Consider the following 55397-nt stretch of genomic DNA (forward strand, 5'->3'; position numbering starts at 1 on the left):
TTCATGAGCGTCTCGTGGGCTCGGAGATGTGTATAAGAGCCAGCTCCTCGGGCGGGCTCGTGCTCGACGAGACGACCCTGGTCGTGCCGCTGCGGGCCGGGAACAGCACGCTGGGACTCGTCACGTTCCTGCGCGGCGGCGGCTCGGCCACCTTCGACAGCGGCGAAGTGGCACTGGCCGACGAGTTGGTCGCCCGTACGGCCGTGTCCATCGACAACGCCCGCCGCTTCACCCGTGAGCGCACCGCATCCCTGGCCCTCCAGCGCCAGTTGCTGCCGCAGCACGTGCCGGAGCAGTCGGCGGTCGACCTGGCCTACCGCTATCTGCCCACGGACGACGTGACAGGGGTCGGCGGCGACTGGTTCGACGTCATCCCGCTGTCCGGCACCCGGGTCGGACTCGTCGTCGGAGACGTGGTCGGCCACGGTCTGCAGGCCGCCGCCACCATGGGACGGCTGCGTACGACCGTACGCGCGTTCGCCCAGATGGACTTGGATCCCGTCGAGCTGCTTTCACGGCTCGACGATCTGGTGGCGCAGTCGGCGGAGGAGCAGCGGGCCGAGCTGGGGACACCCGACGGTACGTACGCCGATGTGACCACCGGGGCGACCTGCCTCTACGCGGTCTACGACCCGGTGTCGCGGCGCTGTGTCATGGCCAGGGCCGGGCATCTGCCGCCGGCGGTCGTCGACCCGGACGGCCGGGTGTCCTTCCCGGAACTGCCGGCAGGACCGCCGCTGGGCCTCGGCGGCCTGCCGTTCGAGTCGATGGAGATCGAGCTGCCGGTGGGCAGCCTGCTCGCACTCTTCACCGACGGCCTGGTCGAGGCCCGCGACCGCGACATCGATCACGGACTCGACACCCTGGGCCTGGTACTCAGCGACCGGCACGCGTCACTCGAGGAACTGTGCGACCGGGCCGTGGCGGAACTCCTGCCGGACGGCTCGACGGCCGACGACACCGCCCTGCTGCTCGTCCGCACCCGCGAACTCGACACGTCGCAGGTCATCGAATGGGAGCTGTCCGCGGAACCGGTCGCCGCGGGCCGCGCCCGGGACCTGGCCACCCAGCAGCTGCACGACTGGGGCCTCGAGGAGCTGTCGTTCGCGACCGAGCTCGTCGTCAGCGAGCTGGTGACGAACGCGGTCAGGTACGCCGAGGGACCGATCCAAGTACGCCTCATCCGTGACCGCACCCTCCTGTGCGAGGTCGCGGACAGGGGCCACACCTCACCGCACCTGCGCCACAGCGGCGATGAGGACGAGGGCGGGCGCGGCCTGTTCATCGTCGCGCAGCTCGTCCAGAGGTGGGGAACGCGCTACACCCCCTCCGGCAAGACCATCTGGACCGAACAGGCCTTCCCTACTCGCTGATCCTCACTCGCTCGTCCTCCGCTCGCAGTGCGGCGATCAGCCATTCGAACGCCGGTATGTGCGAGAGGACCGGCGGACGCCCATTGAGCACGGCGAGCAGCTGCCAGTACCGCTCCACCCAGGCGTCGACCTGCTCGGCGGTCGGGTCGGTGGGCAGGTGTTTCGGTACGGTGCGCATCGCTTGGGCGATGTGGGCGCCGGGCGCGTCGGGTTCGACACCGTGGAAGGTCTCGCTGACAAAGTCGTCGATGATCCGCTGCCGCTCGTCGGCGGACATCCGGGCCAGCTCGTGCATGAGTCTCATCTCCTTCGTCGTACTGCCATGCCGAGCGACCCGATCCAGCACCGCGCGCCGTACCTGCAGGGTGCGGATCTCCGCACCGGATGGTGCGCACGGAAAGCCCGGTGCGCCGGGCCAGTTCGCCGATGGTCAGCATCTGGGTGTCGTCGCTCACGAGGTCAACTCTCATCCCTCCAGCGGATGGAGAGTCAAGCGCCCGCTCCAGGTGGTTCATCCGAGCCACCCATCGGCACCCTGGTGCTCGCGGGGCGCGTGATGACCCGGCGTACCACCTTGGCGAGCATGGCCGGACGGAACAGGAGCGAGGGTGGGGCCGTCATGTTCAGCACGCGTACGAACCGTGCCCACACGCCCGGGTCGTGCACGGCGAGCGCGAAGACATGCCGGTTGTACCAGTGCGCGAAGCGTGCGGCCGGCGGTTGTCCGGCGGGTGCCCACATGAGGTCCGAGCTGGTGGCCATGGTCCAGGGGACCTGGATGACACGGGCCGCGGCGCGCTGGTAGGCGCGGCTGAGGCCGTCGAGTCCGGACGCCTCGGCCCGGCGGCGGCGCAGCAGGCGGCCGAGCAGCTCCGCTTCGAGCGCGGCGACCGTGAGGCCTTGTCCGTACACCGGGTTGAAGACGCAGAGCGCGTCGCCGACCGCGATCAGACGCTCGGGCCAGCGGGTGTTCTTGTGGTGCAGGCGCCACTCGTTGCCGGGGTTGGTGTAGCGGTGGATCTCTCCTTGCCGGGTGCCGCGCTTGATCTGTTCGGCGAGGCGGGGGTTGCCGAGGCTGTGGGCAAAGTCGAGGTAGCCCTCGTCGTCGGTGGGCGGCACGTGCTGGTCGACGCCGAGCAGGGAGCACATCCAGCGATGGTGCTCCACGGCCAGGACCACTCCGCCGCGCGGAACGCCGGGTGCGAAGGCCATCTGGTACGCGATGTCGAAGTCCTGCGGGTCGTGCGCGGGGCGTTCGTAGAGCGCGGAGGTGTAGGTGAACTTCGCTTTGATGACGGTCTTGGCGGACACCGGGAGCCGCGCGTCGGTGAGCCACCGGTCGAGGGACGTGGAGCGGCCCGAGGCGTCAACGACGAGGTCCGCGGTGACTTCCGTGGACTCGTCGGCGCCGTCGGTGCGGTATCGGACCCGGTCCAGGCGGCCGGGGGCGACGCCCGTCACCGTCTCGCAGCGGGTCGCCGGGAGCAGTCGCACCGACGGGAGGGCCAACACCCTTTGCCGTAGGCGCCGTTCGAGCTCGTCGCGGGTAAAGCTCTGGATGGGTACGCCGACCGGGTCGGTGGGCGCATAGCCGGTCGGCAGCAGGAAGCTGATCCGCTCGCCGTAGTCGAGGACGGGCGCGCCCAGTTCCGCGAGCTCGGCCCGCAGCCCCGGGAAGAGGTCCTCCAGTACGTCGCCGCCCCGGGCGAGCAGTGCGTGCGCGTGGAAGCCCTGCGGGACATGGGGGTGCACGCCCGTGTCCGGCCGCACCGGGTCGCGCTCCAGGACGAGCACCTCGGTGAAGTGATCGGCCAGGACCCGCGCGGTCACGAGCCCGGCGTACCCGCCACCGACGACGACGGCCCGCCCCCAACGAGTGCCGGGGGACGAGCTGTTCTGGTTGTTGGCCATGGCTGGTCCTGTCCTTAGGGAGCCGCAGCAGTGCCTACCGCAGTTTGGTCCCGGTCGTGGTCCTGTCCAGAGGGGGTCTGTCGCGTTTCCGACGCCTTGACGCCTTATCGGCCGCGGCGCACGGGGGACGGTGGCGGCGGCGTGCGGGCGCCCCAATCGCCCCGATCGCCCACGACGGCCTGGATGTACGGCACTTCAGCGGCTCGCCACTCGTCGGTCGCGCATCGCGCAAGCAACCGGCGGTTCGTCAAAACCCGCCGCCGATCGGGGCTGAAACCCGCCGGTACCTGCGCAAACATCGCGCGGGCTCGATCATCGTATCGAGTTAATATCGGCGACTTTCCATGGCCCGAGCGGCCGGGCGGCCGTTAGTGTTCCCCTGGATCTGGCCGGATTCCCGTTCGTATACCCCCTTTTCGCTCCTATCGCCCGATGACGTCCGCATACGTACGCCACCGCCCTGACCAAGGAGAGCTAGCCCGATGACTGTTGACTCGAGCCCGGAAGCGCAAGTGGAGCTGCCGCGGCAATCCAGCCTCGGCACGGCTGCTGCCCGCAACCTCGCCACCACCACCAAGTCCGCCCCGCAGATGCAGGAGATCACCTCCCGCTGGCTGCTGCGGATGCTCCCCTGGGTGGAGACCAAGGGCGGGGCCTACCGGGTCAACCGTCGCCTGACCTACACCGTCGGCGACGGCAGCGTGGAGTTCGTCCAGGACGGCTCCGACGTGCGGGTGATCCCCCGCGAACTCGGTGAACTGGCCCTGCTGCGCGGCTTCGACGACGTGGAGGTGCTCACCGCCATCGCCGACCGGTGCGTCCAGCGCGACTTCCGGATCGGCGAGACGCTGGTCGAGCGCGGGACTCCCGCGGATCAGCTGCATCTGATCGCCCACGGCCGCGTCAGCCAGACCACCGTCGGCAGGTACGGCGACGAGGTCGCCCTGGACGTACTCGCCGATGGCGACCGGTTCGGCGAGAACGCCCTGCTTGACGAGGACGCCCTGTGGGACCAGACGGCAACGGCCGAGACCTCGGGCACCCTGCTCACCCTGTCTCGCGCCGACTTCGCGGCCGTCCTGGCCACGGCGCCGGGACTCCGGGACCACCTCGAAGAGTTCACAGCGCTTTCCCGACGTCGGCAGAACCATCGCGGCGAGGCGGAGATCGCGATGTCGGCCGGCCACACCGGCGAGCATGAACTGCCCGGCGCGTTCGCCGACTACGAACTGAAACCGCGCGAGTACGAACTCTCGGTCGCCCAGACCATTCTGCGGATCCACACGAGGGTCGCCGACCTCTACAACGGCCCGATGAACCAGACCGAGGAGCAACTCAGGCTCACGGTCGAGGCGTTGCGCGAGCGCCAGGAGCACGAGCTCATCAACAACCGGGAGTTCGGGCTCCTCCACAACGCCGCCTTCAAGCAGCGCATCCAGACGCACTCCGGACCGCCGACGCCGGACGACCTGGACGAGCTGCTCTGCCGCCGTCGCGGGTCGAAGTTCTTCCTCGCGCACCCCAAGACGATCGCGGCGATCGGGCGTGAGTTCAACGCGCGCGGGCTCTATCCGGACCATGTCGACCTCGGCGGCCAGCAGGTACCGGCCTGGCGCGGGGTCCCGATCCTGCCCTGCAACAAGATCCCCATCACCGACGAGAAGACCAGCTCGATCCTCTGCATGCGTACCGGCGAGGAGAACCAGGGCGTCATCGGGCTGCATCAGACCGGTCTGCCGGACGAGTACGAACCGGGCCTGTCGGTCCGCTTCATGGGCGTCGACGAGAAGGCCATCACGTCCTACCTCGTCAGCACCTACTACTCCGCCGCCATCCTGGTGCCGGACGCGGTCGGTGTGCTCGAGAACGTGCAGATCGCCCACTGGCCCAGGTAGTGGACCCGCTCGCCCACCCCACCGAGGAGCCATGGATGCCCGCGCCTGAGCCGACACCTCCGCGGTCGAGCCTGCCGGAGGCCGCTTCCCACTTCGGGGCGCACGTACTCGCCGACGCCGCGGCCCGCGCCCACGACATCACGGCCGCCACCGGAGGCCCGCCCTCCGTATCGTCCTTGCCCACCCCGGCAGCTGCGGCTCCCGCACCGAACCCCGACCTGTCACGGATCCTGCGTGGCCCCAGCGGCCTGGGCACGGCGGGCCTGCGGCTGATCCTGCGGGAGGAGCCGCCGCTGCCTTCGGAGCCGCCGACGGCGCTGGCCGCTCCGGCGGAAGGCACGCCGATCCCGGGGCTCTACTTCCACCCGGTGCCCGAGCCCGACCCGGTGCGGGTCGAGGAGGTCAGCCGCAGGATCAAGTCCTGGGCGCTGGACGAGGTTTCGCTGTATCCCGATGACTGGGAGGACCAGTTCGACGGCTTCTCCGTGGGCCGCTACATGGTCGCCTGTCATCCGGACGCGCCCACCGTCGACCACCTGATGATCGCCACACGCCTGATGGTGGCCGAGAACGCGGTGGACGACTGCTACTGCGAGGACCACGGGGGCTCGCCCGTCGGCCTCGGCGAACGTCTGCTCCTTGCGCACACCGCCCTGGATCCCGTGTACACGACGCGGGAGTACCAGCCGCAATGGGCGAAGTCGCTCCACGCGGACGCGCCTCGGCGCGCCTACAGCTCCGCCATGGAGTACTTCGTCCAGACGGGCAGCCCCGCGCAGGCCGACCGGTTCCGGCACGACATGGCACGGCTGCACCTGGGCTACCTCGCCGAAGCCGCCTGGGCCCAGCTGGAACACGTACCCGAGGTGTGGGAGTACCTGGCGATGCGCCAGTTCAACAACTTCCGCCCCTGCCCGACCATCACCGACACCGTCGGCGGCTACGAACTGCCGGCGGACCTGCACGCCCAGCCGGCCATGCAGAAGGTCATCGCCCTCGCGGGGAACGCGACGACCATCGTGAACGACCTGTACTCGTACACCAAGGAACTCGACGCTCCGGGCGTGCACTTGAACCTGCCGGTCGTGATCGCCGAACGCGAGGGACTCTCCGAGCGGGACGCCTATCTGAAGTCGGTCGAGGTCCACAACGACCTCATGCACGACTTCGAGACCGAAGCCGCGGCCCTGGCCGCCGCCTGCCCCGTCCCCACCGTGCAGCGCTTCCTGCGGGGCGTCGCCTCCTGGGTCGACGGCAACCACTACTGGCACCAGACCAACACGTACCGCTACAGCCTGCCCGACTTCTGGTAAGAGAAGTTCCGGTAAGAGAATGGATTCATCTGTGACCAGCACCGAACTCACCGCGCCCGCCCCCACCACCGGCACCTCCCTGCGCATTCCCGGCCCCACGACGCCCTACCAGGGGGACATCGCCCGCTACTGGGACGGGGAGGCCAGGCCCGTGAACCTGCGTCTCGGCGATGTCGACGGTCTGTACCACCACCACTACGGCATCGGTGACGTCGACCATGCCGCGCTCGGCGACGCCGAGGACAGCGAGAGCGAGAAGAAGCTGATCGCCGAGCTCCACCGACTGGAGTCGGCGCAGGCCGAGTTCCTCCTGGGGCACCTCGGTGACATCGGGCCCGGCGACACCCTGATGGACGCCGGCTGCGGCCGCGGCGGCTCGATGGTGATGGCGCACCAGCGCTTCGGCTGCAAGGTCGAAGGGGTCACGCTGTCGGCCAAGCAGGCCGACTTCGCCAACAAGCGTGCGCGTGAGCTCCGCCTCCAGGACCATGTCCGCGCCCGCGTGTGCAACATGCTCGCCACACCCTTCGAGACCGGGCAGGCCGCGGCCTCGTGGAACAACGAGTCGAGCATGTACGTCGACCTGCACGACCTCTTCGCCGAACACTCCCGCGTCCTCCAGGTCGGCGGTCGCTATGTGACCATCACCGGCTGCTGGAACCCGCGGTACGGCCAGCCGTCGAAGTGGGTCTCGCAGATCAACGCGCACTTCGAGTGCAACATCCACTCGCGCCGCGAGTACCTGCGCGCCATGGCCGACAACCGTCTCGTCCCGCAGGCCGTCGTCGACCTCACCCCCGACACCCTGCCGTACTGGGAACTGCGGGCAACGTCCTCGCTGGTCACGGGAATTGAGGACGCCTTCATCAACTCCTACAGGGACGGGTCCTTCCAGTACCTGCTCATCGCGGCCGACCGTGTCTGACCTCGTCTTCTGACCTCGCCTGAGGGGCAGGGCCCGTTCCCGACGGAACGGGCCCTGTTCGCCGCCGCCGCAGGGATGGTGGAAGGCGGTGAGGGATCCGGTCCAATTGCCTTCGGGGTGGTCCATCTCGCAGCCGCAGCCGTAGTGCAGCCAGGCTGCGCATACGGCCGTCGCCGTTCTCCGCAGGGCCCACGCTCACGGTGTCCTCCGGGTGGTAGACACCGACGACGTCACGGTCGCGGTCGTGCGCCGTGTCACGCCAACCGGTCGGGTACGCCCACCAGTTGTCGCGGTACGAACCCTCGAGGCCATCGCAGTACGCGGCCGAGGTGTCGGCGTGGTGGTCGCAGTCGCGGAACGCGCCCAGCGGCACCCGGTCGCCGTTGAAGTCCTCGGCGAGGACCTGCCAGAACGGCCCGCAGTCACCTCGGGGAAGGCCGGTGCCGGAGGTGGCGGCGCAGGCGTCGGCCGACGTGGTGCTCCCCCGGCACTCGGGATGGACAACAGGGCGGCGAGAAGAACGGTGCCGATCGCCGCGAGGACGACCGGCCTTCCTCGTCTCGCCGCCGCGTGTGATCCCATCGCGATGCCCTTCCTGGGAAGGGGTCATCCTCGCCGAGCGCGCGACGCCCCGCCATACCCGTGCGTCGCCGTGGAAGAACTCCTCACTGGCCGGCCCAGCGCCGCAGTGTGGCCTTGGCGGCGGCGGAGTCCTTCGTCGGAAGCGACTCGATGCGGGCCCGGTGGTTGGTGTCCGGGGCTACGTAGAGGTGTGCGTCGCGGCTGCCCCGCCCGAGCCGGAAGCGCTCTGCGGTCGCCACGTCGTTCTCGCCGTAGACGAAGAGGAGTTGGCTCCCGTCGTGCCGTACCCATCGGTCGATGTCGGCCATCGTGTGCGGCTGGAAGCGCAGCGGGATGTCGCGGGGCACATAGGTCCGTACGTCCTGCACGCCGGGGTGGCGGAGCAGATCGGTCAAGTGGGGGGTGCTGTACTGCGGATAGCCGAGCTGGGTGCCCAGTTGGTAGAAGTACGCGTCAGGGGCTTGAGCGTGGCGTCCGTGAAGTTCGCGAGGCCGGATGTCCAGCTTCGACCAGTCGACGGGGTTCGGCCCGGACTCGTCGAAGTACCGCTGCTCGGTGACGATTTCGTTGCCGTCGACGAGTTGGGTGGGCTCGGAGCGGAAGTCGGGGTTCGAGACGAGGCCGTAGCCGGAGGTGTACAGGACCGTGGGCCGGTGGGTCGACTTGTGCAGCAGCCTCAGCCGCTGCTCGAACGTGCCGCGCTCGGGGTGCCGGTGGTCCACGGGCTGCCGGTAGGCCGGCTCGAAGTCGCGCCGACCGGGCGCCGCGGGCTTCTCGGCGGTGACCCGCATGCCGGGTAGGGACTCGATGCGGGCGCGGATGTCCCGCTCCGGCGCCTGCTCCACGCCGGCTGCCGCTGCCGGGGTCACGGCTCCCGGTAACGGCCCGGCGGCCAGCGGGACGGTCAGCAGGCCGAGGACGGGGAGTGCCATGCGCAGGCGGGTGCGGTGAACGTCTCTCATACGGCAAGTCAAGCCGTCGGGGTGGGCCCGCGGGCCCCCTGGCCGGGTGAGCGGCCTCCCCCGTGCGGGGGGGACTACGAGCGGCGCGGCCCGGGGATGAGAAAGGGCCGACCCGGCGCCGGGTCGGCCCTTCTGGTGGTTCCTCTCGGCGGGGCCGGTCAGTCCGTGCCGGACTCCATCGCGGCGCGGTCCAGCATCGCGTCGTCCTCGGAGACCTCGCCGCGCGATGCGATGGCCTCGGCGCCGCCCTCCGGCATGCTGCCGATCAGGCCGGTCGCGGCCGCCTGCGCGGCGCCGATGGCGGGGCTGCCGGTGCCGATCAGGCCGAGGCCCGCGTACTGCTCCAGCTTGGCGCGCGAGTCGGCGATATCGAGGTTGCGCATGGTGAGCTGGCCGATCCGGTCCACCGGGCCGAACGCGGAGTCCTCGGTGCGCTCCATGGACAGCTTGTCCGGGTGGTAGCTGAACGCCGGGCCCGTGGTGTCGAGGATCGAGTAGTCCTCGCCGCGCCGCAGCCGCAGCGTCACCTCGCCGGTGACGGCCGTGCCGACCCAGCGCTGGATCGACTCGCGCACCATCAGCGCCTGCGGGTCCAGCCAGCGACCCTCGTACATGAGACGGCCGAGGCGGCGGCCCTCGTTGTGGTACTGGGCGAGGGTGTCCTCGTTGTGGATCGCGTTGACCAGGCGCTCGTACGCGGCGTGCAGCAGGGCCATGCCGGGCGCCTCGTAGATGCCCCGGCTCTTGGCCTCGATGATCCGGTTCTCGATCTGGTCGGACATGCCCATGCCGTGGCGGCCGCCGATGGCGTTGGCCTCCATCACCAGGTCGACGGCGGAGGCGAACTCCTTGCCGTTGATCGACACCGGGCGGCCCTGGTCGAAGCCGATCGTCACGTCCTCGGTGGCGATCTCGACCGACGGGTCCCAGAACCGCACGCCCATGATCGGCTCGACGGTCTCGACACCGGTGTTGAGGTGCTCCAGGATCTTCGCCTCGTGGGTGGCGCCCCAGATGTTGGCGTCGGTGGAGTACGCCTTCTCCGTGCTGTCGCGGTAGGGCAGGTCGTGCGCGACGAGCCACTCCGACATTTCCTTGCGGCCGCCGAGCTCGGTCACGAAGTCCGCGTCCAGCCAGGGCTTGTAGATCCGCAGGTGCGGGTTGGCGAGCAGGCCGTAGCGGTAGAACCGCTCGATGTCGTTGCCCTTGAAGGTGGAGCCGTCGCCCCAGATCTGGACGTTGTCCTCGAGCATCGCCCGGACCAGGAGGGTGCCGGTGACGGCGCGGCCCAGCGGCGTGGTGTTGAAGTAGGCACGCCCGCCCGAGCGGATGTGGAACGCCCCGCAGGTGAGCGCGGCAAGGCCCTCCTCGACCAGCGCGGCACGGCAGTCGACCAGGCGCGCGATCTCGGCACCGTAGCTCTTCGCGCGGCCGGGCACCGAGGCGATGTCGGGCTCGTCGTACTGGCCGATGTCGGCGGTGTAGGTGCACGGGACGGCGCCCTTGTCGCGCATCCACGCGACCGCGACGGAGGTGTCGAGGCCGCCCGAGAAGGCGATGCCGACGCGCTCGCCGGCGGGAAGGGAGGTGAGGACCTTAGACATAGGAAGAGTATGCATCATCGCGCATGGTCATGCAAAGCCGGATGGCCGCCCGGCGGGAATCGCCGGGCGGCCGGCACACCCCGGTTCCGCTGAAGCCCTCCGCTCAGGATCCCGCACGCACCGCGCCCGCGCTCGCCGCGACCACCATCGCGATCGCGACGCACTGCGGCAGCGAAAGACCCTGACCGAGGACCAGATAGCCCGCCAGCGCCGCGACCGCAGGCGCCAGGCTCGTCAGGACCGCGAACGTCGCCGCGGGCAGCCGGCGCAGGGCGAGCAGCTCCAGGGTGTAGGGCACCCCCGAGCTCATCACGGCGATCGCAAGGCCCAGTGCGAGCACCCCCGGTTCGAGGAGCGCCCCGCCCGAGGACCCGATGCCCAGCGGCAGGCTGACCAGCGCGGCGACGGCCATCGCGATCGCCAGACCGTCGAGCCGCGGGAAGCGGGCCCCCGCGCGGGCGTTGAGCAGGATGTACGCCGCCCACATCGCCCCGGCGGCCAGCGCGAAGGCCACACCCGCGGCATTGAGCTCGCCGAAGCCGCCGCGGCCGAGGAGGTAGACCCCGGCGAGCGCGAGCCCGGCCCACAGCAGGCTGGCGGCGCGGCGCGTGGCGACGACCGAGAGGAGCAGTGGGCCCAGCACTTCGAGGGTGACCGCCGCCCCCAGCGGGATGCGGTCGATGGCCTGGTAGAAGAGGAGGTTCATGCCGCCGAGCGCCAGGCCGAAGCCGCTCACCACCGCCCAGTCGGCGCGCGAGTGGCCGCGCAGCCGGGGCCGGGTGATGACCAGGAGCAGCAACGCGGCGAACGTCACCCGCAGCGCGACCGTGCCAAGCGCACCGGCCCGAGGGAAGAGGAGAGCGGCGAAAGCCGACCCGAACTGGACGGACAGCGTCCCGGCGAGGACGAGGCCGACGCCGGTGACCGAGCCGCGCCCCGCGGCGCGACGCGGGGGGCCGGATGCCCGGATGGCGCTCCGCGCCGAGGAGGACCGAACCGAGGACCGAACCGAGGACCGAACCGAGGACCGCACCGAGGAGGACCGCACCGTAGATGTCATGCCCTTGACGCTAGGCAGCCGCCGCGCCCGCGTGAAATGCCGATGCGACCACGGTTATGCTCCCGAGGCATGACCATCGAGCTGCGGCATCTGCGCGCCTTCATCGCCATCGCCGATGAAGGCAACGTCACCCGCGCCGCCGCCCGTCTCTACGTGGGCCAGCCGGCACTCTCCCGCACCCTGCGCCAGCTCGAGGAGCACCTGGGCGCCCGCCTCGTCGACCGCTCCACCCACCACCTCGAACTGACCCCCGAGGGCCGTACGTTCCGCGACAAGGCGCTCGCCGCACTCGCCGCCGTGGAGACCGCCATCGATCCCACGGGACTGAAGAGCAGGCCGCTGCGCCTGGGGCACACCTGGGCGGCGCTCGGCGACCACACCGTTCCGCTGCTGCGCCGCTGGGACGAGACCCGCCCGGGCACTCCGCTCGAGCTGCTCCGCATCGACGACCGCACGGCGGGCCTCACGCAGGGCAAGGTCGACGCGGCGCTGCTGCGCGGCTCGGTCACCGCGGCCGGGATCCGTACGGAACTCCTTCTGTCGGAGGAGCGGGTGGTGGTCATGGCTGCGGACAGCCCCCTTGCCGCGCTCCCCCGGGTCACCCTGGCGGACCTCACGGCCCTTCCGATCGCCCTCAACACCGTGTCCGGCACCACGACACCGGACCTCTGGCCGCCGGACGCCGGCCCCGCCGCGACCATCGAGGTGACCAACACCGACGAGTGGATCATCGCCATCGCGGCGGGCCGCGCCGTAGGCATCTCCACCTCGGCCACGCCGAGCAACCACGCGCACCCTTCGCTGGTCTACCGCCCGCTCGCGGACGCGCCGGCCGTTCCCGTCCTCCTCGCCTGGCGCGAGGGTCCGGGACACCCGGCCGTCCCGGACCTCCTGGCACTGACACACGAGGTCATCGCGGCGGGAAACGTCTGAGCCCGGGGACTGAGGGCGCCATGTGCGGGCACCGCACCCCGCTGGGCGGGAAGGCGGTATCCAACTCGTCCTCTATGGCGGCGAAGAAGCGCCGCCCTTCGGACGACTGCCGTGACGTGGACCAGGAGTAGTCCGCGCAGCCGGCCAGGGCCGTGTGCAGGGCGTGGCGGCCGAGGCCCTGGCCCTGCCAGTGGGTGGCGACGGCGATGTTGCCGATGTAGCCGAGCCGGCACGGATGACAGACCTGGTAGTCGAGGCGGCCCACCGACCGGTCATCGAGATCCACCATCGTGACGGCCCGGCAGCCCGCGGGCAGTGCCTCCACGACGCGCTCGAAGCGGGCGGCGGACGCCCTGGCCGGGCGGCTCACACGGTCCTCGCCGCTCTCTCGGTTCTCGCCGCTCTCGCGGTCCTCGCCGCTCTCTCAGTTCTCGCCGCTCTCTCAGTTCTCGCGGCTCTCTCGGTTCTCACGTGACGTCTCGTCGGCCGCAGCCTGTCACTCAAGATGCCTCCCGCGCACAACCCGGGCCCGCGAATCCGCGTCTCACCCCGAATGCGGGTACTGCGCCGTCGCAGAACATTGCCCGCACCCTAGCGACACTTCTACAGCCGCGTAAAACCTGCTGGCTGTCGCCCCGCGCGTGCCGGGCCGCCCTGTGCCGACGGGGGAAGCACCGGGCGGCCCGGCGGTCAGGCAGCGTAACCCTTCGGCGGGATCAGGCTGGCGAGCTGATCGAAGGAGAGCCAGTAGATCTGGTTGCCGCCGAAGGAGGCGGGGTCGGCGATGAGGACGGTGCGGTTCGCGTCGTCGTAGCCGATGACCGTGAAGTAGTGGTAGATCGTCTGGTCCGACGGGTAGCCGGGCGGCTGGTTGCCGGGCGGGGCGACGATGTTGGCCACCAGGGGGTAGTTGTTGTCGATGTCCAGGACGATGTCGTTCCACAGCAGGTCCTTCTGGGCCTGCGTGGGCGGGTCGTTCGGCATCTCCTTGGTCTCGTACCAGCCGGTGCCGAGGTTGGCGTTGAGTACACCCGTCACCTGGCTGATGTGGTCGGTGCCGGCCTCGGTGGTGCCGAGCTGGGCGGCCAGTTCGCCCTGGCTCGGCGGGGCGACGCGCGCGGAGAGCGCTATGCGGGTGGCGGCGGGGCCGCACCAGTAGCCGGTCTCCTGGACCTGGTAGTCGACCGGCAGGGTGTGGGCGCTCGCGGTGTCGACGCCGCCGACACTCATGCGGGTCCCCGGCTCGTTGTGACCGCTGAGGACCGCTGTCCCGGCCCCGGAGCCGTGCTCGAGGACCGACACGGCGTGCGGATGTGCGGGTTCCGCCTGCGCCGCGGCGGGGCTGACGAGGGCTCCGACCGCGGCCACGGCTATCGCTGAGGCGACAAGTCTCTTGCGCATACGGGCTCCTGGGGTGAGGGGTGGAGGGGCGGACGCCCACGGATCACGGGGTCGCTCACGGATCACGGGATCGCTCACGGATCACGGGATCGCTCACGGATCACGGGGTCGCCCACGGATCACGGGATCGGCGGGACCGAGGGGCCTTCCTGGGCGAGCAGGTCTCGGGCGAACTGCTCCCACTGCGCGTACCGGTCGGGGAAGGCCGAGACCTGTACGGCCTGGCAGACGTCTCCGGGAGGCATCGTCTGCCAGCCGTCGATCTGGATCAGTCCCGGATTGCTGCCGAAAGGCGCCACTCCGTAGAAGGACTTGGACGAGGTGGGGACGTCGGTGATCTGCTCGGGAGTGCCCCAGCCGGTGCTGGGGCGCTGTTGGAAGATCCCCAGGGAGTCGTGGTCGACCGGCGTGATGTAGTTGACGAACTTCGACTCCTGCATGGCCGTCATCAACGCGATGACCTGGCCCTGTTCGGGAATCCCCGCCCCCTTCCCGACACCGATGACGGTGCGCGCGTTGGCGAGTTCCTCCGGGCCGAGGTCGGCCGCGGTCCGGAAGGTCCGCAGCAGTTCGGCATCGGATGCGCGGTGCAGGGCTCTGGCGGTCGCGCCGTCGACCACACCGGTGCGGGGCAGCCCGTGCCGCTCCTGGAACGACTTCAGGCCGTGGCCGGAGGAATCCGCCGCGGCGGCGCGCGGCACGGAGGCCTGGGCCGAGCCGGGCAGGGCGAACAGGGTGCCTACGAGGGCGAGTTGGGCGGCCGCGGCCGCGGTTCGGGTGAGGGTGCGGGGAGTACGCAACGCCACTCCTTCATCGGATCGTCGATGCGTCCCCCCGCCCGTGCGCGGGCACCCTCGCGGCCCGCGCCGCCTCGGCGGCACTTCAACACCCCGCGCGGGGCGCGCTGTTGGGACACCACGCGGTGGGGGACGCGTGTTCAACAACCCGGCAAGAGTCCTGGCATGCCCACGCCATCCGCAAGGAATGAAAGCTCAGGCTTACGCCCCGCCGCGCTCGCAACTGCGCACCAGCGCACGCCCTTCCGCGGTCGCCACATGGAACGACCGCCCGGCGCTGCGCACCGTGGTCACCAGACCCGCCCCGCGCAGCACCTTCATGTGCTGGCTTATGGCGGGGTGGGTGACCGACAGGAGACGGGCGAGCTCGACCGTGGACGATCCGGTGCGGACCGCCTTGAGGACGGCGGCGCGTGTGTGCCCGATGAGCGACCCGAGCGCGTCGTCGCCCCCACGGCCGGGCGGCGCGGGGCGGGTCCAGTCCATCGCGTGGTCGATGGGGTACACGAGGACGGGCGGCAGTTCGTCGTCGGCGAGCGTGACGGGCGTGGGCCAGCAGAAGAACGAGGGCTGGAGGGTGAGGCCACGGCCGTCCAGGCGCAGCTGATGGTCCACGGGGTAGTCGGCCTCCAACACCGGTGGGTTCCAGCGCAGTTGGGGCCCGAGACCGGCCAGCAGTCCGTCGGTGCCGCCGTCGAGGAGACTGTGCAGACGCATGATGCGGTCGGCGTCGATATGGGCGTGGATGCGCGGCCAGAAGGGCGCGAGCGCCTCCAGATGGTACGTGTGGAGGGCCTCCCCCAGTCTCCGCAGGGCCTCCCTGTCGCCGCCCGCCAACGACTCCGTCCAGCCCGGAAGCCGACGCGACGCGGCCACCCGCGTCAGATCGGTGCGCAGCCGCGGCCGGGGTGTGCGCACCAAGGTGTCCACCGCGGCCTGGAGGGTGTCGCGGGCGCCGTGGGTGGGGGTGAGGAAGTCCGGCGAGTCGCCGTACGGCGGCAGCAGGGGCGGCAGCAGCCGACAGCTCTCCGAGAGACGTGGTCCCGCCCACCGCCGCCACGCGCCGAACACCCTTGAGCCGTCGCGTCGTTGGAGGGTTTGTACGCTGTTGCTGATCTCCCACAGGTAGTCGGGACCCGAGGCGACCCGCACCCGCGCCAGGTCCTCGGACGTGAAGTACACCCGCAGCATGGCCCGCTACTTCGGCGCGTCGAAATTCCACACGGCGCCGAGCCCCGGTCCGACGACCAGGGTCGACCGGCCGATCCGCTCCTTGTGCCGGTTCCCCGCGGGCTCGTTGAGCGCGAACGTGACCTGCTTCAGCCCCGCCCGATCGCGCGGCGCCGCGTCGAGGCGGATCGTGACGCCGCCCCGCGTCGCGACGGCGCCGTCGCCCGCATCGCGGACGGCGAACCCGCCCGCCCGCAGCATCGGCACCGTGTTGGCCACGTCGCGTGCGGAGGCGGCGAGGCGGACCGAGGTCACGTCACGCATCTCATGGTCGCGGTAGTCGTCGGGCAGATAGCGCTCGCGGCCCACGTCACCGGGGTAGTCGGGCGGTTCGGTCTTGCTGCGCGGGTCGGCGAAGTACTCCGGCCGGTACTCCATCCCCCAGGCCCCGAAGGAGTCGTACTGATCTGTGGTGAACACGGCGTCGAACCACGGCACCGGGACGCCGTCGCCGAAGTCACGCGTCTGCCGGTATTCGATGGGCTCGGTCACCCCCAGCGCCCGCAGCCGTTCCATGACCGTCGCCCGGTCGCCCGCCCGCTCGGTCGAAACGCCCATCCCCGCGGAGCCGAAGGTGCCGTCCTGGCCGGGCAGATCGCCGACGCCGAACAGTTCGAGGTAGGTCTCGCGGCCCATCAGATAGCGCCCGGTCCAGGTCTGCCCGCCGGAGCCGGTGGTGGTGCGGACCTGGAAGTTGGCGAACTCCCGCAAGTAGGCGGAGTGTTCGATGGCGTCCGCGGTCTCCCGGTCGAGCACTCCGTAGGCGTGGTTGTAGAAGAGCAACTGCCGCCCCTGGGACGGCTTTCCCTCCTCGGCCCGCGCCGTGCTCGTGCCGCCTCCGACCGTCCCGACGAGGCCGGCGGCGAGGGCCACGGCGACGACCATGACGGTCCGCAACATCCGGTGTAGGAGCATGCGGGCGATCGTAGGGCGGACGCGGTCGTGGGCGCCGTCGATTCGAAAGAGGCGTCGCAAAAAAGCCGCAAGCCGCTAAGGGCGCACGAGGGCCGAGGACAGCGCGTCCAGGTGCCGCGATACCGGGCCGCAGCTGATCAATCCGCTTCCTGCGCCCGCCAGTTCGGCGGACGCCGGCTCCAGCTGCGTGTGGGCGCGACGCATCAGCGCACGGTCGTCGACGAGCACGGCGGCCCGTGCCAGAAGGCACCACAGCTCCTCGAACAGCAGGTCGCGCGGCGGTGGGGCGATGTCCCGGAGTGCGGCACGGGCGCCCGCCCCATCGCCGCGGGACGCGAGCAGCAGGGGGCGCACCCAGGGTTCGTAGGGCCCCCAGTCGAGCTCCGGGTCCATCGCGCCGATCCGGGACGTCGCGTCGTGGCGGACGTAGAGACTCAGCCGGGCCAGCGGCAGCAGGCCGTGCCGCAGCCCCGGCATCCCCGCGCCGACCAGGGTCGCGGCGGCCGCTTCGTACGCGGACTCCGCCGCCCGCAGCGGCTGCGTCAGGGACGTGCGCAGCGCCCGGTACCACGTCGTGAAGACGGCGACGAGGGGCAGTTCGTGCCGCTCGGCGAGCCGGTCCGCCGCCTGCGCGTGCCGGTCGGCTCCGGCGAAGTCGGCGAGCGCGGAGCGTGCTTGGAGGCGGATGAGGTGGCCGAGCACCTCGTAGGTGACGAGGCTGTTCTGTTCGGCCAGGGACACCACCTCGGCGCCGATCGCGTCGCGCCGTGCGGCGAGGCCCGCCCGCTGGAACGTCTGCATGAACACGCCGTTCAGTGCGAAGGCAAGCAGGGACGCGTCGCCGAGGTCCCGCGCGATCCGCTCCGCCTGCCGTGCGGCCTGCAGAGCACGGGCGTGTGTGCCCGATGCGCCCTGCTCGCCGGGGAGCGTGCCGCGGGTCTCGACGGCGATCGTGGCGAGCAGCCGTCCGCGTACCGCCTCGTGCCGTTCGGCAGGCAGCAGCCGCAAGGTGCGTTCGGCGGCGCCGACCAGCCACGCGGCCTGTTCGGGGTCGTCCGAGCGCGTCCAGATCGCCGGTACGTCGTAGATGCCGATGACGCGCGCCGTCAGCTCCGGGTCGCCCAGTTGCTCCGCGGCCGCCACGGCCGCCACCCGGTGGCGCCGGGCGGCCTCGAGGCCGCCGCCTCCGGTCACCGCCAGGTCCCGCATCAGGCCGGCCGTGGACTCCAGGCGCGTCCGGGCCCGCGAGGGCACCGCGTTCTCGTACGCCGCTGCCGCGAGGGCCCAGACCTGGGCCGCCGTCCCGCCGGGGCCCGGGTCCAGATGGTCCTCCTGGCGCAGCATGTCCGCTTCGAGGCGGCGCAGCCGCGGGCCGGGGTCCACCCCGAGGTGTTCGCCGAGCAGCCGCCGTGCGCGGCGGACCACGGACAGCGCGTCGGCCTGGCGTCCCGACCGGTACAGGGCCGTCGCGAGCAGGTGCCAGGCGTCCTCGCGCCACGGGTGGTCGGCGACATGGGCGTCGAGGTCCGGCACGGCCTCGGCGGCCGCGCCAAGCGCGATCTTGCCCTCGGCGCGGCGCTCGACGGCGTACAGGCGCAGCTCGGTGAGACGGGAGCGTTCCGCGCGGGCCCACGGCTCGTCCGCGAAGTCGGCGTAGGCGGGACCGCGCCAGGTCGCGAGGGCGTCGGTGAGCCTCGCCACGAGCTGCGCGGGCGGGAGGTCGGCGGCGGACTCGACGTCCTTCTCGAACCGCCAGGCGTCGACGTCCTCGGGAGCGGCCCGCAGCGCGTATCCGGGCCCCTCGGTGACGAGCAGGCGGGCCGGGGCCCTGGGCGGGCGGTCCGGCTCGATCGAGCGGCGCAGACCGGCGACGAACGTCCTGATCGTGCCGACCGCGTCCGCCGGGGGCTCCTCCCACAGGTCTTCCACCAGGCGGGCGACCGGGACGACGCGCCGCCGGGCCACGATCAGCCGGGCGAGGACCGCCCGGTGCCTGAGCCCCTTGAGCGGGACGGCGGCGCCGGCCTCGTCCCAGGCAGCGACGGGGCCGAGCACCCCGAAGTCCACGTGCACGTCGCCGCCCGTCCTTCCGTACCGCCGCTCATCGCCCCGCCCGCCGGCCTCAACGTACAGCGCGTTCATCGGCTGCTCATCGAGGCCCCGCAGCCTTGACTCATCGCGTGACCGGGCCACATCCGGGAACGCCGACCGGCGAGATCCCTCCGCATCGAAATGAGCGCAGCCATGGAACCCACCATCGACGGATTCGACCGCCACCGCGTGCCGGTGGCCGACGGCGTCACCCTCACCGCGGCCGTCGGCGGCTCGGGACCGCCGGTCGTCCTGCTGCACGGCTTCCCCCAGACGCACCTGATGTGGCGCCATGTCGCCGCCGACCTCGCCGCCGACCACACCGTCGTCTGCCCCGATCTGCGCGGCTACGGCGACAGCGACAAGCCCGTGGAGGAGGGCCCCGACACGTACTCCAAGCGGACCATGGCCCGCGACATCGTCGCCCTGGCCAAGAGCCTCGGGCACGACCGCTTCGCCCTGGCCGGTCACGACCGGGGAGCGCTGGTGGCCTTCCGTGCCGGTCTCGACCATCCGGACGCGATCACCCATCTCGCCTGCCTCGACGTGCTGCCGACGCTCGACATGTGGGAGGCCCTGCACGGCACGACGGCGGCCGTCGGCTTTCACCTGTACCTCATGGCCCAGCCGCCCGGCCTGCCGGAGAAGATGATCGCCGCCAGCGCCGACGAGTTCTTCGGCCATTTCCTCGACGTGTGGGCCGATGACCCCGAGGCCGTCCCGGGCGAGATCCGCGCCGCGTATCTGCGGGCCTGCCGCGACGCCGTGCCCTCCATCGTCGCGGACTACCGCGCTTCCGCGGGCGTCGATGTCGACCACGACCGGGCCGACCGCGCGGCGGGCAACCGCCTGACCATGCCCGTGACGGTCCTCCAGCAGGACTGGGGCGCGGCACTCGGCTTCGAGGCGGCCGCGCTGTGGGGAGCGTGGGCGGCCGATCTGCGCCACTCCACCGTCTCGTGCGGCCACTTCATGGCGGAGGAAGCCCCCGCCGACATCACCAAAGCCCTGCGGGATCTGCTGGCCCGGTGACGTCCGGCGCCCTCCTGGCCACGCGGGTCAGGCCCCCTGCCGCAACCCGCTCGCCAAGCCCTCCTCGTCCCACTCGACCTCCAGGATCCGCTCGACGGCGTCGCGGTTGACGGGCCCGAACACGTGGGGAAACAGGGTGCCTTCGGCGACGCCGGGTGGTGGGGCGGGGGCCGCCGCCTCGCGCTCCACCCGGGCGGTGAGGCGGTCTTCGTCGAGGCACAGCACCAGCAGCGGCCTCGGCGCGTTCCGGTAGAAGGCGTTGACGACGGCGAGAGTTGTCGCGTCGTCAGGGGAGCAGTGGACGAACCCTTCCTCCGCGAGCGATGCGGGGGCGTACGGGCGGTCGGGAAGGGCGCTCCAGTCGCTGAGCGGCACGGCGTGGTAGATCATGCGCCGGTTATACCGCAGCGGTCATGACAGAGCCCGTCCCTGCGCAGGCCCGCCCGCGAAACCGCCCTCACCCCTGCCCCGCCTCCGCCACGGACATGGCGGCGCGGACGAGTGCCGCCACGTCCGTCGAGCGGGACTGCTGCGGCCAGGCGATGGCGAGGACCGCGGGCGGTGCGTCCGTGACCGGACGGTAGACGACACCGGGGCGTGGGTAGCGGTCGGCCACCGAGACGGGGAACAAGGGGGTGACGTCGCCGAGGCCAACGAGCGTGAGGAGTTGGGCGAGGTCGTGGCCCCGGCCGCGGGTCTCGTCGATGAAGCGGTGCACATCGCCGGGGCGCAGGCCGAGATCGGCGAGTGCCACGTGGTCCTTGCCGGCGAGCGGGTGCGTGGCGGCGAGTGCCACGACACGCGGTTCGGCGACCAGTGCCTCGCTGTCCAGGCCGGTGCGGTCGAAGGGCTCGTGCACCAGGGCCGCATCGGCTTCCCCCTGGCGCAGGAGCCGCGGCTGTTCGTGCCAGGCGCAGAGCCGGACGGCGACGGGCGCGGCCGCGGGATCGGACGACGCGTGACGCGTCAGGATCGGCTCCAGGAGTCCCGCGTCCCCGTCGGCCTTGACGGCCAGGACCAGCTTCGGCTCCGGAGAGGCCGCGCGCTGCGCCCGGCGCCCCGCGGCCCGCAAGGCGTCCAGGGCGATCCTCGCCTCGGTGAGCAGCACCGTTCCGGCCGGGGTCAGCGTCACGCTGTGGGTGGTCCGCTCGAAGAGGGTGACGCCGAGGTCCGTCTCCAGGCGGCGGATCGCGCGGGACAGGGGTGGCGGGGAGATGCCGAGGCGTTCGGCGGCGCGGGCGAAGTTGAGCTCCTCGGCGACGGCGACGAAGTAGCTCAGCGGGCGGGACTCCACGCTCTCCCCCTCCGGTCGGTATTGCCCTGAGGGTAACAAGCGGGAGCGGATCGGTCCTTCAGTTCGGGCGCGTGACGCAGCAGGCTCGACGACATCCGGCGAAGCCTCCTCCATCACCACCTGCCACCTCCAACTCAACGTATCCCTATGGGAGTTGTTCATGATCGTCATCACCACCCCGACCGGCCGGATCGGCCGACAGGTCCTCGACCGTCTCCTCGACTCCCCCGACGGCACCCCGCGGATCCGGGTGATCGCCCGCGACCCGGCCCGGCTCTCCGCGCGGGTGCGCGAGCGCGTCGACGTCGTACGGGGATCGCATGCCGACCCTGCCGTCCTGAAGGAGGCGTGCGCGGGCGCCGACCGCCTGTTCTGGCTGGTGCCTCCGACGCCTCACGCAGACAGCGTCGAGGGCCACTTCCGCGACTTCACCGAGCCGCTGCGCGAGGTGATCGGGCGCCAGGGTGTCGCGCGGGTCGTCGGCGTCTCGACCCTGGGCCGCGGCGTGGCGAAGAACGCCGGGCAGATCTCGGCGTCGCTCGCCGCGGACGAGGCGATAGCGGCCATGGGCGCGCACTACCGGGCGCTGTGCCCGCCGTTCCTGATGGAGAACCTGCTGGGCCAGGCCGAGTCGATCCGCGCGACGGGAACGCTCCGCATGGCGCCGGCGCGGGACCGCGTCCTGCGCACCTGCGCCACGCGCGACATCGCCGCCGCGGCGGCCCGGCTGCTGCTCGACACCTCCTGGACCGGGCAGGCCGACGTCCCCCTGGTCGGACCCGACGACCTGTCCCCCGAGGCCATGGCGCAGGTCCTCTCCGAGGTCATCGGCCGTCCGGTGAACACGCAACAGACCACCAGCGCGGACTACAAGGCGACGATGGTGCGCTTCGGGGCGAGCGAGGCCTGGGCACAGGGACTGGCCGACATGACGGATTCCCTGAACGACCAGGGCTACTACGGCGCCACCTCACCCAGCACCCCCGAAACCGCGCCCACCACCTTCCGTCAATGGTGCGAGGACGTACTCAAGCCGGCGATCACCGATTGACCTCACCCGCAACGGCGTTGGAACGTTCAAGGATGACGACGACGACAGCCATCGCGCATCTCAGTGATCCGCACCTCACGACCGGCCCCCTGGCGGGTGATCCCGCCAGGGGCCTGAGCCGGGCGCTCGGCCGGGTCCTCGCGCTCGACCCCCGGCCGGACTGCGTGGTGATCACCGGCGATCTGGTGGATCAGGGCAGTCCGGAGGAGTACCGGACCCTGCACGAGCTGATCCGCCGGTTTCCGCTCCCCCTGCACCTGGTGGCGGGCAATCACGACGAACCCAAGGCGCTCCTGGACGAGTTCACCGGAACGCGGTTCGTCGGTGAGGGCGGCAAGGCCAACTACACAGTGGATTTCCCCGAGTTCACGCTCGTCGTCCTGAACTCGAAGGTGCCCCGCTCAGGAGGCGGACGCCTCGGGGCCGCGCAACTCGACTGGCTCGACGGCGTCCTGGCCCGCCGTCAGTCGACTCCGGCCATCGTCTGCCTGCACCATCCGCCGATCGCGATCGGCATCCCGTTCCTCGACGGGATGCGTCTCGACGACGGCGAGGAGCTGGGCCGGGTGCTCGCCCGGCACGGCAACGTGGCCCGCGTGCTGGCCGGGCACGTGCACCGCCCCATCGTCGCCCCCTTCGCGGGCAGCACCCTGGCCATCGCCCCCAGCACCCACCTCCAGAGCGGCCTCGCGCTGCGCGACGGCATCCCCAACTACCTCCCGGAACCGACCTCCTTCATGCTCCACCTCCTCGTCGGCCCCTCCTGGATCACACACACGGTGCCCGTCAGCCACGCCGCGGCACCGATCGGGGGCTATTAGCCATCGCGTACGTCCTGGACATCTCATACGTCCTGGACATCGCGTACGTCTCCGGCCATCGCGTACGTCGATGGCGGTGAGGGCGAGAGCGAGCGGCCTTCGCCGGTATGTCGGTGGTGGTCATGACCTCAGCTCCGCCTTCGCCTCGGTGATGAAGTCCTCGGCGGCCTCGCGGGGTGTCATCTGCTCGAACGACACCTGGTCGTAGTCGCGCTGGAAGGTGGTCTGCAGGGAGTTGTCGCCGGTGGGCGGGGCCTTCGGCAGGGCTTTGAGGGTGCCGTCGAGGGAGTCCTGGTAGTCGGCGACGGTCTTGTCGAAGTCCTTCAGCTCGGGGCCGATGTCCTCGCGGATCGGCTCGTTTACGGGGATGCCGCGGGAGGCGCCCAGGATCGCCGCCGCCTGCTCGTCATTGATCATGAAGTCGATGAACTGGGCGGCCTCCTTGGGATGTTCGGTGCTGTCGGCGGCGCCCATGAACATCGAGGGTTTGAAGTACTGGCCTGGGGTGCCGCCCGTGCCCGACGGCATCGGGGCGAGTGTCAGGCCTTCGCCGACGATCGGCGTGTAGCCGCTGGCGGGCGCGTCCCAGTTGAAGTCGGAGATCGCGTTGCCGCGGGCCAGCGGCTGATTCTCCACCGAGCCGTCGAGCTGGGTGGTCTGCTCGGCGGACGACACCGCGCCCGCGCGGCGCAGCTCGTCGGTGAAGGTCCACCAGCGCGTCAGATCGGCGGCCGTGAAGCCGAGCCCGCGGTCCTTGGTGTAGAGCGACTTGCCCCGGCCGCGCAGCCAGACCTCGAAGCAGTCCTCGCTCTGGCCGGGGTCCACGGAGCCCGGCTTCCCGGTCTTCTTCGCCAACTCCCGCATGACGTACGCCCATTCACCCCAGGTCCAACCCTTGCGCGGGAGCGGCACGCCCGCCGCCTTCCACTGCTCGGAGTCGTACACGACGGTCTCGGTGCCGCGGCCCTGCGGGATCGCGTACTGGTCGATCTGCCGGTAGTCGAGCTGCATCACGTCGGGGGCGTCGCCGCCCGCCGCCTGGGTGGCGAGCTTCTGCTTGTACGCCTCATATCCGGCGAAGGACGTCTGCACCTCGACTCCGGGGTGTTCCTTCTCGAACAGCGCGACGGCTTCCTGGGTGCGGGCCGCCCGGTCGGGGTTGCCCCACCAGGTGTAGCGCAGCACGGCCCGGCCACCGCCGCTCGATTCGTCCGAGCCGCCGCAGCCGGTGAGCAGCGCACTGAGCGTGAGCACCGCGACCGTCACGCAGGACCACTTCGTCCCGTTTTCCGGCATGCCGATGACGCCTCCCCTCTCTGGTTCTTGACGGGCGCTTCTGGTGACGGGTGCGGTTACTCGCCGTGGTACGGGAGCGTGGTGCCCGGCAGTTCGTACTCGTCGCGTCGGCCGCACATGCCGTAACCGCCGCGCCGTGAAGGAGCGGTGTCGTACGAATCCGAGGCGGCGAGGTAGTCCGGGCTGCCCGCCTCGAGCGCGTCGAGCTGCGCGCCGGTGCGCTCGGCCGTGGCCAGCGCGCCCGCCTGCCACAGCTCACGCCACGTGGGCACCTTGTCTCTCACGAGCCGGGCCGCGGCCTCCTGGAACTCCAGGTAGGGTCCGTTGTCCCCGGCCCTGAGCGCATCGCGCAGCGGCAGATATCCCTCGACGGCCAGGTCGCGGCGTTTGCGTGCGGCGGCCTCCGTCTCCGGGCCGGACTTCGCGGGGAGCCGTGCCGCCGCGGCGTACCGCTCGGGGTCGGCGAGCACGTCGGGCGGGAAGGTGAAGACCGCGTCCCCGGCCTCGGGCAGGCCGCTGTTCTGCATCAGCACGGTGATCCGCAGATCCCCGCCCTGCACCATGCGGTGCACGGTCCCCGGCGTGAACCAGGCGACCGAGCCCGCCTCCAGGGGCACGTCGCGGTAGCCGTCGGGGCTGAGCGTCTGGACGGCGCCGCGGCCGCCGGTGACGACGTAGGCCTCCGTGCACACCAGGTGCAGGTGGGGGCTGCCACCGCAGACGCCGTCGGCGGCCTCCCATGCGTAGGCGCTGAGGTGCGAGAGCCCGACGGCTCCGGGCAGCGGGTGCGGGAGGCTCACCATGACAGTCCCTTCAGGTGCGTCGCGACGCGGTCGCGGTCCCAGGCGCCGTCCGCGACCACGACGCGGTAGCGGTAGTCGAAGGACGCGCCGGGTGCCAGCTCGAACTCCTCGAAGAATGCCCAGGAGAAGGCGACGGTGGGGATGGGTTCGGAGCGCACGAACCAGTGCGACGCATGGATCGCGTCGAGGTTCCCGGGGGCGTGCGCGAAGACGAGTGTGGAGTGCGCGTCGACGTCGTCGTGCTCGGCGGTGAAGGCGAGCCAGGGGCCCTGGGTGCCCATCAGCTCGCCCGCGTCCTTCTCGTCGCCGGGGCCGAAGACCGCGCAGCCGGTGAAGTCGCGCGGTCCGCGCCACTGCAGACCCGTGTATCCGGCCATCTCACGGCCGGCCGTGGTCGGCGAGCCGAAGTGCAGAGGTTCGGCACGGGTGTTGGTGAGCCGGATCGACCAGTCGACGGCGTACGAACCGGCTTCCTCGTCGACCAAGTGAACCGTGATGCCGCGCCGCTCCCTGGCCCACTCCTGGCCGCCGTTCTCGATCCAGGTGAGGTCCTCGGCGAGGCTCAGCCGGTCCGCCTCGACGTCGAGGACGGGGAAGCCGTCGTGCCGCATGGATCCGACCCGGTCCGGCAGCGCGAGATAACCCTCGCCGTGGACATAGCAGTTGCCTCCCCAGAAGTTCTGCCCCGACAGATGGCTCGCGGTCATCTGGAGGCCCTTGTGCCAGCGGTGGTCGTTCGGACGGTAGCCGGAGACCTGGTGCCCGGCGAGGGTGCGCAGGGGGTGGATGCAGGGCTTGCGGGCCTCGAAGGCGTCCGGGTCGGGAGCATAGACGTAGCTGAGCAGTTCGATGTCGCCGGCCCTGACCGTGATCCGCTCGCCGTGGGTGTGGGTGACCTGAATCGTCATCGCTGGGGGCTCCAGTCGGGGTGGCCGCCGTGCATGGCCGGGTAGTAGGGGTCGCCGTCGGCGATCTCGCCCGCGCGCACCGGCAGTCGGGTGAACGCCGACTTGTAGAGCGCGGCGGCGAATTCGAGGGTGCGCCGGGCTTCGGGTCCGCTGCCCGGCGGCCGTACGCTTTGCTCGTACGCGTCGAGGAAGGCGCCCAGTTGGGCGGCGTGCGAGCTGGGCACGTCGGCGTCGGGCGTGCGCCAGGTGTCCGCGCGTGCGGCGGCCACGTGCGGGGCCGGGGTGTAGACCCAGTCGTCGTTGGAGTACCCGTACAGATGGGTGAGTTCGACGGTCGCGTCCGCGCAGTCGACGCGGATGCGGCTGACCTCGTCCGGCGAGAGGACGCTGTTGACGACGGTGGCGAGCGCGCTGCTCTCGAACCGCACGAGGGCGGTCGAGACGTCCTCGCTCTCGGTGGCGTGGACGAGGCGGGCCGCCATGGCGCGTATCTCGGTCCAGTCGCCGAGGAGATGAAGGAGCAGGTCGAACTGGTGGATGCCGTGCCCCATCGTGGGGCCGCCGCCCTCGCTCTCCCAGCGGCCGCGCCACGGCACCGCGTAGTAGTCGCTGTCGCGGTGCCAGGTGGTCTGGCAGTGCGCGACCCGTGGGGCGCCGAGCTCGCCGCTCGCGATCAACTGGCGGGCGTGGACGGCGCCCGAGCCGTAGCGATGCTGGAAGACCACCGACGCGTACGCTCCCGAGGCCTCCTCGGCGGCGGCGATCTCGTCGTACTCGGCGAGCGAGAGGCACAGCGGCTTCTCGCACAGCACCCAGGCGCCCGCCTTCAGCGCAGCGACGGTCTGTGCCCGGTGCAGCGACGGCGGGGTGCCGATCAGGACCACGTCGGGGCGGACCGCGTCGAGCATCGCGTCGAGGTCGGCGTACCCCTCGACGTCCGGGCCCGACTCGCGGGCCCGCGTGCGGAACGCGTCGAGCCGGGCGGGGTCGACATCGACGGCAGCTCGCAGCTCGATCCGGTCGGCATGGGCCCGCAGGGCGGGCAGATGGCTGCCGGTGACGATGCCGCCGGTGCCGACGACGGCGGCCCGCAGGCGAGTGGGGGTGGAGGACATGGGTCTCCTCGTACGGCGGTGGACGGCGGTGGACGGCTGTGTACGGCGGTGGACGGCTGTGTACGGAAGTAGAAAGCGCTTGCGCCGAGGGCGACACTAGGCACGGCGCGATTGTCAGGACTAGACCCCCGGCAGCAAGAAATGAAACGAATCAAAATGTGGACAGCAGGCGATCCGGAGTGTCAGCCTCAGGGGGCGGCAGGCGACATCCATCCGCACCCCGCCCGCCGAAATCCCCCCGCAGAAATCCATCCCGCGAACGGATTCCGCATGGCCGTCCACAACGGCTGGATCGCGGCCGACCATCCCGGCCGCCCGCCCGTACCGGCGTACGCCGCCGAGGACTTCGAGGAGACGCTGCGCCGCGAGCGGATCGACCTCGTCGTGGTGTGCACCGTCGACCACCTGCACGACCACTACATCGTCCGGGCCCTCGAAGCGGGCTGCGACGTGGTCACCGAGAAGCCGATGACCACGAGCGCCGACCGCGCCCGTCGCATCCTCGACGCCCGGCGCCGCACCGGCCGCGAGGTCCGCGTCGCCTTCAACTACCGCTACAACCCGGCGCATTCGGCCGTGCGCGAGCTGCTCGCGGGCGGCGAGATCGGCGACATCGGCTCGGTGCACTTCGAGTGGCTGCTCGATCTGCGGCACGGCGCGGACTACTTCCGCCGCCGGCACCGCGACAGGGCCAACTCCGGCGGCCTGACGGTGCACAAGGCCACCCACCACTTCGACCTGGTCAACTGGTGGCGCGGCACCGAGCCCGAGACCGTGTACGCGCAGGGCGGGCTCTTCTTCTACGGCGACGAGGCGGGCCAGCGGCGCGGCCTGGCCCGCGACTACACCCGCGCCCACGGATCGCCCGCCGCCGAGGGCGGCCCCTTCGCCGTCCGCCTCGCCGACTCACCCGCGCTGACCGCCCTGTACCTGGACGCGGAGGCGGCGGACGGCTACCACCGCGACCAGAACGTGTTCGGCCCCGGCGTGAGCATCGACGACGACATGGCGGTGCTCGTGCGCTACGCCTCCGGCGCGACCCTGACGTACCACCTCACCGCGTACGCGCCCTGGGAGGGCTACCGCATCGCCTTCAACGGCAGCGCGGGACGCGTCGAACCGCTCGTCGAGGAGTCCACCCGGACCCGCTTCGACGCACGGACCGACGGCGCGAGCCCGGTGATGCACGGCGCGGCGGTCGGCGACGAGGCCGGGCGCACCCAGCTCCTGGTGCGCCGCTTCTGGGAGGAGCCGCGCGAGGTGCGGGTGCCCACGGGCGAGGGCGGGCACGGCGGCGGTGACGTACGCATGCCGGCCGATCTCTTCGGCGAGCGCTCACCCGGCGACACGGACCCGCTGGGGCGCGCGGCGGACGCGGGGGACGGGGCGCGCTCCCTGGCCACCGGGCTCGCCGCGAACGAGTCGTTCGCGACGGGGCTGCCGGTCGGCGTCCGGGATCTGCTGAACGCCTGAACGCCTGAATGCCTGAATTCCTGAACGACGACGGTCCGGTGCCCCGCCGCGCGGGACACCGGACCGGTCGGGCTGTGCGAAGGATCAGACCGCCGTGGCCGGGTAGGTCGGGTACTCCACCCCGGAGACGTGCTGGACGACCCGGATGACCTGGCACGAGTAGCCGAACTCGTTGTCGTACCAGAGGTAGAGGATCGCGTTGTCGCCGTCGACCTTGGTGGCGCCCGCGTCGACGATCGAGGAGTGGCGCGAGCCGACGAAGTCCATGGAGACGGCGTCGGGAGCGGTGGTGAAGTCGATCTGACGCTTGAGCGGCGAGTGCAGCGAGACGTCGCGGAGGTAGTCCAGGACCTCGTCGCGGCTGGTCTCGCGGCCCAGGCGCAGGCTCAGGATGGCGATCGAGACGTCCGGGACGGGGACGCGGATCGAGCTGCCGGTGATCGGCGCCTTGAGGTCGGGCAGCGCCTTGGCGACGGCGGACGCGGCACCGGTCTCCGTGATGACCATGTTGAGCGGCGCGGAGCGGCCGCGGCGGTCGGCCTTGTGGTAGTTGTCCAGGAGGTTCTGGTCGTTGGTGAACGAGTGGACGGTCTCCACGTGGCCGCGCAGCACGCCGTACTCGTCGTCCATGGCCTTCAGCGGCGGGACGATCGCGTTGGTGGTGCAGGAGGCGCAGGACAGGATCTGCTCGTCCGGCTTGATCGTGTCGTGATTGACGCCGTGCACGATGTTCGGGACGTCGCCCTTGCCCGGGGCGGTCAGGACGACCTTCTCGATGCCGGGGCGCAGGTGCTTGGAGAGACCCTCGCGGTCGCGCCACTTGCCCGTGTTGTCGATGAGGATGGCGTCCTTGATGCCGTACGCCGTGTAGTCGACCTCGGACGGGTCGTTCGCGTAGATCACCTTGATGGTGTTGCCGTTGGCGACGATCGTGCTGTTCGCCTCGTCAACGGTGATCGTGCCCTGGAACTGGCCGTGGATGGAGTCGCGGCGCAGCAGCGAGGCGCGCTTGACGAGGTCCTGGTCGCCGCCACCGCGGACGACGATGGCGCGCAGGCGCAGGCCGTTTCCGGAGCCGGCCTTCTCGATGAGCAGGCGGGCGACGAGGCGGCCGATGCGGCCGAAGCCGTAGAGGACGACGTCGCGGCCGTCCTGGCGCTCGATCTTGTTGGCGCCCGTGGCACCGGCGACGGCCTCGGCGGTGAATTCCGCCACCGTCAGACCGCGGTCGTCGGCCTTGTACGTCGCGGCGAGCATGCCGATGTCGATCTGGGACGGGCCGAGATCGAGCGTGGTGAGAGCCTGCAGGAACGGCAGCGTCTCGGTGATCGAAAGTTCCTCACCGGCTATCTGCCGGGCGAATCGGTGCGTCTTCAGGATGCTGACCACCGACTTGTTCACCAAGGAGCGGCTGTGCAGCAGGATCGTCACGTCCCGCTCACGGTGCAGCTTCCCGATGATCGGGATCATCGACTCCGCGATCTCCTCGCGGTTTTTCCAATTGGTGAACGAGTCCTCATTGACAGTCACAGGTTTATCTTTCGAGCTAGGCGGCGCTCATATGGTAACCCCTTGTCACTTTGATCTCTCCAGGGGGACCGTCCGAGCGCCCCGCCCCGCTCCCGCGGGCGTCCTACGCCGTGCGCCGGAGCCGTGCCGAGAGGTGGTGCTGCAGCGGCCTGCCGACCGCCGCGAGGTCGTGGACGAAGGTGAGGGTGTCGTCGTCGGTCAGGGTGTAGCGGCGGCGGGTGGCGTCGACCTCCTTGGCGGTGGGGGTGCACGCCACCTCGCAGGTGGAGAGGTCGACGGTGCCGTCGGCGGCGTGCCCGACCGCGATCTCCGCGATGCCGGTGGGCTGGGTGATCAGCGCCTCGATCCGGCCGTCGGGCTGCAGCCGCCACCAGCCGCTCTCGCGGGCCGAAGGACGCAGCGGCGCGCCATCGGCGTCGAGCAGCCAGGCCCGCGCCTCGTAGCGCAGGAAGGGGCGCCCGTCGTGGCTGAAGGTGACGTCCTGCGCGTACGCGAAGTCACCGTCGAGCGTCGGGTACCCGCCCTCGCCCCGCCCGTGCCAGGTGCCGAGCAGACCGAGCACGGGCGTGAGCAGTGCGTGCGGGGCGGGCGCCTCGTCCGGCCGGTGGGCGTCGGGGTACGGGTGCGACGGTGCGGGGTCGAACACGGGGTGCGCTCCTGGGAGTCGGGGTCGGTGCCGGGGGAAGCCTAGGGGGCGGTCCGCCCTGTGGCGGGAAGCGGCGGCGCCATTCCTCGACAGCGCCATTCCTCGACGGGCCCATTCCTCGACGGGCCCATTCCTCGACGGGCCCATTCCTCGACGGGCCGCCCACGATCTACGCTCCACGGGACCATGGCTTCTAGTGCTCAGGGGGTACGCGGTGGACTACGCCGACTACAGGGCTCACGACGCGGTCGGTCTCGCCGAGTTGGTGGCCCGGCGTGAGGTCACGCCAGCCGAACTCCTGGAGGCGGCCGTCAGCCGTTCCGAGGCCGTGAACGGGAAGATCAACGCGATCATCCGGCCCATGCGTGACATCGCCCGCGACCGCGCCGCCCAGGAGCTCTCCGGGCCGCTCGCCGGAGTGCCGTTCCTGATCAAGGACCTGATGCAGGACTACGCGGGCCGGCCCACCGGACGCGGCTCCCGCGCCACCCAGGCGGACGTGGCCGCCGAGCACAGTGAGGTGGTGCGGCGCTGGCTCGAGGCGGGCCTGGTGATCTTCGGGCAGACCAATGTCCCCGAGTTCGGCATCAAAGGCATCACCGAGCCGGAGGTCACGGGCGCGACCCGCAACCCCTGGAACCTCGCCCACACGCCGGGCGGCTCGTCCGGCGGCTCCGCCGCCGCGGTGGCCGCGGGCATCGTCCCGGCGGCCGGGGCGAACGACGGGGGCGGCTCGATCCGCATCCCCGCCGCGTGCTGCGGCCTGTTCGGGCTCAAGCCGGGGCGCGGCCTGGTGCCCGCGGGTCCCGGCCACGCGGAGCTCCTGCTTGGCGCCGCGGTCGACGGTGTCGTCTCGCGTACGGTCCGCGACAGTGCGGCGCTCCTGGACACGCTCACCACCCGCCCCGATCCCGGCGGACCGTTCCTGGCGGAGCGCCCCGACACCTCGTACGCGGAACTGGCCCGCCGCACGCCGGGCAGGCTGCGCATCGGTGTCAGCACCCGTTCCCCCATCGGCACGCCGGTGGCCCGGGAGGCGGTGGAGGCCGTCGAGCTCGCCGTGAAGGTCCTCAACGGGCTCGGGCACGACGTCGAGGAGGCCGAGCCGCACATCGACGGGGTGCGCCTGGCCGACGACTTCATGTCGATGTACGCGGTCGCGGAGGCCGCGACCATGGCGGAGATCCAGCACCGCATCGGCGCCGAGGACGACCGGTTCGAACTCGACACCCGCCTGATCGCCGCGGCGGGCAACGCGGTGAGCGCGACGGAGTACACCATCAGGCACGCCCGCTGGAACACCTACAACCGCCGCCTCGCCGCCTTCCACGAGCGCTACGACCTGCTGCTCACCCCGACCCTGGGCCGCCCTCCGGTCCGCGTCGGCGAGCTGGACACGCCCTGGCTGACGCGCAAGGTCGGTGCGGGGCTGCTGAAGGCGGGCATGGCGGGGCGGCTCAGCAAGACCCGGCTCTGGAAGCGGGCGGTGGTGCAGAACCTGGCACCCAACCCCTTCACGCAGCTCGCCAACATCACCGGCCGCCCGGCGATGTCGGTGCCGCTCTACCGCACGCCGGAAGGTCTGCCCCTGGGTGTGCAGTTCGTGGGCCCGCTGGGCAGCGAGGGCCCGCTCCTGGCCCTGGCCACGCAACTCGAAGGGGCCGCGCCGTGGGCACACCTGGAGCCCCGGCTGTGACCTGACGCGGCGCCCGGCAGGCGCCCGGCTAGAGTTCCGCCGTGCCGACGTACAGCATTGGTCAGGCCGCGCGCCTGCTGGGAGTGAGTTCGGAGACCGTCCGCCGGTGGGCCGACGGCGGACGGCTCTCGATGGAGCGGGACGGCTCGGGGAACCGGGTGATCGACGGCGTCGGCCTGGCGCGGTTCGCCGCGGAACGGGCGCAGGGCCAGGGGCCGGATGACGACGCGCCGCAGACGTCGGTGCGCAACGCGCTCACGGGGATCGTCACGGGCGTGCGGTCCGACGGTGTCGTCGCCCAGGTGGAGATCCAGTCGGGTCCGCACCGGCTCGTGTCGATGGTGACCCTGGAGGCGGTCGAGGAGCTGGACCTGGCGGTCGGGGTCACCGTCACCGCGCGGGTCAAGTCGACGAACGTACACGTCGACCGGCCCTAGGACGCGGCGCGGCGTGCCGGATCAGCCGGTGGCGGGTGACGCCCCCGGCGCGTAGCGGCCGTCCACGTGAATGCCCTGGATGCCGCTGATGTGCCGGGCCCCACAGCGGTCCTGGGGCAGGACCAGCTGCGGGCCCGCCAGGTCGAGCGGGGTGTCGTCGATGCCGACCGCGAGCAGGACGGGGGCCCGGCCGAAGTCGGGGTCGATCTCGGCCCAGGACAGCAGGCCGTGATGGCCGTCCGCGCCCGTCACGGCGATCAGGAACCGCAGCCGGTCCTTGCGCCGCGCCGGGTCGAACCCCGGCCCGGCGTCGGACAGCACGTCGTGCAGCAGCGGCCCCTCGAAGAGGTGGTGCTGCATGCCGCTGGTGGCGCACTCGAAACTGACCCGCACCCGATGCTGCGGCCAGGCGAGCAGATCGGCCACCGTCAGCCGGGCCGGACGCGCGACGTCACCGGTCAGTTCGAGCTCCGCCACCGGGCGGGCGGCTGTAAGGGACTGACTCACTGGCTACCACCTCCCGCAGGACCGTACCCGGACAGCGGCCCATCAGAAACGCAGATGCCCATATCTTCCTGGATTCAGCCCAGTGGATGAGATGCCTCGAGGATCAGGCACCTCCCATTTGCACAGAGTCGCCCATCCCCCTGGTGTCGACACGGACCCATCCGGCGGATTCGCCAACTGCCGCTCCAGCGCCGCACGTTCACGTCCCGCACACGACCAGGACGCGTTATCCCTGGGTAGGACTTCACGCACGGGCCGCGCACTCTCCCCACCTTTCCGACATGAAGGAGTCCCCCACCTAGTCACGTCCCGCAGCGCCCGGCCGGCACGGCTCGCCCTCGCCACGGCGCTCGCGGCGCTCGCCGCCACCGCCGTGCCCTTCCAGGCCCTGGCCGCCGCCCCGCCGGCCGACCGGGGCCGGTGTGGGGTAGCGGTAGCGGTTGCGGTTGCGGTTGCGGTAGCGGTTGCGGTCGAGCGATCCATCAGCAGCACAGGACCGGGACGCGCTGTACGAGGTTGTTTCCGAACCCTCCCCGGTTCCAGGGCTGTTCGAGGGGCTGGGTGTGTCCGTCGGCGTCGGATGCGCGGACGGTCAGCGTGTGGCGGCCTGCGGGCGCGGTCCACGTGGTGTGCCAGGCCTGCCACCCCCAGGGGTGCGGGCCGCGCCCGTCGACCTCGGCATCGGTCCAGGTGCGGCCGTCGTCGGCGCTGACCTCGACCCGTGTGACCGGCCCGTACCCGGACCAGGCGCGCCCCTCCAGCTCGACCGGGCCGGGGCGCACGACCCGTACGCGTGACATGAAGTCCGGGAAGCCGGGCGGGATCAGCAGGGCGCGCGGGGCGATCCGGGTGACGGGCTCGCCGGGGTCGTCGGGGGACTGCCGGAACCGGTACGCGACGGCCTGCTGGAAGCCGGTGAACGGGGTGTCGGTCAGTTCGATGCGGTGGAGCCATTTGACGTGCGCCATGCCGTACCAGCCGGGGACCACGAGCCGCAGCGGGTGGCCGTGCTGGGGCGGCAGCGGGCCGCCGTTCATCTCGTACGCGAGCAGTACGTCCGCGTCCACGGGGAGCGGCAGGCTGCGCCGGTAGTCCTGCTCGACGCCGCGCTCGATTCCGTGGTCCGCGCCCGTGAAGACGGCCTCGATCGCACCGTCCTCCACCCCCGCCTCCGCGAGCACCGTGCGCAGCGGTACGCCCGTCCAGTCGGCGGTCCCCACCGCTTCCACCAGCCAGGGCTGGCTGACCGGGCGCGGGCTCAGCCGGGCGCGGCCGTTGCCCGCGCACTCCATCGTGACCCGGTGGGTGACGGCGGGCAGCGCCCGCAGCTCCGCGAGGCCCAGCTCCAGGGGCGTACGGACCTGTCCGCCGACGGAGAGCTGCCAGGTGTCGGCGTCGGCCACGGGGATGTCGTAGTGGACGAGCACATAGTGCAGGCCGGGCGGTGTGACGTCGTAACGCAGGGCTTCCAGCGGCAGCCCGTGATTGCGTGCCGCGAGCGCCAGCTCTTCCGCGCTGATGCCCTCGTCGACGGCGGCGACGCGTGCCGATGTGCTGACATCGCCGAGGGATGTCCACTCCATACGTCCATGGTGGCCCGTGCGGGCCGGGCCCGCACGGCAATCGACTGCGCGCGGCTGTCAGGATCCGGGGAACCAGTAGTTGTGCACGGAGGTCGACTCGGGCTGTCCTCCGGGGCCGGACAGGCCGACCGACGCGGCGATGGGCATGATCTTCTCGCTGAACGCCTGCATGTGCCGCTCGGACTCCCAGACGTCGTAGATGTCCAGGCCGTCGCCGCTCGGTACACAGACGTGGGCGATACAGCCCTCGAAGATCTCGGGCGTTTCCTGGAGCTTCGCGTTGAGGGTGTCGTACTGGGCGGTGGTGACGCCCGGCAGGGAAGCGTGCATGAAGATCGCCATGGGGGCTGCTCCTTGTGTGATGAGGGGTGCGATGGGATGAGGGGGTGCGATGAAGGGCGTGGCGGCCGCTGCCCCATGGCCAGCACAGCACGCCCGCCCGCCGGTGGCATCCGCAAACGATCCGGGCGAGCGCGGCGCGACCGGGGTCCGGCCCTCGCTGATCAGCCGGCGAAGTCGGCGATGTCCCTCGCCACCCGTTCCGGCCTCTCCCAGTACACGGCGTGTCCCGCACCCTCGTAGACGATCAGCCGGGAGCCGAGAACGGTGTCGAGGATCGTCTGCTGCTCCTCGCGCGTCACGATCGGGTCGCGGTCGCCCCAGACGGCCAGCGTGGGTACGAGGATCCCGGACAGCGTCGCCCGCAGATCGGTTTCGAGGAGGCCGCGCAGCGCCTCCCGCCACACGCGGGCGGGTGCCTTCAGGTTCTCCTCGACGACGGTCTCCAGAAATCCGCGGGCGACGGGCTCGGCCGTCATGCCGAGTTCGAACCGCTCCACCAAGTCACGGTCCACCGGGTCCTCGAGCTGCCGTACGACCTCCCACAGGTCGGCGGCGGCCTGCTTGTCGGCGAGGGCGACAGGAACGCCCAGGAGCATGAGCCCGGCGACCCGGTCGGGATAGCGGCCCGCGACGATGCGCGCCTGCACCCCTCCGCTCGACGCCCCGACGAGCACGGCGTGCTCGATCCCCAGGCCGTCCATGAAGGCGACGAGGTCGGCGGCGAAATCCTCGGGGAAATAGCCGTCCGGGGGCTTGTCGGCGTCCCCGTGGCCCCGCTGTGTGGGCGCGTAGACGTGCAGGGAGGACGGCATGCGCCGCAGCAGCGGTTCGAACGTCCACCAGGAGTCGACGTACCCGTGGACCAGCACGACCGGCGTACCCGAAGGGCCGCCCACCTCGGCATACGGAAGGACAAGCCCCTCACGCAGCTCTGCCTTGTGCACGGCGACGGCCGGCATGACGGCCCTCCTCACCTCTGTGTCCAGCGTAAGGAAAGGCGGGCCGTGGGGCAGGTCGAGGCTCCCCGGTGGGGTAGCCCGGGCCTGTTACGGAATCGGGCCCTGTTACGGAACGCGGGCGACCCCCACGTAGAAGCCGCTCAATTCCTCCTTCGGGGCGGGCGATTCCTGGTACCAGCGGGTCGCTGTCACCAGACCGGGATCGACCAGCTCCAGGCCGTCGAAGAAGGGCTCGACCTCGTCGCGGCGCCGCATCCGCAGCGGCACCTGGCCCTCCCTGTAGGTGTTCTTGACGGACTCCACGAGCTCGGGGTGCTCATCGGTGGTGCCGTGCGAGAGGACCAGGTAGCTGCCGGACGGCAGGGCGTCCACGAGGGTGCGGGCGAGGGCGTACGGGTCCTCGTCGTCGGTGATGAAGTGCAGCAGCGCGATGAGGGACAGGGCGACGGGCTCGGCGAAGTCCAGGAACTCGCGCGCGTGGTCGAGGATCGCCTCGGGCCTGCGCACATCCGCCTGGATGTAGTCCGTGGCGCCTTCCGGGGTGCTGACCAGCAGGGCTTCGGCGTGGCGCAGCACGATGGGGTCGTTGTCGGCGTACACGATCCGGGAAGCGGGGGCGATCTCCTGGACGATCTGGTGCAGGTTCGGCGCGGTGGGGATGCCGGTGCCGATGTCGAGGAACTGGCGTACGCCGTTGTGCGCGAGCCAGGCGGCGGCACGGTGCATGAAGGCGCGGTTCCGTGCCGCGTTGTCCCTCGCCTCGGGCGGCAGCTTCTCGCCCATCTCCTGATCGACCAGGTAGTTGTCCTTGCCGCCGAGCAGCCAGTCGTAGACGCGGGCCGGGTGGGGCTTGCTGGTGTCGATGAGGAAATTGGCGTCTTCTGCGGTCATCGCCCGAGAGTACAGGTCAACCGTTCGAGCGGAGAGCGGAGTTGACCGGCGGGTACCAGGTGACCCATCCCCGGCGTACGTCCCAGGTGGCGCCGTCGGCGCTCGCACCGCGCAGCCCGTCCAGGGTGCCGGGACCGGCGAGCGCGGGCATCCGCGAGTCCCCGAGGGAGCCGAAGGCGTAGGTGCGGGCCGGGTCCCATCCGGTGGAGTGCCGCAGGCGCCGGGCGAGTTGGGCGAAGCCGAGGGGTGCCGCCGCCATCACCCAGGCGCCCGGCAGTTCGGCGGTCAGACGGTTCGCGGGCCGCAGCCAGGAGGCGGCCGTCTCGGGCCAGTGCACCGTCGCGAGGATCGTGCCGCCGCGTGCCGTCCAGGCGGCGGCGAAGGCCTCGGCGGAGCTCCGGGAGGCCGGATCCCGGCTGTGCCCGATCGCGACGGTCTCGATCCGGGCCTTCGGGAGGCGCAACAGGCCGATGAGAGCGGCGAGTTCGGCGTCCGTGTGGGCGACGGGAGCGGGCAGGTCCGGGTGGGCGGCCGACTCCGCGGCACGGATGAGGGGTGAACGGGAGGCCTCCCGTTCCTCGAGGATGCTCATGGTGGGGTGGTGCCGCCTTCCGTGTGTGCCTTGCGTCTTCTGTTTCTGTGCGAGCCTTCCGTACGGGCTTTCCATCGGGCGTACGCGACGGGCAGGCACACCGCGCACGGCCGGTGTCCGGCGGCGATCGCGGTGGCCTCGTCTGCGAAGAACACCCGCTGGGCGACGTAGTGGCCGCGGGCGATGGCGCGCAGCGCGGAGGGACAGTCCAGGCGTCCGTACAGGCGCCCGCGCCGGTGTCCGCCCAGCGTGCCCGGCGTGCTGCTGCGATACGGCTCGCCGTCCGGGCCGCAGAGTGTGTACGGGCCGGGGGACTTCACGCGGCGTCGTGGAAGACCAGGCCGAGCGTGCGCCGCCGCCCGGAGCGGACGGTGCTCACGCCGTGCCGCATGGGGGCGGTCGACCAGCCGCGCTTGGAGGCCACGGGCCGGTCGCGGGTGGTGAAGATCAGGCCGTGTCCCCGCGGCAGGGTCGTGGCCGATCCGCGGGACTGGGCGCGCGCACGCTGCTCGGTCATGAGGAACTCGCCGCCGGTGAAGTCGGTTCCGGGGCTGTCGAGGCCGATGACGACCTGGAGCGGGAAGAGCATGTCGCCGAACACGTCGCGGTGCAGGGCGTTCCAGTCGCCGGGGCCGTAACGCAGCAGGATCTGGGCGGACTTGGACTGCCCGGCCGCGTGACACATCGCCACCCACTCCGCCAGGCTGTCCGGCCAGGGCGCGGCCTTCCCGAGCTTCTCGGCCCAGTCACGGGCGATGGGCAGCAGCCGGGGGTAGAAGGCCTCCCTCAACTCCCGGACCAGGTCGGGCAGTTCGTGGGTGAAGTAGCGGTACTGGCCGGAGCCGAAGCGGTGCCGGGCCATGTCGACGGTGGTGCGGAAGCGGTCGGCGTCGTCGTACAGGGCGGCGATCTCGCGGCACTCCCCCGCGCTCAGGAGCCGGCCGGTGAGTGCGTGGCCGTGTGCGTCGAGCTCGGCGGTCAGCGCGGCCCAGTCCCCCGTATCGACGCGTTCGGTGACGTGGCTCGCGGGGTGCGTGGTGTCGGTCATGGTGCGGGGCCCTTCGTGTTGCGGGTCGGGCGTCCCGGCTCCGGCCGGAGGGGGACGGAGCCGGGACGCCGGCGTCAGACGAGGGTCGGCTGCAAGGCGCCCTCATGAGTGAGGAGCTGAACCTTGCGCTCCACACCGCCTGCGTAGCCGCGCAGGGAGCCGTCCGCGCCGATGACGCGGTGGCAGGGCCGCACGATCAGGAGCGGGTTCGCACCGATCGCGGCGCCCAGGGCCTGGACCCGCCCGCGGGCCACCCCGAGCCGCTCGGCGATCGCGCCGTACGTGGTCGATGTGCCGTACGGGATGTCCTCCAGGGCACGCCACACCCGCCGCTGGAACTCCGTGCCGGTCGGGGTGAACTCGACCTCGAACTCGGTGAGTTCACCGGCGAAGTACGCGGCAAGCTGCCGCGCGACGCCCGCGAACCGGCCGGGTGCGTGCCGCAAGTCGGCGCGCACGACAGGGGCGTTCTTCTGACCGGGCACGGACAGCGACGTCAGCGTGATGCCGTCGTCCGCCTCCTCGCCGACCAGCAGGAGTTCGCCCAGCGGGCTGGTGACGGTCGTGTAGACGGTCATCGCCGCCTCCTTTCCGCTCGCATACGCTTTTGCCTTCACTTGCCTTCGTTCCACCCCTCCAAGGTGGGGCGTCGCGGTCACGGTTGCTGGCGGAATTCGGACATCACGTCACGTTCGGACCAGCCGCCCCAGGCCGAGATCTGGACGGCATCGACGTACGCGACGGCGGATGATCCCTCACGTGTTCAGTACGCGTTCCGTGCGCGATCAGTACGCGTTCCGTTGCGCGTTCCGTGCGCGATCAGTACTCGATCAGTACTCGATCAGTACGCGTTCAGCCGCGCGCGGAACGCCGTCGTCGCGTCGCCCGTGATCGAGACCAGGAGTTCCTCGTCGCGCCCGGAGCCCGACCGCACGTCGACCCGCACCCCGACCTCACCGGGCCGTCCCATCGCCACCCCTTGGCGGCCGGTGAAGTCGAGCCTCCCGTCGGGTGCGGGCACGATCCCGTGGCGCACCAGATAGGCGCCGAGCGGGCCGTGACCATTGCCGGTCACCGGGTCCTCGGCGATGCCGATCGCGGGGGCGAACATCCGGGCCCAGGTGAGGAGTTCGGCCTCGCCGGTGGCGCGGGTGAAGACGAACCAGCCGTTGCTGCCGACCTCGTGGCTGAGCGACTTCAGCGCGGCCGGGTCTGGGCGCAGGCCGTCCACGGCGGCGCGGTGGCGCAGTTCCACGACGACCTTGGAGTGCCCGGTCGAGACGATCTGGACGGGCCCGTTGTCCGCGAGGTCACCGGTCTTCGCGCCCAACGCCCGCAGCAGCCGGTCCACCTGGGTGCCGTCCAGCTCGGGCCCGAACTCGGCCGCCCCCTGATGCATGCCGATCCGCACCCGGTCGCCGACACCGTCACCGTCACCGTCACCGTCACGGAGGATCTCCACCCGCTGGCGCAGCCCGCCGCCCGTCTTCTGCACCAGCGAGCCGGACGGCAGCCCGTACTCGACGGCCCGCGCGAAATGCGCACCCACGGTCGCGTGCCCGCACGTGGGCACTTCCGTCGTCGGGGTGAAGAAGCGGACGCGTACGTCGTGATCGGCGCCGTCAGGTTGCAACACGAAGGCCGTCTCGGAGTTGTTGAGCTCACGGGCGACGGCCAGCATGTCGGCGTCCGTCATGCCGTCCGCGTCGAGGACCACCCCGGCGGGATTGCCCGTGAACGGGGTCCGGGTGAACGAGTCGACCTGGTGGAGGATCCTCATCGCCGCCCGTCCGATCGCTCGGTGCGCCCGCGCCGGGCGACGGCGTCCGCGGCCACCCGGAACCCGTGGTGCAGCCCGGCTACCTGCAGGACCGCCCGTGCGGGGCGATGGTCGCCGAACACCTCCGCGAAGACGGCGTCGACCGCCTCCCAGGCGGTGATCTCCGTCAGATAGAGCTGGACCTTCGCGACCGATTCCGCGCTCTCGCCCGCCGATTCGACGATGGACAGCACGTTGGCCAGCGCCTGGCGCGCCTGCTCGGCGGGCGGTGCGTCGGCGCGGACGCCCCCGCCCACCGGAAGCTGCGCCGACACCCAGATGGTGCCGTCGGGCGTGACGGTGGCCTGCGCGTAGTGGCCGAACGGCTGGGGTGCCGCGGCCGCCGTGACGGACTCAAGAGCGGGCATCGGCGAGCTCCTCCGCGAGCCGTACCAAAGTCCTGACCGCGGTTCCCGTACCGCCCTGGGGCGTGTAGCCGTACGGAGTGCCCTCGTGGAAGGCCGGTCCCGCGATGTCCAGGTGCGCCCAGCGGGTACCCGCCGGCACGAACTCCTTGAGGAACAGGCCCGCGACGAGCCCTCCTCCCATGCGCTCCCCCTGGTTGGCGATGTCGGCCACCGGGGAGTCAAGGCCCTCCCGCAGCTGGGCGGGCAGCGGCATCGGCCAGGCCGGTTCGCCGGTGCGCCCCGCGGCGTCCACGATCCGCTCACGGAAGGCGTCGTCGGGGGACATCACGCCGAAGAGGCGGTTGCCGAGCCCCATCCGCATGGCACCGGTCAGGGTCGCCACGTCGACGATGGCCTCCGGCCGCTCCTCGCCTGCGCGCACCAGGGCGTCCGCGAGGACGAGTCGCCCCTCGGCGTCGGTGTTGCGCACCTCGACGGTTCTGCCGCCGTACATCCGCAGGACGTCGCCGGGCCGGACCGCGGATCCTGACGGCATGTTCTCCGCGAGCGCCAGCCAGCCGGTGACGTCGATCGGGAGGCCGAGCCGCGCCACGGCCGTCACGGCGGCGAGCACGGCGGCCGCGCCGGACATGTCGCGCTTCATGATCTCGTTGAAGCCGACGGGCTTGAGCGAGATGCCGCCCGAGTCGTAGGTGATGCCCTTGCCCACGAAGGCGACGCCGGTCCGCGCCTGTGGGTGGGTGTGGGCGATCCGCACAAGGCGCGGCGGGTTCACCGAGCCCTGGCCGACGCCGAGGATGCCGCCGAACCCGTGCTCGGCGAGCGCCTTCTCGTCGAGCACATCGACCGTGAGTCCGAACTCCGCGCCGACCACCCGCACGGTGGCGGCGAAGCTCTCCGGGTGCAGGTCGTTCGCCGGTGTGTTGATGAGGTCGCGGGCACGGTTCAGCTCCTGGCCGATCACCGTGGCGCGGCGCAGCGCGGCCTCGGCGCCCCCGTGCCGCGTGAGGATGGACACCTCGCCCACGGGCGGCTTGTCCTCGCCGGTCGTCCGGTACGCGGTGAAGGCGTACGCACCGAGCAGTGCGCCGAGCGCCACCGCTTCCACGGCATCGGGCGTGGCGGCAGGAAGGGCGAGCACGGCCTTCGTGGCACCGGCCAGGGTCCGGGCCGCCACGCCCGCGGCGCGGCGCAGCGCCTCGGTGTCGTGCCCGCCCTTGGCGTCGGCCTCGCCCAGGCCGACCGCGAGCACGAGGCGCGCCTCGATCCCGTTCGGCGCGGGGACTTTGACGGTTTCGCCCGCGGCACCGGTCATGCCGAGGGCGCCGAGCAGTTCGGCCGACGGGCCGTCGAACGCCGTTGCGTGTGGGGTGGGTATCGGTCCCTTGGGCCCTTGGGCGACACCGATCACGATGGCGTCCACGGGCAGCGACTCCGCGAGGGAGGCCGTCACCGTCACTTCGGTCATTTCAGTGCGTCCTGTTCTGCGTGCTGTGGTGCTTCGACGATCGTGAGGGCGCTGCCCTCCGGGGTTTCCGTGGTGTTCGGTGCGGATGCCCGCTTCTGGCGCCGCGTCATGCCGACTCCGACGAGTACGACGACCATGCCCGCGGCCACCCGGAGGCTGAAGGCCTCGTCGAGCACGACGGCGCCGAGCCCGACGGAGACCACCGGCAGCAGATAGCCGACCGTCGCGGCGTTGGTCGCGCCCTCGTCGGCGATGATCCGGTAGGTGAGGTGGAAGGTGATCCCGGTGGCGAAGATCCCCAGGACGACGACGGCGATCAGAGCCTTGGGCTGGACATGGACGGTATCGAGGCCGCCGACCGGCACCATCAGCGTCGTCAGCCCTGTCGCGGCCAGGAGTTGGGCCGTGGAGAGGGAGATGGTGGGGATGCCCTTGCCGACCAGATGGTGTCCCATGTACGCGAATCCGATGGCGTAGCTGGCCGCCGCGCCGACGATGGCGAGGGCGCCCCAGCTCGCGAGCCCCGACTGCTGCCACGGGGCGAAGATCAGCAGCACCCCCGCGAAGCCGAGCAGGAGCCCGGCCAGTCGGACAGGGCGCAGTCCGCGTTCCGTGCCGATGGCGAGGCCGATGAGCACCGACCACAGGGGCGTCGTCGCGTTCAGTACGCCGGCCACCCCGGAGTCGACGGTCTGCTCGCCGACGCTGAAGAGGCCGAACGGCAGGGCGTTGCAGAAGAAGGCGGCGACGGCGATGTGGCGCCAGGTCGCCCCGCCCTGGGGAAGCCGGCGGCGCCCGGCGAGCAGCAGGGCTGCGAGGGTCAAGGTGCCCAACGCGCAGCGTACGAGGGTGACTTGGACGGGCGAGAGACCGTCGAGGGCCAGTTTGATCCACAGGAAGGTCGATCCCCAGAGGAGCGCGAGAACCCCCACCCGTATCCCTGCGTAGGCACTTCCGGGGACGCCGCTCACGCTGATTCTCCTTGTCCGTGCCGTGGTCCGTGCATCGTTCGGGCCGTTGCCTCTTGAACGATGCCGCCGACGACCTGAAAGGACAAGCAAAGAGAATTGCACCTTCGTTAAGCTGAACTACATTCGTGATGGCCGCCCGTTCGCTGCGGCGGAACCGGCGGCCTGATCACGTACGCTCGGCGGATGGCGAAGTACTTCGACGTGCACCCCGAGAATCCGCAGCAGCGCACCATCGGCAAGGTGGTGGACGACATCCGGTCCGGCGCGCTCGTCGCGTACCCGACGGATTCCTGTTTCGCGCTGGGCTGCCAGCTGGGCAACCGTGACGGCCTGGACCGGATCCGGACGATCCGGAACCTCGACGACCGTCACCACTTCACGCTGGTCTGCCAGAACTTCGCCCAGCTGGGGCAGTTCGTGCACGTCGACAACGACGTGTTCCGGGCGATCAAGGCGGCCACGCCGGGCAGTTACACCTTCATCCTGCCCGCGACGAAGGAGGTGCCGCGCCAGCTTCTGCACCCGAAGAAGAAGACGGTCGGCGTCCGGATTCCCGACCACGTCGTGACGCAGGCCCTGCTCGCCGAGCTCGGCGAGCCGCTGCTCTCCAGCACCCTGCTCCTGCCCGACGAGGACGAGCCGTTGACGCAGGGCTGGGAGATCAAGGAGCGGCTCGACCACGTGGTGGACGACGTCGTCGACTCCGGCGACTGCGGCACGAAGCCGACCACGGTCATCGACTTCTCCAGCGGCGAGGCCGAGATCGTGCGTCGCGGTGCGGGCGACACGTCGCGGTTCGAATAACGGCCGCTTGCACGAGCAGCCGCCCTAGCGGCGGCTCGGCTCCCTGGGCGCCGTCCGGTCCACGGCCGTCGGCCGTGACCGGACGACCGCGCGCCGGGACCGCCTCCCGGGCACGAGAATGCTCACCGCGTTCGCCACGACGATCGCCGCGATGCCGAGCCACTCGACCCACTGCAGGGCCTGCCCCAGGACGACCAGGCCGACCAAAGCCGCGAGCACGGGGTTGACGCTCATGAAGATCCCGAAGAAGCGGGCGTCGACGCGGCGCAGGGCCAGCAGATCGGCCAGGAACGGCACCGCGGACGACAGCAGTCCTGCCGCGCTCGCGCAGGCCAGCGCGGTGAGGGTCGGCGGGTGGTGGGCGAGGACCACGATGCCGACCGGCAGGTACAGCAGGGCGGAGATGCCCGCGGCCGTCGCCGATCCCTCGACGCCCGGAAGGCGGGCCCCGACGGTGCGGTTGAGCAGGATGTACGAGGCCCAGCAGACCGCCGCGAGCAGGCCGAGCGCGATGCCGGCGTAGTCGGTGGTGGGCTGCGGGCGGGCCAGCGCGACCACCGCCACCCCCGCGACGACGGCACAGCCGAGGTCCACCGCCCGCCGCGACGCGGCCAGCGCGACCGTCAGAGGGCCCAGGAACTCCAGGGTCACCGCGAGGCCGAGGCCCACGCGGTCGATCGCGGTGTAGAGCGACAGGTTCATGGTGGCGAAGACCGCCGCCAGGCACAGCAGCGGCCACCACTGGCGCCAGGTGAAGGCGCGCAGTTTCGGTCTGCCCACGGCCATCAGGAGGACGCCCGCGACCCATTGCCGCACGGCCACCACCCCGGCAGGACCGATCGCGTCGAACGCCAGGGCGCCCGTGGCGGCACCGACCTGGTTGGAGAGACCACTGCCGAGCATCATGGCCGTCCCCGAGAACCGGCGGGCCGAACCGTCCGCCCGATCCCCCGCAACCACCCCGAGCCCGTCGGCGCCTTGAGACCTTCGCATGCACCGCAGAATGCGCCTCCCGCTCACATACGCAAAATGCATGTGAGTGCTCATCTATACGCTGGGGTCATGGATCTGGAGCTTCGGCATCTGCGCTGCCTGGTGGCCATCATCGACACCGGCAGCTTCACCGACGCCGCCGCCGAGCTCGGCGTCTCCCAGGCGGCGGTCTCGCGCACCCTCGGCGGCCTCGAGGAGACCCTCGGGGTGCGTCTGCTGCACCGCACCAGCAGGAGCGTCACGCCCACGACCGCCGGTGTGCAGGTCCTCGCGCGGGCCCGTCATGTCCTCGCGGAGGCCGATGACCTCATCCGCGAGGCGACCACCGGGCACACCCGGCTCCGCATCGGCCACGCCTGGTCGGCGATGGGCCGTCACACCGCGGAGTTCCAGCGCCGCTGGGCGGCCGAACACCCGGACATCGAGCTGTACTTGATCCGTACGAACTCGGCGACCGGCGGCCTCGCGGAGGGCCTGTGCGACCTCGCCGTCGTACGGACCTCCTTCGACGAGGCGCGGTTCGCCGACGCCGCGGTCGGCCAGGAGCGCCGCTACTGCGCCATGGCCGCCGACGACCCGTGGGCGAGGCGCCGCTCCGTCCCGCTGGCCGACATACGGGAGCGGACCCTGCTCATCGACCGGCGCACCGGCACCACCACGGCCGAGCTGTGGCCCGAGGGGACGCGTCCGGCCGTGGAGTACACACGGGACATCGACGACTGGCTCGCCATCATCGCGTCGGGCCGCTGTGTCGGCCTGACCCCCGAGAGCACCGGCAACCAGTACCGCCGCGACGGCGTCGTCTTCCGCCCGCTGCGCAACGCCGCACCCATCACCGTCCGGCTGATCTGGCGGCGCCACGACCCGCACCCCGCGACCCACGCCGCCGTCGCGCTCCTCGCGGACCTCTACCGGGGGTGAGGCCGCCTCGACCGGTTCGACCGGCTCGGCCGCCTCGACCGGTTCGACCGGTTCGACCGGTTCGACCGTCGATTCCGCTCCGCTCGTCAAAGGCCTGTACCAGTCCGCGTACTCCGAGCGGAACAACGTCCTGTGGGCCACGTCGGCGGTGGGCCGCCCGCCGGTCACCACGTCCGGTCTCGTGAAGGTCGACCCGAGAACGCTGAAGGTCGAGGTCCCGGTCGGCGACGGCCCCATCTCCATCGCGCTGTCCAAGGACGGCCGCACCGTCTACACCGCCGACCAGGCCGCCGGCGCCCTCTCGGTCGTCGACCTGCGTTCGGGCGCCGTCACGAAAACCGTCCCGACCGGCGCGGGCGCCCTGTCCGTCGCCACCGACCGGCGCTCGGGCAACGTCCTGGTCGCCAACCGGACGCCCGGCAACATCACCGTCGTCGACCCCCGCGAGGGCGCGGTCGTCGAGACCCCGGCCACCGGCGCCAACCCCAACCACGTCCAGGTGACCGACGGCACCGCGTACGCGGTCGACAAGTCCGGCACCGGCCCCGAGGGCCAGGACCAGGTGCACCGCATCCGCATCGGCGGCTGACTCCCCGCACCGAAGGCCCCGCGTCCCGCCGGGCGCGACCGCATGCCGGGCGGGACTCAGCCGCAACGGAGTACGTCAGGACCAGTTCCTCGACATCGGCACCGGAATCCCCACCGAGCCGAATCTGCACCAGATCGTCCAGGGGATCGTGCCGTCGGCGCGGGTCGTCTGCACCGACAACGACCCCATCGTGCTGCGGTCTGTCGCTCATCGCGCTCATGCACTTCCTCCCCGACGGCCAAGACCCGTACGGCATCGTGCGCACCCTGGTCGACGCGCTTCCCTCCGGCAGCCACCTGGTGCTCCCGCACAGGCGTCCGACCTCTACTCGGAACTGGCCGAGCGGGTCACCGCCGAGTACGCGAAGGGCCGCGGTGACCCGCATTCCCTGACCGGCGGCCCGGTTGGCGATCAGCCGGGACGGGCATCACCGTGGGGCAGGACCGGCCGCGCAAGACATGCCGTGGCCCCGGTGGACGGAGTTCCATGAGTGCGCCGGTTGTCCCAGGGAGGGGAAGTGAGTCGCCATGCGTGCGCACACGCGCGCCCATCGGCACACCGCACGCGCCGAATTCGCCCTGCCGCAGGAGGCCGCTTCGGCGGGCCGGGCACGGAAGCTGACCTCCGTGTTCCTGACCCGCCCCCATCGACATGTGACGAAGGTGGACGCCGAACGGGTGGACGACGCCACGCTGATCGTGTCCGAACTCGTCACCAACGCCACGCGGCACGGCCGCAGCCCCTGCCGCCTGCGCCTGGTCGTGTCCGACGCCCAGGTGACCGTCGAGGTCCATGACGCGAGCCCGGTCAGCCCGCACGTACTCAAGACGGGTACCGAGCTCAGGGCGGACACCGAGCGGGAGAGCGGGCGCGGCCTGGCGATGGTGCGGCACCTCGCCGCGCGCCTCGAGGTCGTCGGCACCGGCCGTGGCGGCAAGACGGTGCGGGCGGTCCTGGTCTGGTGAGGCCGCACGCCTGCCTGCTCCCCGCCGCCCTGTCCTGGCCGCGCGTGCAACGTCCTCGCAACCTTGCGCGGGGTTGACTGGAACCACCGCCTCAACGGCGGCCCGGCGAGCAAGGAATGGCAGCAGCCCATGACCGAATCCCCGCGCGTGGAGCTGACCCCCGCGGCCGCCGAACTGGTGCGGCGGCTTCGGGAGGCCCACGGACCGCTGATGTTCCACCAGTCCGGCGGCTGCTGCGACGGCAGCGCGCCCATGTGCTACCCGGAGGGCGAGTTCCGGACCGGTGACTCCGATGTGCGGCTCGCGTCCCTGGACGTGGCGGGCGTGGCCGAACCGGTGTCCTTCTGGATGTCGAAGAGCCAGCACGAGGTGTGGAGCCACACGCGGCTGATCGTCGATGTCGTGCCGGGCCGGGGCAGCGGCTTCTCCCTCGAAGCCCCCGAAGGCGTACGTTTCCTCATCCGTTCCCGGCTGGTCGGCAGCTAGCCGCCGGCCCGGCACCCATACGGCGCTGCCCCCTGGTGCACTTTCTGACCGACCCTCAGACTGAGACGGTCGGTCGGTCAGGGAGACTTCAGGGGGGCATGGGTGTCAACACGGCGCAAACACACCTTGGGACGGTTCAGAACGGCGAGAGCGGCGCTCTCCGTACTCACGGCATTCGGCACGCTGGCCGGTGCGGCTCTGATGGGAGCGGCACCGGCCAGCGGCGTACAGGCGGCCGACGAGATGGCCGAGTCGCGGATCGCTCCAGGCGTGAAGTACTGGCAGTTCGACATCCCGGCTTCCCACGGCATGGCCCGCGCGCACGTACTCGACGTCGACCTCAAAGACTCGCGCACCAGCGTCGGACTGCTCTATCCGGGTGCGGTCGGCGCCCGCACCGTCGTCTCCGCGCTCGCGGACGGCGCGGGGGCGGTCGGCGGGATCAACGGCGACTTCTTCAACATCACCGAGACCCAGCATCCAGGCGTCGAGGCCACCGGCGCGCCCGTCGGCCCGGCGATCGCACTCGGCCGTGCCCTCAAGGCGGCGGTGCCGAACGGTCAGCGCTTCGGTCCCGCGATGCCGCCCGGCGTGACCACCGAAGCCGTGCTCGGCGTGGGCTCCGACGGCCGGGCCCGCATGGACAGCCTCCGCCTCGACGGCGAAGTACGCACCCCGCAGTCCCGGTTGCCGCTGGGCGGACTCAATCAGTACGCCATCCCGGTGGGTTCCGTCGGGGCGTTCACCAGCGACTGGGGCAGCACGTCGCGGGTGCGCTCCACCTGCGGCACCGATACGAACCGGGGCGCGCCCTGCAGCACGGACACCCACGAGGTGACCGTGCGCGACGGGCGTGTCGTGGAGTCGGCCGACACGCCCGGCAGCGGGCCCGTGGCCCGCGGCACCACGGTCCTCGTGGGCCGCGAGGCGGGCGCGCAGCAGTTGCGCAAGCTGTCGGTCGGTGACCTCGTGCACGTCCGGCACCGCCTGGTGGCGGCCAATTCCCTCGTCCCGTTCCGCTTCGCGCTCGGCGGCTACCCGGTGCTGCGCGGCGGCGCCCCGCTGCCCGGCCTCGACTCCGTGACCTCGGCCATCCGGACCGCCGCCGGGATCTCCGACGACGGCAAGCGCCTGCTGCTGCTCTCGCTCGACGGCTCCCCGGAGTTCCGTACGGGCCTGACGATCGCCGAAGTGGCCGGCACCCTGCGCGAGTTGGGCGCGGTGGACGGATTCAGCCTGGACGGCGGCGGCTCGTCCACGCTGGTCTCCTCGAGCACCCTGGTCGCCAGGCCCCCGGGCACCGATTCCGTCACCGTACGGAACAACCCCAGCGGTGGCGCGGAACGCCCGGTGGCGAACGGCATCGGCGTGTTCTCCCTGACGTGAGCCCGGGCTCCGCCGGTCACTCGGTGTCCCGCACCGCCACGAGCCCGTTGAAGACACCGACGTACACCGTGCCGTCGGGGCCGAGGGTGACCGGCGCCCAGTTGTTGTCGTAGGCGATGCCCGTGCCGGCGAGGCGCTTCCACTTGGTCTCGCCGGTGCGGAAGTCGACGGCCGTCAGGGGCGAAGTGATGTTCTCGTAGCCGTAGTTGTTCTCGACGACGAGGCTGTCGCCCCAGCTGATCAGCGAGTTGTCGGTGGTGGACGCGCCGGAGCCGAAGACGGGGACCTTGCAGACGAGCCGCTTGTCGTCGGGGGCGTCGGCGCCTCTGCGGATGTCACCGGACTCGGGGTCGACGGTTCCGACGCGACCCTGCCGGGTCACCCACCAGATGCGGCCCTCCCAGTCGGGCATCACGGACGTGACCGGGTCACATTCGCCACTCGGGTAGAGGTTTGACCAGGTCACGCAGTCGTGCGGGACGTGCTCCGTCAGATCCCAGTCCTTGTCGACGACGAACCGCCAACTGCCGTCCGCCGTCTGCTCGTGCGCGAGCCGGACGATGTGCTGCCGGGAGTCGGCGAGCACCAGTCGGTCCTCGTTGTCGAGATACGAGTAGGCGCCGCCCGAGGTGTCCTTGAAGATCTTCGAGAAGTTGAGCCGGGTGATCGCCTCGACGGTGGAGGGGCGTTGCGGCAGCTTGTACTCGGCGAGCGTCTCCAGCGAGTCCGGGTCGAGCAGCTTCACCAGGAAGCCGGTGAAGGTGCCGCAGACGGTGACGATGCGGCCCGCGCGGTCGAAGGTGACGGTGGCGCACTCCCCGCCGAGCGCCGCCATCTTCTCGCTGTCGGCCTGCGGCTTCTTCCCGAGGGGCCCGTTCCAGGGGTACGTTCCGCTGCCCGCCGCGTCGGCGTGCATGCCGCTGCGGCCGTTGGCCGCGAGATACGGGTGCTGGGGCGGCTGTTCGCCGGGCAGCGGCTGAGCGGCGGCGGGCGCTCCCGCGTACTGCTCGACGAGCCGGTGACCCGGAGCCAGTTGTTCATGAAAGCGAAACGATCACGGCCTGAGGCCGATCCTCAGGGCTGCAGACCGCTGACGATGTCCGCGGTGGCCGTGAGCCCGTTGTGAATGGTCGGCGCCATGCTCGAACTCGCCAGATAGAAGCCGAGCAAAGCGCAGACCAGGGCGTGCGAGAACTTCAGCGCGCCGTTGCGCAGAAAGACCACTGCCAGGATCAGAAGCAGCAGCACCACAGAGACCGAAATGGCCATGGGACAACCTCCTCCGCCACGTCAACACCGTGGCTTCGGCCGTCAGTGTGGCGCAGCGGAGGGACCGTCCGGGCGACCGGCATGTCCTCCGAACGGGTGCTAGTTCCCGTGGGCGTCGAGGAATGTTTCGAGCCCCGCCAGGTCGTCCGTATTCAGGTGATCGACGCCTGCGGCGAGGAGCTCGCCCCACACCGCCTCGCGCGCCGGACCCGCCAGGTCGGGGGTGGCCCAGAAGCGTACGCGCTGACCGCGCTTGTGGGCGGTGGAGACGATGCCGCGCAGCTTGTCGCGCTCGGCCGCGGGGAACGCGCCGACGCCCTGCCAGCTGAAGTTGAGCGTCCAGTTGTCGCTGATCAGCGGGATGAAGGAGGCCGGGGCCGCGGTGCCGAGATCGGCGAGGCGGCCGTCGTAGAAGGCGCGGCGCACCCGCTGGGCCTCCATCGGCGCGCGGGCCGCGCGGTCGCCGGAGATCACCGCCGTCACGGCGGAGCGGCGCACCTTGCCGTGGGCGTACGTGGTGAACAGGTGCCGGTAGCGCTGGAGATGGCGGTCGAGTTCCAGGTACGTCGCCGCGCCCTCGGTCTTGATGTCGATCAGGAGCTGGAAGGGAGTGCGGTGGTAACCCCGGTACACGGAGCCGCCGTTGGCGCGGACGCGGGCGGAGAGAGGGTCCAGGTACAGGGATTCGAGGGTGCGGGTGGGGTCGAGGTCCACCGGGTCGTGGGCGACCAGGAGTTGGCCGTCGACGAGGTAGATGTCGGCCTCGACGCTGCCGAAGCGGTGGTCGAGGGCGTCGAACAGGGGCCGGGGGTGCTCGTAGTCGTTGTGCGCGTGGGCGCGGATGAGGGGGCGGGGGCCGTGTCCGCGCTCGCTCGCGTGGGCGTACGCGGGAACGGCGACGGTGCCCGCGAGGGCGGCGCCGAAGGTGGTGAGGGCTCTACGACGGCTGAAGAGGGTCATGGAGACTCCCGGAGGACGAGGGGACGACGGGCGGGGCCTCAGTGAGTATGAGGCCATGCCCGCGTCAAGAAACCCCCTGAGGCGCGGAGTTGGCGCTATCGACGCCCTTCGTTCACTCCGGAATTCGCGCGGCCACCAGCTCGCTCCAGTGCACCGTCCGGTCGCACCACCGCTCCAGGAGCACCCGGTCGTGTCCGACCGCGAGCAGACCCGCGCCGCTCTCGCGCCGGTACTCCTCCACCGCGTGCACCAGCGCCGCCGTCGTCGAGGCGTCCAGCATCGCGGTCATCTCGTCGCAGATCAGCCAGCGGGGGCGGAGCACCAGCGCGCGGGCCAGGCAGGCGCGCTGCAGCTGGCCGTCGCTCACCTCGTGCGGTCTGCGGCCCAGAAGGTCGTCGCCGAGGCCGACGGTGGCCGCCAACTCCCGTACGCGCTCCGGTGCTTCGCTCCCCCGGCCGCCTGCGCGCAGCGGCTCTGCGATCAGGTTCGTGAGGGTCAGCCGGGGGTCGGCGGAGAGCCGCGGCTGCTGAAAGACGACGCCGAAGGCGGTGCGCTGGGTCCGGGGTGCGCGGTGCCGCCAGCCGCGCGCGGGCTCACCGTCGATGACGACGCGGCCCGCGTCCGGCTTGTGCAGCAGCGCGGCGACGCGGGCCAGCGTCGACTTGCCGCAGCCGCTGGGGCCGAGCAGGCCGACGGAGGCGCCCGCGTCGACGGTGAGGTCCACGCCGCGTACGACGGGGGCCCGGCGGTCGTATCCGGCGGTGACGGAACGCAGTTCAAGCACGGGGTGCCTCCAGCAGGGCCGCCGGGTGGGGGTGGTGGCAGGCGACTTGGTCCACCGGCTCGGGAACGGCCCCGCAGGCCTCGTCCGCCGCCGAGCAGCGCGCCGCGAACGCGCATCCGCCCGGCAGCGCGGACAGCTCGGGCGGCATTCCGGGGATCGGCGTGAACTCCCGCTCCGGCAGGGCGTCGAGCAGGCCGCGCGCGTACGGGTGGCGGGGTCCCGGGGTGCCGAAGAAGGCGTCGGCGTCGGCGAGTTCGACGATGCGGCTCGCGTACATCACGGCGACGCGGTCGGCGATCCGCTCGGCGGCGGCGAGATCGTGGGTGATCAGGAGCAGCGCGCGGTCATCGCCGACGTGCCGGCGCAGTTCGTCCACCGTGCGGTCGACGAGGTCGCGGTCGAGTCCCGTGGTCGGCTCGTCGGCGAGCAGCAGCGGCGCGTCGCCGATGAGCGCGAGCGCGGTGGCGGCGCGCTGGGCGAGCCCGCCGGAGAGCTGATGCGGGTAGCGGTCCAGATGTCCGGCGGGGAACGCGGCGCGCTCGGCGGCGGATTCGGCGGCCGCCCGCAGCTTCGGCCGGCGCACGCCCGCGAGCTGCCGCAGGGTCTCCTCCAGCTGGGAGCGCACCGTCCGCACCGGCGTGAGATGCGCGGCCGGGCTCTGCGGTACGAGGCCGACGCGCCGCCCGCGCACCGTGCGGGCCAGGGTCCGTTCGTCGGCGGTCAGCAGGTCGATGTCGCCCAGGAGTGCGGATCCCGCCGTCTCCGCGTTCTGCGGGAGCAGCCCGAGCAGCGCCGACGCGAGCACGGACTTGCCGCAGCCGCTCTCGCCGACGAGGGCAAGGCACTCCCCCGCCGCGAGGTCGAAGCGGGCGTCGGTGACGGCGGAGACGAAGCTGCCGCCGCGCATGCGGAAACGTACGGAAAGGCCCTGCACGGACAGCACGGGAGTCACAGCGTCAGCTCCGATCGGCGCCGGGGGTTGATCCGTTCCCGCCAGGCGCCCGCGAGGCCCGCGATCGCCAGGGTGGGCACGATGATGAACAGGCCGGGGAAGAGCGTCGGCCACCAGTCCCCGGCGAGCAGCGAGCCGCGCGCGCTCTGCACGAGCGTGCCGAGGCTGGCCTGGTGGGTGGGGAGTCCGAGCCCGAGGAAGGACAGCGCGGACTCGTGCCACACGGCGTGCGGCACCATCAGGACGGCGGCGAGTCCGGCCTGCGGGAGCACGCCGGGCAGCAGATGGCGCACGGTGACGCGCAGCCGCGACGCACCGCCGGAGAGCGCCGCGTCGACATAGGGGCGGGAGCGCAGCGAGAGCACCTCGGCGCGCACGATGCGGGCCGTGGACAGCCAGTGGGTGAGCGCCACGGAGACGACCACCGGCCATACGCCGGGCCGGAACATCGCCACGATGAAGATGCCGAGCAGCAGGTGCGGCACGGACGAGAAGACGTCCACGAGCCGCATGACGACCCGGTCCACCCAGCCGCCCGACGCGGCGGCGAGGGCGCCCACGGCCGTGCCGATGACGGTGGCGACGACGGCCGCGACCACGCCCACCAGGAGCGAGACCCGCAGCCCGTACACGCAGCGCACGAGCAGATCGCGGCCGACGTCGTCGGTGCCGAAGGGGTGTGCCCAGGACGGCGGTTGAAGCTTGGCCGCGAGGTTCACGGCCTGTTCGTCGAGGTTCACGAGCGGCGGTACGAGGAGGACGGCGAGGACGACCGCCGCGACGATCACCGCCGAGGAACGCACCCGCCACGCGCGCGTGGAGCGGGTCTTGGAAGTGCCCCCAGGAGAAGTGCCCCCTGTAGTGGCACGCCAGGTCACGTCAGCCATCGAATCCCACCCTCGGATCGGCGAGGCCGTACAGTAGATCGGCGAGGAGGTTGCCCAGGAGCACCGCCGCCGTGGCGAGCACGGTCAGCGCGGCGAGCAGCGGGAAGTCCACGGAGGTGGCGGCCTGCACGGTGGCGGCCGCGATGCCGGGCCAGCTGAAGACGGTCTCCACGAGGAGCGCACCGGTGATCAGTTCGGGCACCCGGGAGCCGATCAGGGTGAGCACGGGCAGCATCCCCGAGCGCAGGGCGTGCCCGAGGAGGACGGTGCGTTCGGCCAGGCCACGCGCGCGTGCACCGCGGACGGGGTCGTCGCCGAGTGCGTCGCCGACGCCTTGACGTACGTACAGGACGAACCAGGGAAGCTGCGAGATCGCCAGGACGGCGGCGGGCAGCACGAGATGGCTCGTGACCTGTCCGGCCGTCACGGTCGAGCTCGCGGTGTCCGTGAGCCCGCCCGAGGGCAGCACGCCCAGCTTCAAGGCGAACAGCCAGACGGCGAGGAGGCCGATCCAGAACGGCGGCGCCGCCTCCAGTGTGTACGCGAGCGAGGTCACCGCGCGGTCGAGCCAGCCGCCGGGGCGGCGCGCGGCCAGGACGCCGAGCGTGGTGCCGGCGAGGATCGCGAGCAGGAACGCGGTGGCGGCGAGCAGCACGGACCAGCCGATGCGTTCGCCGATGGCGTCGGAGACGGGCTGGCGCAGGGTGCTGGAGTCGCCGAGGTCGCCGGTCAGGGCCGAGGTGAGCCAGTTCCACCAGC

The 55397-nt window shown here is 71.5% G+C and carries 55 protein-coding genes and 3 pseudogenes (1 of these 58 running past the window's edge); 18 read left to right on the forward strand and 40 right to left on the reverse strand.

From position 1 onward, the window contains the following. A partial coding sequence (locus tag E2651_RS05375; RefSeq protein WP_167828701.1) for a SpoIIE family protein phosphatase occupies positions 1 to 1373 on the forward strand: 1373 nt, incomplete at its 5' end. Here E2651_RS05375 and E2651_RS05380 read toward each other — a convergent pair. Together E2651_RS05380 and E2651_RS05385 are read right to left on the reverse strand one after the other, a co-directional pair. Next, positions 1363 to 1668, reverse strand: a complete 306-nt coding sequence (locus tag E2651_RS05380) for a hypothetical protein (protein WP_245238585.1) — start codon at positions 1666 to 1668, stop codon at positions 1363 to 1365. The two genes, E2651_RS05375 and E2651_RS05380, sit on opposite strands and share 11 nt — an antisense overlap. 194 nt (positions 1669 to 1862) lie before the next feature. Continuing rightward, entirely contained in the window at positions 1863 to 3284 is a 1422-nt protein-coding gene (locus tag E2651_RS05385) for an FAD-dependent monooxygenase (protein WP_135329825.1), read from the reverse strand. Positions 3285 to 3766: 482 nt separating this feature from the next. Between E2651_RS05385 and E2651_RS05390 the strand changes: the two genes are divergently transcribed. Genes E2651_RS05390 through E2651_RS05400 form a run of 3 tightly spaced genes read left to right on the forward strand, consistent with a single transcriptional unit; the run spans position 3767 to position 7417 of the window. Further along, positions 3767 to 5179, forward strand: a complete 1413-nt coding sequence (locus tag E2651_RS05390) for a family 2B encapsulin nanocompartment shell protein (RefSeq protein ID WP_135329826.1) — start codon at positions 3767 to 3769, stop codon at positions 5177 to 5179. A gap of 35 nt (positions 5180 to 5214) precedes the next feature. After that, positions 5215 to 6492, forward strand: a complete 1278-nt coding sequence (locus E2651_RS05395) for a family 2 encapsulin nanocompartment cargo protein terpene cyclase (RefSeq protein ID WP_135329827.1) — start codon at positions 5215 to 5217, stop codon at positions 6490 to 6492. 31 nt (positions 6493 to 6523) lie between these two features. After that, positions 6524 to 7417, forward strand: a complete 894-nt coding sequence (locus tag E2651_RS05400; RefSeq protein ID WP_135329828.1) for a geranyl diphosphate 2-C-methyltransferase — start codon at positions 6524 to 6526, stop codon at positions 7415 to 7417. Between the two features lie 665 nt (positions 7418 to 8082). On the opposite strand, the gene E2651_RS05410 is transcribed toward E2651_RS05400, so the two are convergent. The 3 genes from E2651_RS05410 to E2651_RS05420 all read right to left on the reverse strand — a co-directional run bounded on the left by E2651_RS05410 (position 8083) and on the right by E2651_RS05420 (position 11625). Next, the gene (locus E2651_RS05410) at positions 8083 to 8961 is read right to left on the reverse strand and encodes a hypothetical protein (protein WP_135329829.1); all 879 of its coding nucleotides are present in this window, start codon (positions 8959 to 8961) and stop codon (positions 8083 to 8085) included. Between the two features lie 158 nt (positions 8962 to 9119). Then, positions 9120 to 10565 (reverse strand): argininosuccinate synthase, encoded by a 1446-nt coding sequence (argG, locus tag E2651_RS05415; protein ID WP_135329830.1) that lies wholly within the window; start codon positions 10563 to 10565, stop codon positions 9120 to 9122. Between the two features lie 103 nt (positions 10566 to 10668). Continuing rightward, positions 10669 to 11625 (reverse strand): EamA family transporter, encoded by a 957-nt coding sequence (locus E2651_RS05420; RefSeq protein WP_135329831.1) that lies wholly within the window; start codon positions 11623 to 11625, stop codon positions 10669 to 10671. A gap of 69 nt (positions 11626 to 11694) precedes the next feature. Here E2651_RS05420 and E2651_RS05425 point away from each other — a divergent pair, with 69 nt between their 5' ends. Continuing rightward, on the forward strand, positions 11695 to 12558 hold the full coding sequence (locus tag E2651_RS05425; protein WP_135329832.1) for a LysR family transcriptional regulator: 864 nt from the start codon (positions 11695 to 11697) through the stop codon (positions 12556 to 12558). Here the strand turns inward: E2651_RS05425 and E2651_RS05430 are convergent. The 6 genes from E2651_RS05430 to E2651_RS05460 form a co-directional block, all read right to left on the reverse strand. After that, on the reverse strand, positions 12536 to 12928 hold the full coding sequence (locus tag E2651_RS05430) for a GNAT family N-acetyltransferase (protein WP_135329833.1): 393 nt from the start codon (positions 12926 to 12928) through the stop codon (positions 12536 to 12538). The two genes, E2651_RS05425 and E2651_RS05430, sit on opposite strands and share 23 nt — an antisense overlap. A gap of 320 nt (positions 12929 to 13248) precedes the next feature. After that, entirely contained in the window at positions 13249 to 13959 is a 711-nt protein-coding gene (locus E2651_RS05440) for a C39 family peptidase (protein ID WP_135329834.1), read from the reverse strand. 119 nt (positions 13960 to 14078) lie between these two features. Next, a complete protein-coding gene (locus tag E2651_RS05445; RefSeq protein ID WP_135329835.1) occupies positions 14079 to 14759 on the reverse strand; it encodes a peptidoglycan-binding domain-containing protein in 681 nt (226 codons plus the stop codon). A 198-nt stretch (positions 14760 to 14957) separates the two neighbouring features. Further along, a complete protein-coding gene (locus tag E2651_RS05450) occupies positions 14958 to 15947 on the reverse strand; it encodes a helix-turn-helix domain-containing protein (protein WP_135329836.1) in 990 nt (329 codons plus the stop codon). 6 nt (positions 15948 to 15953) lie between these two features. Continuing rightward, positions 15954 to 16901 (reverse strand): DUF5829 family protein, encoded by a 948-nt coding sequence (locus E2651_RS05455; protein WP_245238586.1) that lies wholly within the window; start codon positions 16899 to 16901, stop codon positions 15954 to 15956. A gap of 75 nt (positions 16902 to 16976) precedes the next feature. Beyond that, positions 16977 to 18974, reverse strand: a complete 1998-nt coding sequence (locus tag E2651_RS05460; protein ID WP_135329879.1) for a BTAD domain-containing putative transcriptional regulator — start codon at positions 18972 to 18974, stop codon at positions 16977 to 16979. A 171-nt stretch (positions 18975 to 19145) separates the two neighbouring features. Between E2651_RS05460 and E2651_RS05465 the strand changes: the two genes are divergently transcribed. Beyond that, positions 19146 to 20024 carry an alpha/beta hydrolase gene (locus E2651_RS05465; RefSeq protein ID WP_135329837.1) on the forward strand — a complete coding sequence of 293 codons (879 nt, stop codon included), beginning with the start codon at positions 19146 to 19148 and terminating at the stop codon, positions 20022 to 20024. 27 nt (positions 20025 to 20051) lie between these two features. On the opposite strand, the gene E2651_RS05470 is transcribed toward E2651_RS05465, so the two are convergent. Then, positions 20052 to 20414 (reverse strand): DUF952 domain-containing protein, encoded by a 363-nt coding sequence (locus E2651_RS05470; protein ID WP_135329838.1) that lies wholly within the window; start codon positions 20412 to 20414, stop codon positions 20052 to 20054. A 67-nt stretch (positions 20415 to 20481) separates the two neighbouring features. Beyond that, positions 20482 to 21318, reverse strand: coding sequence for a LysR family transcriptional regulator (locus E2651_RS05475; RefSeq protein WP_135329839.1), 837 nt, complete (start codon positions 21316 to 21318; stop codon positions 20482 to 20484). Positions 21319 to 21478: 160 nt separating this feature from the next. On the opposite strand from E2651_RS05475, the gene E2651_RS05480 reads away from it, so the two are divergent. Further along, a complete protein-coding gene (locus E2651_RS05480; RefSeq protein ID WP_135329840.1) occupies positions 21479 to 22369 on the forward strand; it encodes an NAD(P)H-binding protein in 891 nt (296 codons plus the stop codon). A gap of 32 nt (positions 22370 to 22401) precedes the next feature. Beyond that, a complete protein-coding gene (locus E2651_RS05485; RefSeq protein ID WP_135329841.1) occupies positions 22402 to 23190 on the forward strand; it encodes a phosphodiesterase in 789 nt (262 codons plus the stop codon). Between the two features lie 120 nt (positions 23191 to 23310). Here the strand turns inward: E2651_RS05485 and E2651_RS05490 are convergent, their stop codons facing one another. From E2651_RS05490 to E2651_RS05505, 4 genes are read right to left on the reverse strand one after another with little or no spacing between them, the layout of a single operon-like run. Further along, positions 23311 to 24486 (reverse strand): ABC transporter substrate-binding protein, encoded by a 1176-nt coding sequence (locus E2651_RS05490; protein ID WP_135329842.1) that lies wholly within the window; start codon positions 24484 to 24486, stop codon positions 23311 to 23313. 56 nt (positions 24487 to 24542) lie between these two features. After that, on the reverse strand, positions 24543 to 25289 hold the full coding sequence (locus E2651_RS05495; protein WP_135329843.1) for a cupin: 747 nt from the start codon (positions 25287 to 25289) through the stop codon (positions 24543 to 24545). Next, positions 25283 to 26197: a PmoA family protein gene (locus tag E2651_RS05500; RefSeq protein ID WP_135329844.1), complete on the reverse strand. Its 915-nt coding sequence runs from the start codon at positions 26195 to 26197 to the stop codon at positions 25283 to 25285. Before E2651_RS05500 ends, E2651_RS05495 begins: the two co-directional genes overlap by 7 nt. Beyond that, positions 26194 to 27312: a Gfo/Idh/MocA family oxidoreductase gene (locus E2651_RS05505; protein ID WP_135329845.1), complete on the reverse strand. Its 1119-nt coding sequence runs from the start codon at positions 27310 to 27312 to the stop codon at positions 26194 to 26196. Before E2651_RS05505 ends, E2651_RS05500 begins: the two co-directional genes overlap by 4 nt. A 270-nt stretch (positions 27313 to 27582) precedes the next feature. Between E2651_RS05505 and E2651_RS05510 the strand changes: the two genes are divergently transcribed. Further along, positions 27583 to 28785 (forward strand): Gfo/Idh/MocA family oxidoreductase, encoded by a 1203-nt coding sequence (locus E2651_RS05510; protein ID WP_245238587.1) that lies wholly within the window; start codon positions 27583 to 27585, stop codon positions 28783 to 28785. 84 nt (positions 28786 to 28869) lie between these two features. On the opposite strand, the gene E2651_RS05515 is transcribed toward E2651_RS05510, so the two are convergent. Together E2651_RS05515 and E2651_RS05520 are read right to left on the reverse strand one after the other, a co-directional pair. Further along, positions 28870 to 30315 carry a glyceraldehyde-3-phosphate dehydrogenase gene (locus E2651_RS05515; protein WP_135329847.1) on the reverse strand — a complete coding sequence of 482 codons (1446 nt, stop codon included), beginning with the start codon at positions 30313 to 30315 and terminating at the stop codon, positions 28870 to 28872. 103 nt (positions 30316 to 30418) lie between these two features. Further along, a complete protein-coding gene (locus tag E2651_RS05520; RefSeq protein ID WP_209446077.1) occupies positions 30419 to 30961 on the reverse strand; it encodes an FABP family protein in 543 nt (180 codons plus the stop codon). A 214-nt stretch (positions 30962 to 31175) separates the two neighbouring features. On the opposite strand from E2651_RS05520, the gene E2651_RS05525 reads away from it, so the two are divergent. Then, the gene (locus E2651_RS05525) at positions 31176 to 32657 is read left to right on the forward strand and encodes an amidase family protein (protein ID WP_135329849.1); all 1482 of its coding nucleotides are present in this window, start codon (positions 31176 to 31178) and stop codon (positions 32655 to 32657) included. A gap of 41 nt (positions 32658 to 32698) precedes the next feature. After that, positions 32699 to 33094, forward strand: a complete 396-nt coding sequence (locus tag E2651_RS05530; protein WP_135329850.1) for a helix-turn-helix transcriptional regulator — start codon at positions 32699 to 32701, stop codon at positions 33092 to 33094. Positions 33095 to 33115: 21 nt separating this feature from the next. Here E2651_RS05530 and E2651_RS05535 read toward each other — a convergent pair whose 3' ends face one another. The 13 genes from E2651_RS05535 to E2651_RS05595 form a co-directional block, all read right to left on the reverse strand. Then, positions 33116 to 33601: a molybdopterin-dependent oxidoreductase gene (locus E2651_RS05535; RefSeq protein ID WP_135329851.1), complete on the reverse strand. Its 486-nt coding sequence runs from the start codon at positions 33599 to 33601 to the stop codon at positions 33116 to 33118. Positions 33602 to 34083: 482 nt separating this feature from the next. After that, entirely contained in the window at positions 34084 to 35184 is a 1101-nt protein-coding gene (locus E2651_RS05540) for a sulfite oxidase (protein WP_135329852.1), read from the reverse strand. Positions 35185 to 35241: 57 nt separating this feature from the next. Further along, a complete protein-coding gene (locus tag E2651_RS05545; RefSeq protein WP_135329853.1) occupies positions 35242 to 35526 on the reverse strand; it encodes a hypothetical protein in 285 nt (94 codons plus the stop codon). A 161-nt stretch (positions 35527 to 35687) separates the two neighbouring features. Next, complete coding sequence (locus E2651_RS05550) at positions 35688 to 36485, reverse strand: alpha/beta hydrolase (protein WP_135329854.1); 798 nt, start codon at positions 36483 to 36485, stop codon at positions 35688 to 35690. Positions 36486 to 36590: 105 nt separating this feature from the next. Beyond that, positions 36591 to 37376, reverse strand: coding sequence for an SAM-dependent methyltransferase (locus E2651_RS05555; protein ID WP_135329855.1), 786 nt, complete (start codon positions 37374 to 37376; stop codon positions 36591 to 36593). 16 nt (positions 37377 to 37392) lie between these two features. Beyond that, positions 37393 to 37968 (reverse strand): ABC transporter substrate-binding protein, encoded by a 576-nt coding sequence (locus tag E2651_RS05560; RefSeq protein WP_135329856.1) that lies wholly within the window; start codon positions 37966 to 37968, stop codon positions 37393 to 37395. Beyond that, a complete protein-coding gene (locus E2651_RS05565) occupies positions 37965 to 38288 on the reverse strand; it encodes a metal-binding protein (protein WP_245238588.1) in 324 nt (107 codons plus the stop codon). Before E2651_RS05565 ends, E2651_RS05560 begins: the two co-directional genes overlap by 4 nt. Beyond that, positions 38285 to 39016 carry a 2OG-Fe(II) oxygenase gene (locus tag E2651_RS05570; protein ID WP_135329857.1) on the reverse strand — a complete coding sequence of 244 codons (732 nt, stop codon included), beginning with the start codon at positions 39014 to 39016 and terminating at the stop codon, positions 38285 to 38287. The genes E2651_RS05565 and E2651_RS05570 overlap by 4 nt, the downstream gene beginning before the upstream one ends. A 74-nt stretch (positions 39017 to 39090) precedes the next feature. Further along, positions 39091 to 39594 (reverse strand): methylated-DNA--[protein]-cysteine S-methyltransferase, encoded by a 504-nt coding sequence (locus tag E2651_RS05575; protein ID WP_135329858.1) that lies wholly within the window; start codon positions 39592 to 39594, stop codon positions 39091 to 39093. Positions 39595 to 39857: 263 nt separating this feature from the next. Then, positions 39858 to 40796 carry a PhzF family phenazine biosynthesis isomerase gene (locus E2651_RS05580; protein ID WP_135329859.1) on the reverse strand — a complete coding sequence of 313 codons (939 nt, stop codon included), beginning with the start codon at positions 40794 to 40796 and terminating at the stop codon, positions 39858 to 39860. After that, on the reverse strand, positions 40793 to 41203 hold the full coding sequence (locus E2651_RS05585) for a RidA family protein (RefSeq protein ID WP_135329860.1): 411 nt from the start codon (positions 41201 to 41203) through the stop codon (positions 40793 to 40795). The genes E2651_RS05580 and E2651_RS05585 overlap by 4 nt, the downstream gene beginning before the upstream one ends. Further along, positions 41190 to 42671: a leucyl aminopeptidase gene (locus tag E2651_RS05590; RefSeq protein ID WP_135329861.1), complete on the reverse strand. Its 1482-nt coding sequence runs from the start codon at positions 42669 to 42671 to the stop codon at positions 41190 to 41192. The genes E2651_RS05585 and E2651_RS05590 overlap by 14 nt, the downstream gene beginning before the upstream one ends. After that, entirely contained in the window at positions 42668 to 43642 is a 975-nt protein-coding gene (locus E2651_RS05595) for a DMT family transporter (protein WP_245238589.1), read from the reverse strand. Before E2651_RS05595 ends, E2651_RS05590 begins: the two co-directional genes overlap by 4 nt. Before the next feature lie 183 nt (positions 43643 to 43825). On the opposite strand from E2651_RS05595, the gene E2651_RS05600 reads away from it, so the two are divergent. Then, the gene (locus tag E2651_RS05600; protein ID WP_135329862.1) at positions 43826 to 44446 is read left to right on the forward strand and encodes an L-threonylcarbamoyladenylate synthase; all 621 of its coding nucleotides are present in this window, start codon (positions 43826 to 43828) and stop codon (positions 44444 to 44446) included. Positions 44447 to 44470: 24 nt separating this feature from the next. On the opposite strand, the gene E2651_RS05605 is transcribed toward E2651_RS05600, so the two are convergent. Continuing rightward, complete coding sequence (locus E2651_RS05605; RefSeq protein WP_245238590.1) at positions 44471 to 45352, reverse strand: EamA family transporter; 882 nt, start codon at positions 45350 to 45352, stop codon at positions 44471 to 44473. A gap of 156 nt (positions 45353 to 45508) precedes the next feature. Here E2651_RS05605 and E2651_RS05610 point away from each other — a divergent pair, with 156 nt between their 5' ends. From E2651_RS05610 to E2651_RS05635, 6 genes and pseudogenes are all read left to right on the forward strand, one after another. Further along, complete coding sequence (locus E2651_RS05610) at positions 45509 to 46360, forward strand: LysR family transcriptional regulator (protein WP_135329863.1); 852 nt, start codon at positions 45509 to 45511, stop codon at positions 46358 to 46360. A 76-nt stretch (positions 46361 to 46436) separates the two neighbouring features. Further along, positions 46437 to 46949 (forward strand): annotated as a pseudogene (locus E2651_RS05615) (cytochrome D1 domain-containing protein); the annotation flags it as partial. A gap of 55 nt (positions 46950 to 47004) precedes the next feature. Beyond that, a pseudogene (locus E2651_RS45100) lies at positions 47005 to 47260 on the forward strand (SAM-dependent methyltransferase); the annotation flags it as partial. Positions 47261 to 47476: 216 nt separating this feature from the next. Further along, positions 47477 to 47914 (forward strand): ATP-binding protein, encoded by a 438-nt coding sequence (locus E2651_RS05625; RefSeq protein WP_135329864.1) that lies wholly within the window; start codon positions 47477 to 47479, stop codon positions 47912 to 47914. Positions 47915 to 48043: 129 nt separating this feature from the next. Beyond that, positions 48044 to 48400, forward strand: coding sequence for a DUF779 domain-containing protein (locus E2651_RS05630; RefSeq protein WP_135329865.1), 357 nt, complete (start codon positions 48044 to 48046; stop codon positions 48398 to 48400). A gap of 201 nt (positions 48401 to 48601) precedes the next feature. After that, entirely contained in the window at positions 48602 to 49786 is a 1185-nt protein-coding gene (locus tag E2651_RS05635; protein ID WP_135329882.1) for a phosphodiester glycosidase family protein, read from the forward strand. A 16-nt stretch (positions 49787 to 49802) separates the two neighbouring features. On the opposite strand, the pseudogene E2651_RS45105 reads toward E2651_RS05635, so the two are convergent. The 7 genes and pseudogenes from E2651_RS45105 to E2651_RS05670 all read right to left on the reverse strand — a co-directional run. Then, positions 49803 to 50816: pseudogene (locus E2651_RS45105) on the reverse strand (hypothetical protein); the annotation flags it as partial. Positions 50817 to 50860: 44 nt separating this feature from the next. Next, positions 50861 to 51055, reverse strand: a complete 195-nt coding sequence (locus E2651_RS05645; RefSeq protein ID WP_135329866.1) for a hypothetical protein — start codon at positions 51053 to 51055, stop codon at positions 50861 to 50863. Positions 51056 to 51154: 99 nt separating this feature from the next. Further along, on the reverse strand, positions 51155 to 52015 hold the full coding sequence (locus E2651_RS05650; protein WP_135329867.1) for a phosphatidylinositol-specific phospholipase C/glycerophosphodiester phosphodiesterase family protein: 861 nt from the start codon (positions 52013 to 52015) through the stop codon (positions 51155 to 51157). A 112-nt stretch (positions 52016 to 52127) separates the two neighbouring features. Continuing rightward, positions 52128 to 52799 carry an ATP-binding cassette domain-containing protein gene (locus E2651_RS05655; protein WP_135329868.1) on the reverse strand — a complete coding sequence of 224 codons (672 nt, stop codon included), beginning with the start codon at positions 52797 to 52799 and terminating at the stop codon, positions 52128 to 52130. Continuing rightward, complete coding sequence (locus tag E2651_RS05660) at positions 52792 to 53706, reverse strand: ABC transporter ATP-binding protein (RefSeq protein ID WP_135329884.1); 915 nt, start codon at positions 53704 to 53706, stop codon at positions 52792 to 52794. The genes E2651_RS05655 and E2651_RS05660 overlap by 8 nt, the downstream gene beginning before the upstream one ends. 41 nt (positions 53707 to 53747) lie before the next feature. Then, complete coding sequence (locus tag E2651_RS05665; protein WP_135329869.1) at positions 53748 to 54638, reverse strand: ABC transporter permease; 891 nt, start codon at positions 54636 to 54638, stop codon at positions 53748 to 53750. Then, a protein-coding gene (locus tag E2651_RS05670) for an ABC transporter permease (protein WP_135329870.1) crosses the window boundary here: on the reverse strand, positions 54631 to 55397 show its 3' portion. The gene runs 199 nt beyond the window's last position; only the last 767 of its 966 coding nucleotides appear in the window; its start codon lies beyond the right edge, outside the window — the gene reads right to left on this strand; it ends in the stop codon at positions 54631 to 54633. The genes E2651_RS05665 and E2651_RS05670 overlap by 8 nt, the downstream gene beginning before the upstream one ends.

Origin of the sequence: Streptomyces sp. MZ04, from assembly GCF_004684775.1 — a bacterium.
GTDB lineage: Bacteria > Actinomycetota > Actinomycetes > Streptomycetales > Streptomycetaceae > Streptomyces.

What these genes read in the sequence shown, in the direction of transcription:
- E2651_RS05625 (WP_135329864.1), top strand. Translation starts at nt 47,477, where the DNA reads ATGCGTGCGCACACGCGCGCCCATCGGCACACCGCACGCGCCGAATTC.
- E2651_RS05555 (WP_135329855.1), bottom strand. Translation starts at nt 37,376, where the DNA reads ATGACCGCAGAAGACGCCAATTTCCTCATCGACACCAGCAAGCCCCAC.
- E2651_RS05610 (WP_135329863.1), top strand. Translation starts at nt 45,509, where the DNA reads ATGGATCTGGAGCTTCGGCATCTGCGCTGCCTGGTGGCCATCATCGAC.
- E2651_RS05390 (WP_135329826.1), top strand. Translation starts at nt 3,767, where the DNA reads ATGACTGTTGACTCGAGCCCGGAAGCGCAAGTGGAGCTGCCGCGGCAA.
- E2651_RS05455 (WP_245238586.1), bottom strand. Translation starts at nt 16,901, where the DNA reads ATGCTCCTACACCGGATGTTGCGGACCGTCATGGTCGTCGCCGTGGCC.
- E2651_RS05420 (WP_135329831.1), bottom strand. Translation starts at nt 11,625, where the DNA reads ATGACATCTACGGTGCGGTCCTCCTCGGTGCGGTCCTCGGTTCGGTCC.
- E2651_RS05465 (WP_135329837.1), top strand. Translation starts at nt 19,146, where the DNA reads ATGGAACCCACCATCGACGGATTCGACCGCCACCGCGTGCCGGTGGCC.
- E2651_RS05585 (WP_135329860.1), bottom strand. Translation starts at nt 41,203, where the DNA reads ATGCCCGCTCTTGAGTCCGTCACGGCGGCCGCGGCACCCCAGCCGTTC.
- E2651_RS05660 (WP_135329884.1), bottom strand. Translation starts at nt 53,706, where the DNA reads ATGCGCGGCGGCAGCTTCGTCTCCGCCGTCACCGACGCCCGCTTCGAC.
- E2651_RS05470 (WP_135329838.1), bottom strand. Translation starts at nt 20,414, where the DNA reads ATGATCTACCACGCCGTGCCGCTCAGCGACTGGAGCGCCCTTCCCGAC.
- E2651_RS05510 (WP_245238587.1), top strand. Translation starts at nt 27,583, where the DNA reads ATGGCCGTCCACAACGGCTGGATCGCGGCCGACCATCCCGGCCGCCCG.
- E2651_RS05380 (WP_245238585.1), bottom strand. Translation starts at nt 1,668, where the DNA reads ATGCACGAGCTGGCCCGGATGTCCGCCGACGAGCGGCAGCGGATCATC.
- E2651_RS05560 (WP_135329856.1), bottom strand. Translation starts at nt 37,968, where the DNA reads ATGAGCATCCTCGAGGAACGGGAGGCCTCCCGTTCACCCCTCATCCGT.
- E2651_RS05540 (WP_135329852.1), bottom strand. Translation starts at nt 35,184, where the DNA reads ATGGAGTGGACATCCCTCGGCGATGTCAGCACATCGGCACGCGTCGCC.
- E2651_RS05395 (WP_135329827.1), top strand. Translation starts at nt 5,215, where the DNA reads ATGCCCGCGCCTGAGCCGACACCTCCGCGGTCGAGCCTGCCGGAGGCC.
- E2651_RS05490 (WP_135329842.1), bottom strand. Translation starts at nt 24,486, where the DNA reads ATGCCGGAAAACGGGACGAAGTGGTCCTGCGTGACGGTCGCGGTGCTC.
- E2651_RS05580 (WP_135329859.1), bottom strand. Translation starts at nt 40,796, where the DNA reads ATGAGGATCCTCCACCAGGTCGACTCGTTCACCCGGACCCCGTTCACG.
- E2651_RS05665 (WP_135329869.1), bottom strand. Translation starts at nt 54,638, where the DNA reads ATGGCTGACGTGACCTGGCGTGCCACTACAGGGGGCACTTCTCCTGGG.
- E2651_RS05650 (WP_135329867.1), bottom strand. Translation starts at nt 52,015, where the DNA reads ATGACCCTCTTCAGCCGTCGTAGAGCCCTCACCACCTTCGGCGCCGCC.
- E2651_RS05480 (WP_135329840.1), top strand. Translation starts at nt 21,479, where the DNA reads ATGATCGTCATCACCACCCCGACCGGCCGGATCGGCCGACAGGTCCTC.
- E2651_RS05630 (WP_135329865.1), top strand. Translation starts at nt 48,044, where the DNA reads ATGACCGAATCCCCGCGCGTGGAGCTGACCCCCGCGGCCGCCGAACTG.
- E2651_RS05600 (WP_135329862.1), top strand. Translation starts at nt 43,826, where the DNA reads ATGGCGAAGTACTTCGACGTGCACCCCGAGAATCCGCAGCAGCGCACC.
- E2651_RS05410 (WP_135329829.1), bottom strand. Translation starts at nt 8,961, where the DNA reads ATGAGAGACGTTCACCGCACCCGCCTGCGCATGGCACTCCCCGTCCTC.
- E2651_RS05385 (WP_135329825.1), bottom strand. Translation starts at nt 3,284, where the DNA reads ATGGCCAACAACCAGAACAGCTCGTCCCCCGGCACTCGTTGGGGGCGG.
- E2651_RS05550 (WP_135329854.1), bottom strand. Translation starts at nt 36,485, where the DNA reads ATGCCGGCCGTCGCCGTGCACAAGGCAGAGCTGCGTGAGGGGCTTGTC.
- E2651_RS05545 (WP_135329853.1), bottom strand. Translation starts at nt 35,526, where the DNA reads ATGGCGATCTTCATGCACGCTTCCCTGCCGGGCGTCACCACCGCCCAG.
- E2651_RS05635 (WP_135329882.1), top strand. Translation starts at nt 48,602, where the DNA reads ATGGGAGCGGCACCGGCCAGCGGCGTACAGGCGGCCGACGAGATGGCC.
- E2651_RS05575 (WP_135329858.1), bottom strand. Translation starts at nt 39,594, where the DNA reads ATGACCGTCTACACGACCGTCACCAGCCCGCTGGGCGAACTCCTGCTG.
- E2651_RS05450 (WP_135329836.1), bottom strand. Translation starts at nt 15,947, where the DNA reads ATGCTGCGGGTGTACTTCACGTCCGAGGACCTGGCGCGGGTGCGGGTC.
- E2651_RS05605 (WP_245238590.1), bottom strand. Translation starts at nt 45,352, where the DNA reads ATGATGCTCGGCAGTGGTCTCTCCAACCAGGTCGGTGCCGCCACGGGC.
- E2651_RS05425 (WP_135329832.1), top strand. Translation starts at nt 11,695, where the DNA reads ATGACCATCGAGCTGCGGCATCTGCGCGCCTTCATCGCCATCGCCGAT.
- E2651_RS05495 (WP_135329843.1), bottom strand. Translation starts at nt 25,289, where the DNA reads ATGGTGAGCCTCCCGCACCCGCTGCCCGGAGCCGTCGGGCTCTCGCAC.
- E2651_RS05500 (WP_135329844.1), bottom strand. Translation starts at nt 26,197, where the DNA reads ATGACGATTCAGGTCACCCACACCCACGGCGAGCGGATCACGGTCAGG.
- E2651_RS05485 (WP_135329841.1), top strand. Translation starts at nt 22,402, where the DNA reads ATGACGACGACGACAGCCATCGCGCATCTCAGTGATCCGCACCTCACG.
- E2651_RS05645 (WP_135329866.1), bottom strand. Translation starts at nt 51,055, where the DNA reads ATGGCCATTTCGGTCTCTGTGGTGCTGCTGCTTCTGATCCTGGCAGTG.
- argG (WP_135329830.1), bottom strand. Translation starts at nt 10,565, where the DNA reads ATGTCTAAGGTCCTCACCTCCCTTCCCGCCGGCGAGCGCGTCGGCATC.
- E2651_RS05440 (WP_135329834.1), bottom strand. Translation starts at nt 13,959, where the DNA reads ATGCGCAAGAGACTTGTCGCCTCAGCGATAGCCGTGGCCGCGGTCGGA.
- E2651_RS05570 (WP_135329857.1), bottom strand. Translation starts at nt 39,016, where the DNA reads ATGACCGACACCACGCACCCCGCGAGCCACGTCACCGAACGCGTCGAT.
- E2651_RS05505 (WP_135329845.1), bottom strand. Translation starts at nt 27,312, where the DNA reads ATGTCCTCCACCCCCACTCGCCTGCGGGCCGCCGTCGTCGGCACCGGC.
- E2651_RS05590 (WP_135329861.1), bottom strand. Translation starts at nt 42,671, where the DNA reads ATGACCGAAGTGACGGTGACGGCCTCCCTCGCGGAGTCGCTGCCCGTG.